The organism is Pseudoxanthomonas spadix BD-a59, assembly GCF_000233915.3.
GTDB classification, from domain to species: domain Bacteria; phylum Pseudomonadota; class Gammaproteobacteria; order Xanthomonadales; family Xanthomonadaceae; genus Pseudoxanthomonas_A; species Pseudoxanthomonas_A spadix.
The window spans coordinates 791267-847305 of the sequence record NC_016147.2; the positions used below are offsets into that span (position 1 = coordinate 791267).

A 56039-nucleotide genomic window follows, 5' to 3' on the forward strand; every position below is an offset into this window, starting at 1 on the left:
GATGCGGCCGCGGCCGGCGCGTTGCCGGGCAGCGGCATGCTGGGCACGCCCTGCACGGCCATCTTCTGGCTGTTGCTGCCAGCGGGGCAGGGGCTGTTCTGTACGGTCAGCGCGCCGGTGGCATCGGTGCAGCGATAGAGGGTGGTGGCCGGGCCGCTCGGGGCCGGCGGGGCCACGGCCGGATCGGGCCTGGCGCTCAGGTGCAGCGGCGGCGGCGCCCTGGTCCTCGATGATGCGGTGGCGGCCGGCGCCTCTGAGGCGGACGTGGCCCGCAGCGGCGCCGGCTCGGTGGCTTTCAGCGAAGACGGCAGCGGCTGGGTGGCCACGTCCCTGACCTGGCGGCTGTCCTGCCTGCTGCCTTGCGGGCAAGGCGCGTTCTGCACCGTCATCTGGCCCTGCGCGTCGGTGCAGCGGTAGATGGTGGTCTGCGCCCGCGCCGCGCCAACGGCGCACAGGCTCAGGACCGACAGCAGCGCCATGCACGCCCACTCCCTCAACGACATCAGTCCGCTCCGCAATCGTTGCCCAGCCGCGCATCCAGGGCACGCTGTTCCTGGTCCAGTGCATGGCGCTCGCTCTGCAGTGCGCTGTGGTACTGGCGCTGGATCTGATAGCGCCGGTCGCGCAGGCGATCGCAGACCTCGGCCTGGGGCAGCTGATGGCAAACGTCGTGCACCCAGGTGTTGCCGATCGCCACCGCACCGCGGCCGTGATAACCCAGTGACCAGATCGGCACCAGCCGCGGATTGCCGTCGCCGCTGTCGCTGGTGTAGGTCTTGCCTTCCTCGGTGGTGCATTCGTACATCGGGCGTGGCGGCGTCCGGTAGACCACCACTTCGCGCACGATCGGCGCCGCAGGCGGGGGCGCCGGTGGCGGCGCTGGGGGCGTCGGCGCCGGTGGCGGATCCTGCGGGCGCAGCATCTGCCGCACTTCCTGGCGCTGGCCGGCCGGGCAGGGCGCATCGCTCAAGGTGACATTGCCGTTGTTGCCCTGGCAGCGATAGACGGTGACCTGGGCGCTGGCCTGTGCCGCCACCAAAGCCAGCACACCGGCCAGGATGCAGGGAAAGAGCCGGGGCGAGGCAGGCGACATGGCGGCATCTTGCGCGATCGGCGGCGGCCGCAACAGGGCCTGTCCGCCGCGATGTTCAGCCGCGCAGAACCTGGCCGCTCAGGGCGTCGCGGATCACGCTGGGGCGATCCAGCCCACCGGTGGCGCCCGGCAGCAGGCCATCGAGGCGTTCCAGCAAGGCCGGATCGAGTGCATCCTGCGCCGAAACGGCCGGCCGTCCGCTCAGATTGGCGCTGGTGGACACCAGCGGCCCGCCGAATGCCTCGCACAGGGCGATCACCTGCGGATGCGCGCTCACCCGCACCGCGATCCCGCGATGCACGCCGGTCACCCAGCGCGGCGCGGCCGGCGCGGCCGGCACGATCCAGGTGTTGGCGCCCGGCCAGCTGTCCAGCACCGCGCGGCGACGATCGTCCGGCAGCGCCGACCAGTCGAGCAGCGCATCGAGCTGGGCCACGCGCGCGGCAATCAGGATCAGGCCCTTGTCCAGGGGACGCTGCTTGATCGCCAGCAGGTGCCGGACCGCAGCCTCGGACATCGGATCGCAGCCCAGGCCCCAGACCGCTTCGGTCGGATAGGCGAGCACGCCGCCGTCGCGCAACAGCGCAGCGGCAGCATCCAGCGACAGCATGGGGACGGCCATCGCGCGACTTCAGAACGGCGCGGCGCCCTGGCTGGCAGCCTTCTTGGCCACCGACTTCTTGGCCACGGTCTTCTTCGCGGCGAGCTTGCTGGCCGCGCCTGTCCCCTTTCCGGGATTCCTGGCGGTCTTACCGGTCGCCTTTTTCACGGCCTTGCTGGCGGTGGGCTTTTTCTCGGCCGGCTCGGCCTTCTTGGTGACCTTCCTGGCCGTGGTCTTGGCCCCCTTTTGCGGGGTCTTGGCGCCGAAGCCCTTGCGCACCGGCTTGCCGGTTTCTTCCAGCAGCCTGATCACCTCCTCGCCGGTCAGCGACGCCGGATCGCGGTCCTTGGGGATCTTGCCGTTGAGCTTGCCATCGCTGATGTACGGGCCGAAGCGGCCGTTGAGCACCTGGATCTGGCTGTCCGGGAAGGTCTTGATGATCCGGTTGCGCGCGATTTCTTCCTTCTCCTCGATCAGGAACACCGCGCGGGCCAGGTCGATCGTGTACGGATCGTCTTCCTTCTTCAGCGAGGCATAGCTGCTGCCGCGCTTGGCGAAGGGTCCGAAACGGCCGATGCCCACGCTCACCTCCTCGCCCTTGTCCTGGCCCAGCGCGCGCGGCATCAGGAACAGCTCCAGCGCGTCTTCCAGCGAGATGGTGTGCATCGACTGGCCCGGACGCAGCGAGGCGAACCTGGGCTTGTCCTCGGCGTCCTCGGCGGTGCTGCCGATCGCCGCGTACGGCCCGAAGCGACCCAGGCGCACGCTGACCGGCTTGCCGGTCTTGGGGTCGGTGCCGAGCTCGCGCGCGCCACTGGCCTCGGCGCGGTCGACCGATTCCTTCTTCTCTTCCACCAGCTGGCTGAAGGGGCCCCAGAAGCGGGCCATCAGCGGGATCCAGTCTTCTTCGCCGCGGCTGACCGCGTCCAGTTCGTCTTCCAGCTTGGCGGTGAAGTCGTAGTCCACGTAGCGGGTGAAATGCCCGGACAGGAACTTGGACACCGCGCGGCCCACGTCGGAGGGACGGAAGCTGCGGCCTTCCATTTCAACGTACTTGCGGAAGAGCAGGGTCTGGATGATCGAGGCATAGGTCGAGGGACGGCCGATGCCGTATTCCTCCAGGGTCTTGACCAGCGCCGCTTCGGTGAAGCGCGGCGGCGGCTGGGTGAAGTGCTGCTCGGCCACGATGCGGTCCAGCGGCACGCTGTCGCCGGGCTTCATGGCCGGCAGCTTGCGGCCTTCGTCCTCGTCCTCGGCGCTCCTGGTGTCCTTGCCTTCCTCGTACACGGCCAGAAAGCCGGGCACCACCACGGTGGTGCCACTGGCGCGGAAGCTGTGCGCGCTGCCGGCGGCCAGCTCGACGCTGACCGTGTTGAGCGTGGCCGGGATCATCTGGCAGGCCACGGCGCGTTTCCAGATCAGTTCATACAGGCGGCGCTCGTCGTCGGACAGGAACCTGGCCACCTGCGACGGGGTGCGCAGTGCGGAGGTCGGGCGCACGGCTTCGTGGGCTTCCTGCGCGTTCTTGGACTTGGTCAGGTAAATGTTGGGCTGGTCCGGCAGCGAGGCGGTGCCGTAGTCGCGTGCGATCACGTCGCGGATTTCATTCAGCGCATCCTGCGACAGGTTCACCGAGTCGGTACGCATGTAGCTGATCAGGCCGACGGCGCCTTCATCGCCCAGGGCGACGCCCTCGTACAGCTTCTGCGCCACCTGCATGGTCTTGCGTGTGGTGAAGCCCAGCTTGCGCGAGGCTTCCTGCTGCAGGGTGGAGGTGGTGAACGGCGGCGCCGGGCGGCGCTTGCGCTCCTTGCTGGTCACATCCGTCACGTGCAGCACGCCCTGGGCGGCCTGCTGGATGCGCAGGCGCGCCGCTTCGGCGGTGTCGCCGTCGGTGACGGTGAACTGCTCGAACTTCTGCCCGTCCAGCTTCACCAGCTTGGCGGTGAAGGGCTGCGAGGGGTGCGCGCAGGCGGCGGCGATGGACCAGTACTCGCGGGCGATGAAGGCCTCGATCTCCTCCTCGCGCTCGACGATCATGCGCAGCGCCGGGCTCTGCACGCGGCCGGCGGAGAGCCCGCGCTGGACCTTGCGCCACAACACCGGCGAGAGGTTGAAGCCGACCAGATAGTCCAGCGCGCGGCGCGCCTGCTGCGCATCGACCAGGTCGCCGGCGATGGCGCGCGGCCTGGCCATGGCTTCCTTGATCGCGCGCGGGGTGATTTCGGTGAACACGACCCGGTGCATGGGCTTGTTGCCGATCAGGTTGCGCTCCTTGAGGATCTCGGCGATGTGCCAGCTGATCGCCTCGCCCTCGCGGTCCGGGTCGGTCGCCAGATAGATGTCGTCGGCGCCCTTGGCGGCCTTGGCGATGGCTTCGACGTGCTTCTGATTCTTCTCGATCAGGTCGTAGCGCATGGCGAAGTTGTTGTCGGGGTCGACCGCGCCTTCTTTCGGCACCAGGTCGCGCACATGCCCGTACGAGGCCAGGACGGTGAAGTCCTTGCCGAGGTATTTGTTGATCGTCTTGGCCTTGGCCGGCGATTCGACGATGAGCAGGTGCTTGGGCATCAGTGGGGTTCGATTGGGTTCGGGACGGGGCCGCGCGAAAGCGGCGAGTGTGCGCCAGAAGGACGGGGGACAGCGGGCCAGGCCCGGGCCTGGCGGCGCCGGGCGTTCAGCCTTTCTCTATTTATAGTGGAATCACGCGCCCGGGCCGGCTGTCAAGCGCGGTCCGTTGTGGCAGGTGCGTCTACTGGCCGAAGCGGCCGGAGGCCAGGGTGGCCGCCAACACCCCGAGCAGCGCCATGCCGAGCAGGATCAGGGCGCCGGCGGCGACCAGGATGGCGATGGTCACCGTGCCCAGTTCGCGACGCTGCCGTTCGGGCTGGTCGGTGCGTCCAGGCCGATGTGGCCGTCCCGAACGCGCTGCGCCAGCGCCTGTGCCTGCATCGGGCCGTGGGTCTGCCGGTTGCGGTCTGCGTAGTACCAGTTACCGCCTCTGCCAGCATTCAGCTATCCTCGACAGAAGATCTGGAGCAAAGCCATGCAGCAGGCCTATACGGCAGTCGTAAAACGTGAAGCCGGCGCCTGGATCGGGTGGATCGAAGAGGTTCCTGGTGTGAATTGCCAAGAGGCAACCCGCGAGGAGCTTCTTGAGTCTCTCCGGGTCACCCTGGCCGAGGCCATCGAGTTCAACCGCGCCGATGCAATCGACGCCGCCGGTCATGGATTTGAAGAGTTGCCTATCGCGGTATGAAGCCCCGCGATTTTCTTCAACATCTGACATCCAACGGCTGCAGTCTGCTCCGTGAGGGCGCTCGCCATTCCTGGTGGCACAATCCGGCACTTGGCAACCGCAGTGCCGTCCCGCGCCACACTGAAATCAATGATCATCTCGCTCGCAAGATATGCCGTGATCTGGGCATCACCGAGCCAGGGCAGCGCTGACAATTCGTTCAGGCCGAACCCGCTTCGCGGGCCGGCTTGATTCAGGCGTTGGACATGGTTCCCGGCCCCGGCTGAGGACGTTCAGTGAACCGGCTCGGGCTCGTCGGCAAACATCTGGGTTTCCATCCAGGCGTAGGCCGCTTCCGAACCCGGCTGGTTGAACAGCACCATCAGCACGACCCACTTGAGGTCGTCCAGGTCCAGTTCGTCTTGGTCCAGGGCCATGGCGCGGTCCAGCACCAGCTCGCGCTGGTCCCCGTCCAGGACGCCTTGCTGTTCCAGGAACATCAGGAATCCGCGGCCCTCCACGTCCAGTTTTTCCAGCTCAAGGCCATGGAAGATGCGGATCGGGCCATCCACGCGCGGCTCGGTCGCGGCTGGCCGCTGTTCGGCCAGCGCATCGAGCCAGTCGAAGGCCTTGTTGATTTCGGTGGGGCTGAAGCCGGCCTGGATCAGGCCGTTCTGAAGGGAGTCGCGGTCGCGGACCGGGTCGGCGTCTTCGGTGAAATAGTGTTCAAACAGGTACAGCAGGACATCCAGGATGCTCTCTTTCATTGCCCTCGGCCTGTGCTTCCGAAGCACTGTGGAGGTGGGAAAACTACGATCTGCGTGAGTAGCGCCCGTGTTCGACCGCGACCCGCCCATCCAGTTCCATGACCAGCAGCATGGAGGACAGCTCGGCGGTCGTCAATCGGGTCCGCGCGACCAGGGCATCCATACCGGTTGGGTCATGGCCGAGGGCCTTCCACAAGCGCTGGTAGTCCGGATCCGGGGGCGCGGGATCTGCAGAGACCTCTGGATGAGGGCTCCCGGACCCTTCCGCAAGGCGCTGGCGCAGGGCCTGGGCCAGCTCGCCAGCCAACCCGCCGATTCCCTCCACGATCTCCTGCGGCCGCTCGACCAGGGTGGCACCATCGCGGATCAGGCGATGACAGCCGCGGGCCATCGGGTTGTGGATCGAGCCGGGCACGGCGAACACCTCGCGCCCGGCCTCGGCCGCCTGCCGGGCGGTGATCAGGGCGCCCGAGCGCTCGGCGGCCTCGATCACCACTGTGCCCAGGCTCAGCCCGGCCAGCAGCCGGTTGCGGCTGGGGAAGTGCGCGGCGCGCGCCTGGGTCCCGGGCGGGAATTCGCTCACCACCGCGCCCTGATTCACGATCCGCTCGCGCAGCCGTGCGTGGGCGGCCGGATAGGCCAGGTCCGGGCCGGTGCCGACCACCGCCACGGTACGGCCCTGCGGCAGGGCCAGGGCCGCCTCGTGCGCGGCCGCGTCCACGCCGGCGGCCATGCCACTGAAGACGACCAACTCGGCCGCGGCCAGTGCGTGGGCGAAGGCGCGCGCGTTGTCGCGCCCGCCGGCAGTGGGCGAGCGGCTGCCGACCACGGCCACTCCCGGATGCCAGAGCAGGTCGGCATCGCCGTCGACGAACAGCGCCAGCGGCGGCGAGCCGATCTGGCGCAGTAGCGCCGGGTAGTCCGGATGCTGCCAGTGCAACAAATGGTGGCCCGGCGCGGCCAGCCAGGCCGCGCAACGATCCAGGGCGGCGCCGCTGGGGCAGTGCAGGCGCGCGCAGCGCTTGTCATCCAGGCCAGCCGCGCGCCAGGCAGCCGGGCCGGCGGCCAGCGCCGCCTGGGCGCTGCCATGGGTGTCCAGCAGCAGCCGTCGCGGCGCGGTGGCGCCGCCGGCCAGGATCAGGGTCAGCAGGGCACAGGTTTCATCTTCCATGCGGCCAGCCTGGCCCGGAAACGACGACGGCGCACTCGGGCGCCGTCGCGGTATTGGGTAGGAAAAGCCTGAAACTCAGTGCAGGCTGGCGGTCGCGGTGGAGCCCTGGCCGGCATCGGGATCGCGCAGGAAGTAGCCCACGCGCGAAGGCGCCGAGCCTTTCATGATCAGGCCGTAGCTGACCTTCTCGTAGGTCTTGAACAGCATCACGTGCGCGGTGTACTGGTCGGGCAGCTTGTTGCGGCCCTGGCCGGGTTTCCTGGTCTCCTCGATGCGCGAGCTGGGGCTCTTGAGCGGGTCCAGCCTGTAGCTGCCCGGGCGCCAGATCGACAGCACGGTGCCGTTGTCCAAGCCTTCGCGGCGGCCCCCCGAGACGGCGACCACGTCGTGCTCGCCGCCGCGGCTGAGCGTGTCGGCCACCGAGATGACGCGGACCTTGCCGTCGACCAGCGGGGTCCTGGGCGGGTGCGGGAAGAACTGCAGGTCGTAGGGCTGGGCCTCGACCGGGATCAGGCGGTCGCCGGCGCGCACTTCGCGCCCGTCGCCTTCCAGTTTGAGCGTGGTGATGTTGCCTTCGGCATCGACCGCGGTGACCGTGCCCACGCTCATCTGCTCCAGCTCGTAGCCCAGGAAGTCGCTGTGCTCGTTGGGGACCTCGGTCTGCTTCCAGAGGCTGCCTTCGCCCAGGGTGCGCTTGCCGCGCCGGTCAAGATCCGAACTGGGCCTGGGCTCGTCGTAAAGCCTGGTCGGCCGGACCACGGCGTAGCGCTGGCCCAGCTGCGGGGCCTGCAGGCCAACGGCGTAGAGGTCCAGATCGCCGAAGGCGCGCAGGCGGTCGTCCTGCAGTCCGGCCACGTAGGGCAGCTCCTCGAAGCTGTCCACCACCCGCATGTTGCGCAGGAACGGCTCGATGTCGGCCAGCGGCAGGCCGGTCAGCGGGGCTTCCTGGCGCGGACCGGGCTGCACCGCCACCCGGTCCAGGTAGGCCAGGCTGATGATGTCGCCGGGATAGATCAGGTGCGGATTGGCGATCTGCGGATTGGCCTGCCAGATTTCCGGCCACAGCCACGGCTTCTTGAGGAAGCGCGCCGAGATGTCCCACAGCGTGTCGCCCTTCTTCACCACGTAGGTGTCCGGGTGATCGCCGGCCAGCTCCTGTGCGGTCGCATAGGCGGCAAGGGTCAGGAACGCGACAGCCGCAGCTGTACGAAAGTGTTTGAACATGGCGGTATGTACCTGATTCCCCAACAGGCGGTCCGCACTATAGTCCAGAAAACGACCGATCGCGCAAGCGCCCTGCGCCAGTACCGTAGCCCGGAGATAACGGAACATGGTGAAAGTGATGGATTCAAGTCCAGGGCAAGGCGCAAGCTGCCGCCAAGGCAGGCCGCCTTGGCAAGGCTTGCAACGCCGCCCTGGGCTTGAAGCCGCGCTTTCACGTTTCGATATCTTCGGGTTGCGGTACTAGAATGGCCGGCCACTTGCCGGACCCGCACTGGCACCCCATCTAGGTGTTCACCATGGCACTGCTGCCCATTCTCGAATTCCCCGATCCGCGCCTGCGCACCCGGGCCGTCCCGGTGACCGCCGAGCGCGTGGCCGAGCCGGCGTTCCAGACCCTGCTCGACGATATGTTCGAAACCATGTACCAGGCGCCGGGGATCGGCCTGGCCGCCAGCCAGGTGGACGTCCACCAGCGCTTCATGGTGATCGACGTCAGCGAGGAGAAGAACACCCCGCAGGTGTTCATCAACCCGGAAATCGTCGACAAGTCCGGTGAACAGGTCTGCCAGGAAGGCTGTCTGTCGGTGCCGGGCATCTTCGCCGACGTGACCCGTGCCGAGGCGATCACGGTCAGGTTCCTGGACCGCACCGGCGCGGCGCAGGAGCTGCAGGTCGAAGGCCTGCTGGCGGTGTGCATCCAGCACGAGCTGGATCATCTGGATGGCAAGCTGTTCGTCGATTATCTCTCTCCGCTCAAGCGCGAGATGGTCAGGAAGAAGCTGGCCAAGGCCAAGCGCAGCGCGGCCTGATGGCCGTGGCAGGTGCCGGCGGGCGCCGTCGCCCGCGCCGGTGGGCGATTCCCTTCGCGTTTTCCTTCCCCGTCCTGGTCGCTCACCCATGAAAATCGTCTTCGCCGGCACCCCGGAGTTTGCCGTGCCGTCGCTGCGCGCGGCCGCGCGCCACAACGAAGTGGTCGCCGTCTATACCCAGCCGGATCGTCCGGCCGGCCGCGGGCGCGGGCTGTCGGTCTCGCCGGTCAAGCTGGAGGCGCTCAAGCGCGGCATCCCGGTGCTGCAGCCGCAGACCCTGCGCAACCCCCAGACCCAGGCCGCCCTGCGGGCGCTGGCGCCGGACCTGATGGTCGTGGTCGCCTATGGCCTGATCCTGCCCAGGGCGGTGCTGGAGATCCCCCGCCATGGCTGCTGGAACGTGCATGCCTCGTTGCTGCCGCGCTGGCGCGGGGCCGCGCCGATCCAGCGTGCGATCGAGGCCGGCGATAGCCAATCGGGCGTGTGCCTGATGCAGATGGACGCCGGCCTGGACACCGGCCCGGTGATTCTCAGGCAGGCCACGCCGATCAGCGAAACCGACACCGCCGGCCTGCTGCACGACCGCCTGGCCGAGCTGGGTGCGCAGGTGCTGGCCGATGGCCTGGGCCTGCTGCGCGCCGGGATCCGGCCGATCCCCACCCCACAGCCGGCCGAAGGGGTGACCTACGCCCACAAGCTGGACAAGGCCGAAGCCCGCTTGGACTGGAGTCAGCCTGCGGTCGCGCTGGCGCGCAAGGTGCGGGCGTTCATGCCCTGGCCGATCGCCGAAGCCACGGTGGCCGGCGAGCGCCTGCGCATCCATGGCGCCATTGCCCTGGATCTGCACCACCAGGCTGCGCCGGGGACCCTGCTGGCCGCGACCCGCCAAGGCCTGGACATCGCCTGTGGCGCCGGCGCGCTGCGCCTGCGCGTGGTCCAGCGCGAAGGCGGCAAGGCGATCACCGCGGCCGATTACCTCAACGCGCGCCGCGACCTGACCGGCGCATGAGCACCAGCCAGGCCGGGGTGGCGGTGCGGGTGATGGCCGCGCGCGTGCTCGATGCAGTGCTGCACCGGGGCCGTTCGCTCAAGGGCGAGCTGGCCACCGCCCTGCCGCAGCTGGCCGACGTGCGCGACCGCGCGCTGCTGGAGGCGATCTGCTTTGCCGCGCTGCGCCGCCGGGGTGCCTACGGGCTGGTGCTCGAGGCTTGGATGAGCCGGCCGCTGGGCCCGCGCGATGGTGACCTGCGCGCGCTGCTGCTGGCCGGCCTGGCCCAGCTGGACGCGCTGGAACTGCCGCCGCACGCGGCGCTGTCGGCCACGGTCGAAGCCGCGCGCACGCTGGGTCGACCGCACCAGGCCGGGATGGTCAACGCGCTGCTGCGCCGCGCCCAGCGCGAAGGGGTCCGGCAAGGCGATCCGGCCCAGGCCTGGCCCGCCTGGCTGCGCACCCGCATCGGCGCCGACTGGCCGGCGCAGGCCGAGGCGATCTTCGCCGCCAGCGCCCAGGCCGCGCCGACCTGGCTGCGGGTCAACCGGCGGCGGGGGACGCGCCAGGCCTATCTGGCCGAACTGGCCGGGGCGGGCATCGACGCGCAGCCCAGCGCGGTACTGGCCGACGCGCTGTGCGTGGCCGGCTCGGTCCCGACCGCGGCGCTGCCCCGGTTCGCCGAAGGCGCGGTGTCGGTGCAGGACGGCTCGGCCCAGCAGGTGGCCGACCTGTTCGCGCTGGCCGACGGCGCACGCGTGCTCGATGCCTGCGCCGCGCCGGGCGGCAAGGCGGCGCACCTGCTCGAACGCTTCCCCGGCCTGGCGCTGACGGCGGTGGACGTGGACGCGCGGCGCCTGCGCCAGGTGCGCCAGACCCTGGAGCGGGTCGGCGTGCAGGCCACCCTGCGCGCGGCCGATGCCGCCGACCCGGACGCCTGGTGGGACCGGGTGCCGTTCGACGCGGTGCTGCTGGATGCGCCCTGTTCGGCCACCGGCATCGTGCGCCGCCAGCCCGACGTGCTGCTGCACCGGCGCCAGGACGATATCGCCGCGCTGAGCGCGCTGCAGGCGCGCCTGCTCGATGCGGCCTGGGCCGTGCTCAGGCCTGGCGGCACGCTGGTCTACGCGACCTGCTCGCTGCTGGTCGAGGAGAACGCCGGTCAGATCGATGCGTTCCTGACTCGGCACGTCGATGCGCAAGCCGACGATCCCGGCCCCGCCTTCGGCCATGCCAGTGGTGCAGGCCGGCAGCGGCTCACCGGCGAGGACGGCATGGACGGCTTCTTCTATGCGCGCCTGCACAAGGCCGCCGGCTGAGTCACCGCGCCGCGCCGCTGCGCAAGCGCACGGCCCTCTGACGTCGCCCCGCTATCATTTCCCGCCATGCGCCCACTGTCCTTCGCCCGTCCCCGTCCCCTCGATGCCTGGCTGTTGTTCATCACCGCGTTGCTGGTGATCGGTGCGGGCATCGGCCTGCGCGATCCCTGGCCGGCCGACGAGCCGCGCTTTGCATTGGTGGCCCAGCAGATGGTGGCCAGCGGCGACTGGCTGTTCCCGCATCGCGGCACCGAGCTGTACTCGGACAAGCCGCCGATGTTGATGTGGCTGCAGGGCCTGTTCTACCTGCTGACCGGCAACTGGCGGGTGGCCTTCCTGATGCCTTCGCTGCTGGCCTCGCTGCTGGCGATCTGGTGCGTCAAGGACCTCGGCCAGCGCCTGTGGACGCGCAAGGTCGGGCTGTACGCGGGCTGGGCGCTGCTGTTCGCCTTCCAGTTCACCTACCAGGCCAAGCGCGCACAGATCGATGCGCTGGTGCTGGGCATGGTCACCCTGGCCAACTACGGCCTGATCCGCCACCTGATCAAGGGCCCGGACTGGAAGATGTGGGTCCTGGGCTGGTTCTTCGCCGGCCTGGGCACGATCACCAAGGGGGTGGGGTTCCTGGCGCTGCTGATGATCCTGCCGGCGGCGCTGGCCTCGGTGCGCGGCTGGCCGGGGGTCAGGGTGTGGGCCGGCGACAGGCGCTTCTGGCTGGGGCCGTTGGCGTTCCTGGTGGCGGTCTCGATCTGGCTGGTGCCGATGGTGGGTACGGTGCTGACCTCGGCCAATCCCGAGCACCGCGCCTACCTGGAGGACATCCTGTTCCGGCAGACGGCCAAGCGTTATGCCCAGTCCTGGGACCATCCGCAGCCGGCCTGGTACTTTTTGGGCGTGCTGCTGATGTGGGCGCCGACCATCCTGGCCCTGCCGTGGGCAATCGCCCCGTGGGCACGGCGCCTGCGCCTGCGCCACGACCCGCGCTACCTGCTGCCGATCGCGTGGTGGTTGATCGTGATGGTGTTTTTCTCCATTCCGCGGGGCAAGCGCGATGTCTACATCATGCCGGCCCTGCCGATGCTGTGCCTGGCGCTGGCGCCGCTGCTGCCGGGGATCCTGCGCCAGCGGGTGCCGCGAGGCGTGCTTTATGCCTTTTCAGGGGTGCTGGTGGCGGTGACCCTGGGGCTGGGCGTGACGATGCTCACCGGCGAACCGGGCTTTGAACGCAAGTTGCATGCCGAACGCGGCCTGGACCGGGCGGTCACCGATGCCCTGGCCTGGGTGCTGCTGGCCATCGGCAGCTGGGGTGTGGGCAGCCTGCTGTGGTTCGCCCGGCGCCCGGCCGCGGCGCTGTTTTCGGTGCTGGGCGGGGTGTGGGTGTTGTACGGCATCGCCGTGGCGCCGTTGCTCAATGATTCCAGCTCCGCGCGCGGGGTGATGCGCGAGGTGGCCATGCGCATCGGGCCCGAGGCCGAGCTGGGGATGGTGGCCTGGAAGGAGCAGAACCTGCTGATGAGCCAGTCGCGCACCACTACCTTCGGCTTCAACCAGACGCCGTGGAGGGAACAGCTGCGGCGCGGGCTGGCCTGGCAGGCCCAGGCGCCGGCCCGCCGCTGGCTGCTGGTGCAGGATGTGGCCTTGCCCAGCTGCGTGGATCGCCAGGTGGCCGAGCAGCTGGTCAACTCCAACCGGCGCGGCTGGTGGCTGGTGCCGATGGCCGCCCGGGTGAACTGCCCGGCCTCGCCGGAGCTGCCGGTGGACGGGGCCGCCGGCGCCACCCAGGCCGAAGACGGGTGAGCTGGCGTTCGGCTTTCGCGGCGTAGATGAATCCGATGCTCGCGCCCCGCCACAGGATGTTTCTGGACCAGCCGTTCCCCGACTCGCGGCGGCTGCGCACGGCGCGTGCGCTCTACGCCTTGGCATTGCTGCTGATGCCTGCATGCATGATCGCCACCCCGTGGGGGCTGACCCCGGCCGCATGCCTGACCCTGGTCGCCGCGCTGCTGGCGCCGGACCGCATCTGGGCCGCGCGCAAGGCTGCCGGCTGGCCGGTGCTGATGATGACCGGGGTGGTCGTGACGGTCGCCTGTGTGGTGAGCTTTTCGGTGCTGGTGCACCACGATAGCTGGGGCGAAGCCGGCAGCCGCGGCCGGGTGCTGCTGATCCCGCTGGCCTCGCTGATGGTGCTGGGCCTGGCGCCGCCGCGCGCCGCGCTGTGGGGCGGGGCGGTCCTCGGCTTGCTGGGCGCGGCGGTGGTGGCAATCCTGCAGATCCGGCAGCACCTTCCGCGCGCCGATGGCTGGACCAACGCGATCTCCTTCGCCGATGCCGCGGCGATGCTGCTGGCGCTGGTGGTGTTCCTGCGGCCTTCCGGTCGGTTCGCGATCACTGCCCTGGCGGCCTGTGCCGGGGTGGTGGCGATCGGACTGAGCGGGACCCGAGGGGCTTGGCCGGCGGCAGCGATGGTGGTGATCATGGCGCTGTTCGTGCGCGCCACCAGTGGCCGTGGGCATCGCCTGGAAGCCTGGGCGCTGGCGGTGCTGGCGCTGCTCAGCATCGCGCTCGTCCTGCCGCAGGTGCAGCAGCGGGTGGAGGCGCTGCGGGTGGACCTGATGCGCTATGCGGCGGGCGATCCGGATTCGTCCTCGGGCGCACGCCTGCAGTTGCTGGACCTGGCCACCGAGGCCTTGATCGCCGATCCCTGGACCGGCGTGGGCGTGGGCCGTTTCGAGCGGGTGCTCGAGACCGCGCCGCAATGCCGGGTCCCGGCGCCGGACGACTGGTGCCGGCTGCGCCACGCGCACAGCGACTTCCCCGAATGGGGCGCGACGATGGGCATCCCCGGGCTGGTGGCGCTGTTGGCGCTGTACGGCGTCCCGGCCTGGCTGTTCGCCCGCCAGCTGCTGGTCCAGCCCTTCCCGCGCCGGTCGCGCAGTGCCGCGCTGGCCGGATTGGCGGTGGTGGTGGTGTTCGTGTTGTGCGGGCTGAGCCAGTCGATGTGGGCGCACCAGCTGACCGGCAGCAGTTTCGTGGTCCTGGTCGGGGTGTTGCTGGGCTTCAGCCTGCGCGAAGACCCGCACAAGGCTTAGGAGTTCCTACGGATCCCGCACCGGCTGGCCGTGCTGCAGCAGCCACAGCATGATCGCCTTCTGGCGCACGTAGTTGGCGCGCACGTAGGCGTAGACCAGGCCGCGCCAGCCATCCAGGAAGCCCAGCCGGAACACGTAGCCGCGCCAGAACCGCCAGGCCGGTGACACCACCAGCTTGGCCCACGAGGCGCGCTTGCCGCGGGCGAATTCGTGCTGGGCCATCATCAGGGCGTAGCGCTGGGTCTTGGCCAGCTGCTGTTCCAGCGAGCGGTACGGGAAATGCAGCAGATGGCCGGCCAGCGTGCGCACCGGTCCATCGACGCTGGCCGCTTCGTGGATCTGGCGGCTGCCGCGCCAGCCGCCACGGCGCCGGTCGAACAGCCGCAGGACCCGGTCCGGATAGGCGTTGCCGTGGCGCAGGAACCTGCCGAAATAGTCCGAAAGCCGGTTGAAGCGGTAGCCCGCCGCCCCGGCAAACCCGCCATCGCGCGCGGCCAGGATCGACGCGCGCAGGGCCTGGTCCACGCGCTCGTCCGCGTCCAGGCACAGCACCCAGTCGTGCAGCGCCTGTTGCACGGCAAAGTCCTTCTGGCTGCGATAACCGTCGAAGGCGCGAACCAGGACCCGTGCGCCCAGCGATTCGGCGATCCGGCAGGTGGCATCGGCGGAACCGGAGTCGACCACGATGATCTCCTCGCAGAAGGCCAGCGAGCGCAGGCACTCGCCGATCCGGTCGGCCTCCTCAAGGGTGATCACGCACGCCGAGATTGGCACAGTGGCCCGCTTCACCGGCTCGGTTCCGCGGCCAGCGTGGCATCCAGCGCGACCACCCGGTAGCCGGCGTTACGGTACAGCTCGGGCCCGCGCAACGGACTGGCCGCAGGCACCACTGCGGCGCGCACGCCGTAATCGCGGGCGAGCGCGGCCAAGCCGCTGGCCGGCAGGCGCGCATAGGCCGCATCCAGGGCCTGGGCCACTTCGATCCGCCCGGCTCCGGTCGGCAGGGTGCCGCCGGTGATTGCATGCAGGCGCTCCAGCCATTGCTCGCGACCGGCGCCACCGTCGGGGTTGATCTTGAATTCGACCAGGGTGGAGCGGTCGCTGCACGCGGTGAAGCCGACATGTCCCGGCGGGGTCGCATACAGCACCTGTGGACCGCGTGCGCGCACCCAGTCGCACAGCTCGGTCCAGTCACCGCGCATGCGGGCGGCATCGACCACGCGCAGGCTTGGCGGCTCGCCCTTGGCAAACGCCACACCCAGGGCCCCCAGCGCAAACAGGGCTGCCGCCAGCCACGGCCAGCGCTCGGCCCGGGGCGCAGGCCAGGGGCCCTGCGCCAGCAGCGCGCACGCGGCCAGCACCGGCACGAACATGCTCAGCCGCAACAGCTGGGCGCGCGCGATCCAGCCACTGCGCAGCAGGTAGTAATCCAGATAGTGCAGCACGGTGAAGGCCATCAGGATGAGCGCGACCGACAACAGTGGTGCGAACCGTGTCGCGCGCGCATCGCCGCGGCTGCGCCAGCGCCGCCACGTCCACGCGAACAGGCCCAGGTACAGCAGCACCACGGCCATGCGGTTGCCATGGAAGGTGAAGTGCTGCGGCATCCGGAAGGCCACGTCCTGCAGCGCGCCCATCTGCCGGGTCAGGCCCTGCTGCGCCAGCGCGACCAGGTCGTACAGCGCCGGCGCGGCGATCAGCAGGGCCGCGGCCAGTCCCGGCAGCCAACGAGCCGGCCGCCGCCAGATTCGCTGCCGGGTCGCTTCCAGGGCCATCACCAGCATCCAGATGCCGCCGATCTGCAGGTGCACCAGCGCCACCGCGCCGGACAGGGCCAGGGCCAGGTTCCAGCGCCCGCGCACCAGCGCGGCCAGCGCGAACACGATCCCGGCATGGGCGAAAGTCGGCGGCATGATCGGGCCGTTGCCCAGGAACCGGTTGGCTTCCACGCCGTGATCGAGGAACGCAAAGCCGCTGGCCAGCGCCACCGCCAGCAGCATCCGGCGGCCCCGCGCCAGGGCCAGGGCCGCACCCAGTTGCCACAGCGCGGCAAACACCAGCAGGTAGCCGGACCAGGTCAGCACGGCAAAGGCGGCGCGTTCGCCAAGCGGCAGGGCCAGGGCCGCCACCAGCAGCGCGAAGATGCGATGGTGGTGGGCGCGAAGCTGGATGCCGAAATCGCCGGGCAGGTAGCCCGGATCGAGCAGCCGGCGCACCACCGGGATGAGGCCGGCGTGGTTCTCACGCCCGACCTGGATGCCATGGTCCAGGGCGATGGCCAGCGCGGCGCAAGCCACGATCGCGGCCAGGGCCAACGGCCGGTTCGGGACTTGCAGGGACGGCGGCTGCGACATCAGGGCTGGTCTGGCAAAACGGCGCACAGTTTATCGGAAGCCTGTGGCGGTCCCATGGAAAGGCGGCGCTGGTATCGTGCCGCGCATGTCCGCCTACCTGTTGCTTGCCTCGGAGCTGTATTCGCTGCCTGTGCTGCGCCCGGTCGCCGCTGCCGCGCAGGCGGCGGGCCACCGCGTCGGCTGGCTCTGTGCCGCCCCCCTGGCAGCACGGCTGGGCCCGGGCGAAGTACGCATCGCCGACCGCGCCGCGCTGGCCGCGTTCGCGGCCGACGCCACGTTTTCCACCGTGCACCGCATCCCCCCGCAATTGCCGGGCAAGCAGGTGCAGTTGTTCCACGGCCTGAACATCGACAAGCGCGACGATGGCGGCCGCGGCCATTTCCGCATCCGCGACCTGTTCGACCTGTATTGCACCCATGGTCCGGCGACCACGCCGCGGTTTGCCGCGCTGGCGCGTGAGCATGGGGATTTCGCCGTGGCCGAAACCGGCTGGCCCAAGCTCGATCCGCTGTTCGCGCCCGCGGCGGGCAGGCCGACGTTGCGCGACGCCGCCGGCGGCAGGCCGGTGGTGATGGTGGCCTCGACCTTCACCCGATCGCTGAGCGCGGCCCCGGCACTGCTGTCGGTACTGCCGGAGTTGATCGCCCGCGGCGACCGCTACTGGCTGCTGACCCTGCACCCCAAATGCCCGCCGCCGCTGTTCGACGCCTATCGCGCCCTGGCCGGTGCCCACGCCCGGTTCCTGGAATCGCCCGATGTGGTCGACATGCTGCGGGCCGCCGACGTCCTGGTCTGCGATACCTCCTCGGTGATCGAGGAATGTGTGCTGCTGGACAAGCCGGTGGTCACCCTGCGCACCCGCCGCCCGCAGCCGTACCTGCTGGACGTGCAGGCACCGGAACAGGTCGATGCGGCCATCGATGCGGCGTTGGCGCAACCGCCGGCGCAGATGCAGGCCGCCAGGGAGTATGGCGCGCGAATCCATCCCTCGCGCGATGGCCACGCCGCCCAGCGCGTGGTGGCCGCCACCGAGCGCCTGCTCGAAGGTGGCTTTGGTCCGCTGCGGTCGCGGCCAGCTCACCCGTGGCGGCGCTGGCGCGCGCGCTCGACGATGCGGGCGCTGTTCGAGCCGGGGCTGTGGTAGCGCGGATCTGGGCCGGCCATCCTGGGCCGCCGCGTCACGTGCGTGGACGCGTGCGCGGATCAGCAAGGCAACAGCGCGAGGGTCCACGGCCCCATCGCAACGGTTTGAGCCGATGGTAGGCTCCTGCGCGATGACCGCCGCCGGGAGCACCGGACGGCACACATGCCGGACCGAGTTCCCTCGACCTGGCGTTTCTTTGCACTTCCCGCCAGGTCACGCGCGTTGCACGACATCCCTGCTCCCGACCGTCTGCCACCACCGCTCGGCGAAGATCCGGCCACCGGCACGGGCCTGCCCGAAGGCTGGCAGCAACTGCCTGCGCGCGGGGCAAAGCTGGCCGCCGCCGGTGCCTTGCTCGGCACCCTGGGCGCAGGGCTGGTGGCCCTGCTGGTGGCGCACCTGACCCTGCCGCTCGCCTTGCCGTGGCGGTGGCTCGTCGCCGCCAGCGCGGTGCTGGCCGTGCTGGCCGGGGGGATTGCCTACCGCCGCCATCGCTGTACGCGCTGGCGCCTGGACGCGCAGGGGCTGGCCCTGAGGCAGGGACGGTTGTGGCAGAGCCAAACCCAGGTCCCGCTTTCGCGCGTGCAGCACCTGGACCTGCGCCGCGGCCCGCTGGAACGCGCCGCGGGCCTGGCCACGCTGGTGGTGCACACGGCCGGGACCCGGCTCAGTGCGGTGTCGGTGTCCGGCCTGGACCAGCGCGACGCCGAGCGCCTGCGCGAGCGCCTGGCGCGCCAGCTGGACCGCGACGACGACGCACTGTGAGCGAGGCGGCCGCCATCCCGGCAGCGATGCGCGAGCAGCGCCTGCATCCGTGGTCGTGGCTGTTCGTGCTGCTGCAGCAGCTCAAGCAGTTCCTGCTGCCGCTGATCGTGCTGGTGGTATTCGGCGGCCGCGACGGCGAGCGCGATGTCTACGAGAACCTGGCCACCCTGGTGGTGATGGCGATCCTGGTCGGCGTCTCGCTGGTGCGTTACCTGACCTATCGCTACCGCATCGGTGCCGATGGCCTGAGCATCCGCAGCGGGCTGCTCAGCCGCAACCGCCGCGAAATCCCGTTCGCCCGGATCCACAACGTGGTGGTGCACCAGTCGCTGCTGCACCGGATCTTCGGCGTGGCCGAACTGCGCCTGGAATCGGCCGGCGGGGCCAGGCCAGAAGCGCAGATGCGGGTGCTGCGCCTGGACCAGGCGCTGGCGCTGGAACAGCTGGTGCGCCAGCGCGGCCAGGCAACCCCGGAGCAAGCGGCCGAAGTCTCCGACAGCACTACCCTGTTGACCCTGCCGCCGGGCGAGATCGTGCGGCTGGGGTTGATCTCCAACCGCGGCATGATCGCCATGGCCGCCACCGCCGGCGCGGCCTACCAGATGTTTCCGCAGAAGATGGTCGCCAACGCGATCGAGGATTACGGCCAGCAGGTGTTCGGTTACGCCAGCCGGCTGCACATGGGCTGGATGTCCGGCCTGATCACCGCAGCCAGCCTGCTGGTGTGGGCGATCGCGCTGCTGCGGGTGCTGTCCATCGCGCTGGCCGCGCTGCAGTACCACGGCTTCCGGCTGAGCGAATCGCAGCGCCGGCTCACCGTCGAGCGCGGCCTGCTGGCGCGCGTGCGCACCAGCGCCGCGCGGCGACGCATCCAGTCCTGGACGCTGCGCGAGGGCGTGCTGCATCGCTGGTTCAACCGGCGCAGCCTGAACATCGATACCGCGGTGGTCGAGTCGCGTGGCGAGCACCGCAAGTCGATCCGCGAACTGGTCCCGCTGGCCACACCGGACACCTGCGATGCGCTGGTGCGGCACGTGCTGCCCGGCGTGCAGTGGCCGCCCACGCACTGGCATGCGGTGCCGATCCGGCACTGGTGGCGGCTGTGCCTGTGGCCGGCGTTCTGGCTGGCATTGATCGCCGCGGCGCTGTGGCCGCTGGCCGGTCAGTCCGCGCTGCTGGTGTTGCTGTGGCTGCCGTGGTCGGCGTTCAAGGCGCATCGCCAGGTGCGGCGCATGGGCTGGAGCGTGGACGCGCGTCTGGTCGCCGTGCGCGGCGGCTGGTGGACGCGCTGGTGGCGCTTTGCCGAAATCGACAAGCTGCAGGCGCTGCGCCTGAGCCGTTCGCCCCTGGACCGGCGTTGCGGCACCGCCTCACTGCTGCTGGATACGGCCGGCGCGTTCGGCGATGGCCCGCGTCTGAAGCTGCGTTTGGTGCCGCTGGAGCAAGCCCGCGCGCTGCATGCACAGCTCAGCCTGACGCTGGCCCGTCGACGCCTGCGCTGGTGAGCAACGGCGCGCAGCGCGCCAGGGGCCGGGCCCGCATGCGGTCCATCGTGCCCATCCAGGAGCCAAGGAGTTGCCATTGTTGGCGGTTCCCGCCCATGGCGACTTTTTGACTTGAAGTTCATCGCCTGCGTCCATGCGCGCCGGCGCCGCAAGCGGGTGGTCGAAAACCGGGCTACGACAGCGAGGCGATCAGTGCATCCACATCCAGCGCGTGGCCGGCGCGTGCGGCCTTGGTGCGCAGGTAGCCTTCGTTGTCGGCGGTGATCCGGCCGGTGACCGGCATGCGGCCCACCACTTCGATGCCGGTCGCGCGCAGGCGCTCGACCTTGGCCGGGTTGTTGGTCAGCAGGCGCACCTGGTTCACGCCCAGCCCGCGCAGCATGGCCGCCGCGCCTTCGTAGCGGCGCTCGTCCGGGCCGAAGCCCAGCAATGCGTCCGCATCGATGGTGTCCATGCCCGCATGCTGATAGCCGTAGGCGCGCAGCTTGGCGGCGATGCCGGTACCGCGGCCTTCCTGGTCCATGTACAGCAGCACCCCGCCGCCCAGCTCGGCCAGCTTGAGCAGGCCGTTGCGCAACTGATCGCCGCAGTCGCACTTGAGCGAGCCGAACAGGTCGCCGGTCAGGCACGAGGAATGCACCCGCACCGGCACCGGTCGGGTCAGGTCGGGTTGGCCGACGATGATTGCCACCTGGTCGCGCTGGGCCACCCCGCCACGGAATACCACGAACTGTGCCGGGCCGACCTCGCGCAGCGGCACCTCGGTGCGCACCACCAGTTCCCAGTCGCGGTTGGCGTGCGCGGCGCCGGCAGCCAGCTCCTGCAGCGACAGCTGCGCGCAGGCATCGAAGGGCGAGGGCGCCGCCTCCAGGTCGTGCACCAGCAGCACCGGCAGCAGCAGGCCAAGGCGCGCGATCTCGGCCGCCCCGGCATCCAGGCCGGTCGGGGACGTCCATGCAGGCGGAGCGCCCTCGGAGGGCAGGTAGGCCAGTGCAGCCAGGCTGTCAAAGTGGCGGCCGGCCACTTCCAGACGCGCGCCGCGCGGTGCATCGATGCCCAGCACGCGGGCACGGATGCCGGTCACGAACAGCGACACCCCGGCGCCTGCGGCGGCCACGAACGCCGCGTAGGACGCCGGCGTGGCGCCATCCAGCGCCAGCACCGCGGTGCGCGCGCCGGTGCCCTCGTGCAGCACCAGCGGACGCCCGCTGCGCAACTCGGCCGCCGCGCGTTCGCAGGCGATCGCGGCGGGGTGGCCGAACGGGGCCGGCAAGGGGACGGTGGGAGTGCTCATGGCAGGTGCGCGCAGCGGGTAGGCAGACATGCAGGGACTCCTTTCAGGACTGACGAAACCGGGAATGGCCGCCTGGAAAAGGCTCGGCGTCGTTCCGGAGACGCGCCTGTCGCTGCATGGGATGCAATCGCGTCGTCGAAATTCAAGCTCGGTGTGCAGCCATGACTGCGATGCGAAAGCGCGGATGGTCCTTTTGTCAATGAAATGCAGGTGCCCATGATAAGCGGCTGTTCACCTCTGACACATCATTCGGCCCTTGGCCGGAGGACACGAACCAGCGCGCGGACGGCCATTTTCCGTCATTGCCCCTTGCCGGCACGAGCACGACGGCAGAACGGTGCAGGGCACTCTACGCGCCCCTTGCCCAGTCCAGCCAAGCCGCCGCGAACAAGCCGTTCACGTCGGCCCCGTCAATGCAAGTGCCTGGCCGGTGGGAATCGGCCTGGCCGCCGCCCGGCGGCCAGCAGCGTGTAACGCTTGTAGGTCCACGGGTACTGGGCTGGATCGCGCCGGGCCATGCGCTCGATCCGGGCGTTCAGCGCGGCCGCGTAGATGCCACAGGCCCGTCATTGCAAAGCGGCCGGCGCGTCCACACCCTGTGTAGCCCGTCCGCCCAAGGAAGCCTGCTCCCATGTTGTCGCTGATCCAGCGCGTGATCCGCGCTTCGGTGGAGGTGGAAGGGCAGCGCGTCGGTGCGATCGGCCCGGGCCTGCTTGCGCTGGTGGCACTGGAGCCGCACGACGGTCCGACCCAGATCACGCGCATGGCCGAACGGCTGCTGGGCTATCGGGTGTTCGCTGACCAGGCCGGCAAGATGAATCGCTCACTGGCCGAGACCGGCGGCGGGTTGCTGCTGGTCAGCCAGTTCACCCTGGCCGCCGACACGCGCTCGGGGATGCGGCCCAGCTTCACCACCGCCGCACCACCGGAACAGGCTGAACGCGGATTCAACCAGCTGGTGCAAATCTGCCGACAACGCCACGCCGGGGTGGAAACCGGGCGCTTTGGCGCCCACATGGTGGTGGAGCTGGTCAACGACGGACCGGTGACCTTCCTGTTGCGGAGCTGATTTTTTCGCGGCAGGACCCTGAAACCTGAACGCCACGCGGCCAGACTGAGCATGGCCGGGCTGGTATAATACGTGGTTCTCCTGACTCTTCCTTTAAGGCGGCGCAAGCACTCATGGCCAACGAACGTCCTGCCCAGGCATCCGACATCAAGCTGTTGATCAGCAAAGGCCTCGAACAAGGCTACCTGACCTATGCCGAGGTCAATGATCACTTGCCCGACGACATGGTCGACCCGGAGCAGATCGAAGACATCATCGGCATGATCAACGGCATGGGCATCGCTGTCCATGAAGTGGCCCCGGACGCCGAGACCCTGCTGCTGGCCGGCGAGGCCTCGGGCAATCGCGAGGTCGACGAGACCGCCGCTGAGGAAGCCGCTGCCGCGCTGACCTCGCTGGATACCGAAGGCGGCCGCACCACCGATCCGGTGCGCATGTACATGCGCGAGATGGGCACGGTCGAACTGCTGACCCGCGAGGGCGAAATCGCCATCGCCAAACGCATCGAGGAAGGCCTGGGCAAGGTCCAGGCCTCGCTGGGCCTGCTGCCGTCCATCATCGAAAGCGTTCTGGAAGACTACGAGCTGCACAAGGCCGGCAAGAAGCGTCTGGCCGAAGTGATCGTGGGCTTCAACGACCAGGTCGACGAGCCGGAACCGCCGGCCGTCGTCGCCGATGCGGTCGACGCCACCGACGAGGCCGATGCCGAGAGCGTCGACGAGGAAGTCGATGAGGATGCTGCCGAGGAAGAGGCCGGCCCGACCGGTCCGGATCCGGAGGAAGTCGCCCGGCGCATGGAGGTGCTGGCCTCGACCCTGGCCAAGTTCAAGAAGGGCTACGCCAAGGCCGGTGCCGACAACAAGGCCGGGGCCAAGCTGCGCGCGGAAATGGCCGACATGTTCGTGACCCTCAAGCTGCCGCTGGCGCTGACCGACACCCTGGTCAAGAACGTGCGCGAGGTGCTGCAGCAGATCAAGGACCAGGAGCGCCGGGTGCTGCACCTGTCCACGGTCACTGCCAAGATGCCACGCAAGGACTTCATCCGTTCGTGGGAAGGCAACCAGACCAACCTGGAATGGGTCGACGAAGCCCTCAAGCGCAAGCAGAAGTGGTCTTCCGGCCTGCGTGAGGTCAAGGACCAGATCATCGCCGAGCAGCGGGCCACCATCGCGGTGGAGCAGGCGATGTTCATGAGCCTGGCCGAGCTGAAGGACATCAGCCGGCAGATGGCCTATGGCGAGGCCAAGGCACGCAAGGCCAAGAAGGAAATGGTCGAGGCCAACCTGCGCCTGGTGATCTCCATTGCCAAGAAGTACACCAACCGCGGCCTGCAGTTCCTGGACCTGATCCAGGAAGGCAACATCGGCCTGATGAAGGCGGTGGACAAGTTCGAATACCGGCGCGGCTACAAGTTCTCCACCTACGCCACCTGGTGGATCCGCCAGGCCATCACCCGCTCGATCGCCGACCAGGCGCGCACCATCCGCATCCCGGTGCACATGATCGAGACGATCAACAAGCTCAACCGCATTTCCCGGCAGATGCTCCAGCAGTACGGCCGCGAGGCCACGCCGGAGGAGCTGGCCAAGGAGATGGACATGCCCGAGGACAAGATCCGCAAGGTCATGAAGATCGCCAAGGAACCGATCTCCATGGAAACCCCGATCGGCGACGACGAGGATTCGCACTTGGGCGATTTCATCGAGGACACCAACGTGGAGTCCCCGGTGGAGAACACCACCAACATCAACCTGATGGAAACGGTGCGCGACGTGCTCGCGGGCCTGACCCCGCGGGAAGCCAAGGTGCTGCGCATGCGCTTCGGCATCGACATGAACACCGACCACACCCTGGAGGAGGTCGGCAAGCAGTTCGATGTCACCCGCGAGCGCATCCGCCAGATCGAGGCCAAGGCCCTGCGCAAGCTGCGTCACCCCTCGCGTTCGGAAACCCTGCGCAGCTTCCTGGACATCGATTGATCCTCTGAACGCATTCCTTGCGAGCAAGGCTTGCCGTCCGCACGGGCCCGCCATCGGCGGGCCTGTTGCGTGATGGCCGGCCGGTTCTGTCATCCCAGGCCATGGGCGCCACGCCCGGACGCTAACGCATCGCGCAGTAGCATCGGCAGGCGTTGCCCCCCACCTTGAGGAAAACGCGTGCGCCGATGCGAAGCCTTCACCGCCACCGCCGCCACGCCGCGGCGGCCGGTGTCCCCGACACGGCCCACCGGCCCCACTTCATCCAGGTCGTGCTGCCGCGGCCCTGAGCTGTCCACGGCGGTTGTTGCACTGCAGCTGTATTCTTGCAGCCATGCCCCCGCTGTCATTGCGTCCTTGAACCCATCCTTGAACCTGGCCCGGACGCCAGGCGCCCGCATCGCGATGCCGCGCCGGCAGCTGCCGGTGTCCTTGCCATGCGCTGTCGCCGCGGCCGCCCTTCCCCCTGTCATGGAGTACCGGCCGCCGTGCTGGACCCAATGAAGACCGTCGCGCCCATCAACGTCTGGCAGGTCGAGCCGCCCATCAGCGAAGAAGCGGTGGCCTACGAACTGATGCCGCCGCCGGCGCCGCTGCCGATGCCGCAGCAGTCGCTGCGCGCCGGCAAGCTGCAGAATCCGCCGATGCCCTCGGCGCCGCCCAACATGGTCGCGCGCCGGGTCTACATCTTCGGCGGGACCGCGGCGATCACCCTGGTGGCGCTGTACCAGATGTTCCGGGTGATGGCCACCGACGGACTGGGCGTGCTGGAGGTGGTGTTCCTCGCCCTGTTCACGCTGCTGTTCGCCTGGGTGGCGCTGTCGTTCGTCAGCGCGTTGGCCGGCTTCGTGCTGATCGTCACCAGGCGTCGGCGACGGCTGGGCCTGCGCCCGGAGGATCCGCTGCCCACCCCGAGCGTGCGCACCGCCCTGTTGATGCCCACCTACAACGAGGAGCCACAGCGGCTGATGGCCGGCCTGCAGGCGATCTACGAGTCGGTGCGCGATACCGGGCGCCTGGCGCAGTTCGACTTCTTCATCCTGTCCGACACCACCCGCGGCGCGATCCGCATGGAAGAGGTCATCGAGTTCCATCGCCTGCGCGAGCGCCTGGGCGGGGCGACCAATCTCTACTACCGCCACCGCGCCGACAACGTCGAGCGCAAGGCCGGCAATATTGCCGAGTGGGTGCGCCGGTTTGGCGCCGCCTACCCGCAGATGCTGATCCTGGACGCGGACAGCCTGATGACCGGCGATACCATCGTGCGCCTGGCCTGGGGCATGGAGCAGCACCCGGACGTGGGCCTGATCCAGTCGTTGCCGCTGATCGTCAACGGCAGCACCCTGTTCGCACGCATGCAGCAGTTTGCCGGGCGCGTGTACGGCCCGGTAGTCGCCCACGGCGTGGCCTGGTGGCACGGCACCGAGAGCAACTACTGGGGCCACAATGCGGTCATCCGCACCAAGGCCTTCGCCGACCACGCCGGCCTGCCCAAGCTGGGCGGCATCAGGCCGTTCCGGGGGCACGTGCTCAGCCATGATTTCGTCGAGGCCGCGCTGATCCGCCGCGGTGGCTGGGCCTGCCACATGACCCCGGCACTGGGCGGCAGTTTCGAGGAAGGCCCACCGTCGCTGACCGACCTGCTGGTGCGCGATCGCCGCTGGTGCCAGGGCAACATCCAGCATATCGCGGTGCTGCCCGCACGTGGCCTGCACTGGATCAGCCGCACCCATTTCATGATCGGCATCGGCCATTACTTCACCGCGCCGATGTGGGCCATGATGCTGCTGATCGGCATCGCCATCCCGCTGGAACAGGCCGGGGCGCTGGTCAGCCTGCAGGCGCTGGAGCATTTCTCGCCGATGTCCTACTGGCGATCGCTGGACCCCGAGCGCATCGTCTACGTGTTCCTTGCCACGATGTTCGCGCTGTTCGCGCCCAAGGTGATGGGTTACCTGGCCGCGCTGGCCGATCCCCAGGTGCGCCGCGGCTGCGGTGGCGCGCTGCGCATGGTCGTGAGCATCCTGGTGGAGAGCGTGCTGGCCGCGCTGATGGCGCCGATCGTGATGTACGTGCAATCGCGTGGCGTGGCCGAAGTGCTGGCCGGGCGCGACTCGGGCTGGGACGCGCAGCGCCGCGATGACGGCAGCATGCCCTGGTCCACGCTGGTGCGCCGCTACGGCGGGCTGTCGCTGTTCGGTGCGCTGATGGGCGCGGCGGCGTACTTGGTCTCGCCGGCACTGCTGGCCTGGATGTCGCCGGTGATCATCGGCCTGGTGTGCTCCATCCCGATCGTGGCGCTGACGTCCTCGCGTGGCGCCGGCCGGTTGCTGCGGCGCCTGCACCTGCTCAGCATCCCGGAAGAAACCGTGCCGCCGCCGATCCTGGTGCGCGCAGCTCGCCTGCGCCAGCGCATCGAGGCCGAAGCCGAGGCGGCCGCTGCCGCTTCAACCCCCGGCGCCTGACCGCAGCAGCAGCCTTCCACGCGCGCCAGGCGCCAGCGCCGCCGGTACAATGCGCTCCCCGCGGGCCTATAGCTCAATGGTTAGAGCAGAGGACTCATAATCCTTTGGTTCCAGGTTCGAGTCCTGGTGGGCCCACCATTCGCGCCTGCGCTACAGGTCTGATACGTGCTCGTTGTCGAGCAACTCAAATCCAGGCGGCATGACCGCGAGGGGTTTGCGTGTGGCGAGCCCACGCTGGATGCCTACCTGCGGCAGCAGGCCGCCCAGCACCATCGCGCCGGCATCAGCACCACGCACGTCCTGGTGGATGACGGCGATCCGGCCCGCATCCTCGGTTACTACAGCCTGTCCGCTGCCCAGCTTCTGCTCACTGACTTGCAGGAGGCGGATCGAAAGCGCCTGCCCATCTACCCGGCGCCGGCCATCCGCATGGGACGACTAGCCGTCTCGACCAGTGAGCAGGGCAAGGGGCATGGTGGCTACCTGCTGGCGCATGCCGTGGCGCGTAGCCTGGGGCTGCGCGACAAGCTATGTGTGCGCGTGCTGCTGGTGGATGCGCTGCACAAGGACGCGGCCGGTTTCTATCGCGCCTATGGCTTCCGCGAAGCCACGGCGAATTCGCATACGTTGTATTTGCCGTTGGGGAATGCATGAACACGTTACAGGGGCCACTGTGTCACGACTGACCGACTTGACTGCCGAGGTCCGCCTGCGGGCGGGCCGGTCGAGCGCTCTTGGCGCGGCGGCGCCACCACGGACCGGCGGCTCCCCACCCGCGATCTGCCTGGAGTGGTCGATCAGCGCCTCATGATGCAGTTGCGTGCGCAGTGACGCCCCGCGCCCTCCAGGTGATCCCGAACCGCTCCAGGACGTGGCTGAAGCGGTGCAGGGTGTACCTGGGATCGCGGGCCGGGTTGCCCATGTGCGCAACGTGGTCACCGGCGATCTGCTGACCATGCGCCAGCGCCGCCATCCGCTCCGGCGTCGCGCGGGATGAACCGCTTGCCTCCGCCCTTGGCCCTGCCCTGATCCGCAGGTAGAGCTGGGCTTGAAGTTGCTCCAACGGCAGGCCGGTTGCCTCGAACTCGACCACTTCAGCACGGCGATGATCTGGCTCTGGATAAAACCGGACTTCTTCATGGAATCCCCTCGGGTCAGGCGACGAGACAGGTCCACTTCTGGCGTCAGCTCGTGGCGGGGGACTGGATGACCTCGGATGGCGCACCCCCAGATGGCGCACCCGCCGCCGCGGGCAGGGGGCCTTGCTCTGGTCCGGCAGCTACATGGCCAGCAGCCAGGTGCGCAATGTGCTGTTCCAGCAAGCACGTCAAGCCAACCCGGCAGGTTGGAGCGGCCGAACCCCCAAAACCGGGATCGTAATCGACCCAATGGCGTTGAATACCGGGACAAGGCGGCCGTCGCGGCAGCGACCGAACACTCCAAAAGCCGCATGAATCAGGCGACAACTCCCTTGACATGCGCCGGTAGGGGCACGGCTCAGCCGGGGAACTTGGGGAACTTCTCGTCCGGATGGTTCTTCTTCCACTCGTGATAGGCAGCGGTGCCTTCCCAGGCGGAGAACGCGCGCGGCGGGCGTCCGCGGCCGCTCCAGGTCTCGCCGGTGTGCGGTAGCCAGTACTTGGGAGCCACTTGCTGGCGTGAGCCGGTGGCGGGCTTCCTGGCCTTGGCGCCGGCCACGACGTAACCGGCGATTTCCGCCTTCTGCCTGGCATTGAACTGTTCGGCGAAGTGCTTCAGCAGCGAGGTGATCTGCTCGAAGGCCTCGCTGGACTGCTGGCTGAGCAGCTCGACTTCCTGAGCCTCCAGCGCGCGCAGTTCTTCGGCCAGCTTGGCCTTGGCTTCGGCGATGGCGGCCAGGTTGGTGTTTTTCGACGTCATGGGGTTGGGATGCACCGGGATGGAATGTGGTCGCCATTCTCGGCGCTTGCGCCCACGCAGGCAATCAGGTCCCTGCAATCAAGCCCTGATCCGGCCGCGATGTGGCCTGCAGGCAACGCGGCCGGCCGTCCGACGCGCCCGTGCCCGGCCGAGGTCTTCGGCCGGGCACGGGCCTTGATGCACGCGCATCGCCCGGATGCGCAACGCGGCTTTCGGTCGCGCAACAGCAAAACGGGCGCCCCGCGGCGCCCGTTTCCTGCATCGCGGCAAGGCACCGCAGGTCGATCAGTAGCGGTAATGCTCCGGCTTGTACGGGCCGGCCACGTCCACGCCCAGGTAGTCGGCCTGCTCCCTGGTCAGGGTGGTGAGCTTGACCCCGATCTTCTCCAGATGCAGGCGCGCCACCTCCTCGTCCAGCCGCTTGGGCAGACGGTAGACGGTCTTTTCGTACACCTCGCGGTTCTGCCACAGGTCGATCTGCGCCAGGGTCTGGTTGGAGAAGCTGTTGGACATCACGAAGCTCGGGTGGCCGGTCGCGCAGCCCAGGTTGACCAGGCGGCCTTCGGCCAGCAGGAAGATCGCGTGGCCATCGGCGAACACGAACTTGTCCACCTGCGGCTTGATGTTGATGCGCTGCGCGCCGCAGGCATACAGCGCCTCGACCTGGATTTCGTTGTCGAAATGACCGATGTTGCAGACGATGGCCTGGTCCTTCATCGCCTGCATGTGCGCCAGGGTGATGATGTCCTTGTTGCCGGTGGTGGTGACGTAGATGTCGGCCTGGCCCAGGCTGTCCTCGACGGTGTTGACCTCGAAACCCTCCATCGCCGCCTGCAGCGCGCAGATCGGGTCGATCTCGGTGACGATCACGCGCGCGCCATAGGCGCGCAGCGAATGGGCCGAGCCCTTGCCCACGTCACCGTAGCCGCAGACCACGGCGACCTTGCCGGCCAGCATCACGTCCATCGCACGCTTGAGGCCATCGGCCAGCGACTCGCGGCAGCCGTAGAGGTTGTCGAACTTGGACTTGGTGACCGAGTCGTTGACGTTGATTGCCGGCACCAGCAGCTTGCCTGCTTCGGCAATCTGGTAGAGGCGATGGACGCCGGTGGTGGTTTCTTCCGAGACGCCTTTCCAGTCGGCGACCACCCGGGTCCAGTAACCCGGGCGCTCGACGGCCACGCGCTTGAGCAGGGCCTTGATCACCCCTTCCTCGTGCGAAGCGGCCGGCTCGTCGACCCACCTGGAACCATTTTCCAGCTCGTAGCCCTTGTGGATCAGCAGGGTGACATCGCCGCCGTCGTCCACCACCAGCTGCGGGCCGGTCAGGGTGCCGTCGGCCAGGGTGAAGGTCAGCGCGTCCAGGGTGCAGTCCCAGTACTCCTCCAGGCTCTCGCCCTTCCAGGCGAACACCGGCGTGCCGGTGGCGGCGATCGCCGCGGCGGCGTGGTCCTGGGTGGAGAAGATGTTGCACGAGGCCCAGCGCACGTCGGCGCCGATGTCCTTGAGCGTCTCGATCAGCACCGCGGTCTGGATGGTCATGTGCAGCGAGCCGGTCACCCGCACGCCCTTCAGCGGCAGGCTGGTGGCGTGTTTGCGGCGGATGGACATCAGCCCGGGCATCTCGTGCTCGGCGATGTCGATTTCCTTGCGGCCCCAGTCGGCCAGGGAAATGTCGGCAACCTTGTAGTCGCCGTCGGTGGAAAGGCTCTTCAGTCGTGCGTTCATGCAGTGTGCTCCGGTCAAGGGCGGGCTCTGGAAGCTCGCGGTTGCCGGGCGCCGTTGTGCGGTGTCATCGCCAAGCCTGGCCCGGGTTGCGTGCATGGCACGAAGTCAGGTCGCAGCGCCCCTTGAGCGAGGCGCGCAGTATATCGCCCCCTCAGGGCGAGGGATGAATGCGCCGGTGGCACTTGCAGTAGGCTTGAAGTCCCCTTGTGACCAGGTCAGCGTGGCTCTCGCGATGAATTCATCTGCAACTGTGTCGGCATCCTCGCCGGTTTCCGAGTACGCCGCGCCCGACCTGCCGCTGCGCGATGACGTGCGCCGGCTGGGCGCGGTGGTCGGTGACATGTTGGCCGAGCAGGTCTCGCCCGAGTTTCTGGACCGGGTCGAGGCCATCCGCACCGCCGCCATCGCCCGTCGCCAGAAAGGCGAGAGCACCCAGGGCCTGGCCCAGACCCTGGCCGGCATGCCTGCCGGCGACGCACAGGCGCTGATCCGTGCCTTCAGCGCCTACTTCCAGGTGGTCAACATCGCCGAGCGCGTGCATCGCATCCGCCGCCGCCGCGATTACCAGCGCCAGGGCGATGCGCCGCAGCCCGAAGGCCTGCATGCCAGCCTGCTCAAGCTCAGGGCGCAGGGCGTGGACCTGGCCGAAGCCAGCGCCTGGCTGGAGCGGATTGACCTGGAGCCGGTGTTCACCGCGCATCCGACCGAGGCGGTACGCCGGGCGCTGCTGGAAAAGGAACAGCTGATGGTGGCCAGCCTGGTGGCCGGACTGGACAAGGTGCGCACACCGGGCGAGGCGGCCGCCGATGCGGCGCGCTTTCGCATGGCGCTGACCGCGGCCTGGCAGACCGCCGACTCCTCGCCGGTGCGGCCGACCGTGGACGACGAGCGCGAGCATGTCGGCTTCTACCTGACCGAAGTGCTGTACCGGGTCATTCCGGTGTTCTACGAATCACTGGAGCACGCCTTCACCGCAACCTACGGCAGCGCCCCGGAGCTGCCACGCGTGTTGCGCTTCGGCACCTGGGTGGGCGGCGACATGGACGGCAACCCGAACGTGGATGCCGGCACCATTGCCGCGACCCTGCGCGCGCAGCGCCACGCGATCGTGCATCGCTATCAGGCCGAACTGAAGGCGCTGGGCAGCCTGCTCAGCCAGTCCACGCAACTGGTGCAGGTCTCGCCCGAGGTGCTCCGGCGCGTGGACCAATACCGCGCGCTGCTGCCGGAGGCGGCCGCCCGCGCCCGCCCGCGCCACGCCGACATGCCTTACCGCCTGCTGTTGGACCTGATGCGTGCGCGCCTGCACGCCACCCTGGACGAGCAGGACCGCGGCTATGCCGGGCCCGAGGCCTTCGGCCAGGACGTGGCGCTGATCCTGCACAGCCTGGAAGCCAATCGCGGCGTGCATGCCGGCTGGTTCGCGGTGCGGCGGCTGGCCTGGCGGGTGCGCACCTTCGGCTTCCATCTGGCGCGGCTGGATGTGCGCCAGGAATCGGGCGTGCATGCGCGCGCGCTCGCCGCGGCATTGGGCGATGCCGGCTTCGAGGCACGCGATGCCAGCGCGCGCGCCGCGTTGCTGCAGCCCTATGCCGCGGGCGAACAGCTCCTGCCGGCCAGCACGGAGGAGGGCAATTCGCGCCTGGACGCGGTGTTCGCCGCGTTGAGCCAGGCGCGGCGCCTGCACGGTGCCGACGCGCTGGGCGCCTACATCATCTCGATGGCGCACAGCCGCGCCGACGTGCTGACCGTGCTCGCCCTGGCCCGTCGCGGCGGGCTGGTGGACGATCAGGGCCAGGTACCGCTGGATATCGCGCCCCTGTTTGAAACCGTGGAGGACCTGCGCCACGGCCCGGAAGTGCTGCGCGAGCTGGCCACCGATCCGGTCTATCGCAGGCACCTGGCCGCGCGCGGCGACACCCAGATGGTGATGCTGGGCTATTCGGACAGCGGCAAGGACGGCGGCACGACCGCCTCGCGCTGGGGCCTGCAGCGCGGCCAGGTGGAGCTGCTGGAAACAGCGCACGCGCTGGGCATCAGGCTGACCTTCTTCCATGGCCGCGGCGGCTCGATCAGCCGCGGTGGCGGCAAGACCACCCGGGCAGTGGATGCCTCCCCGCGCGGCAGCGTCGATGGCCGCCTGCGCGTGACCGAGCAGGGCGAAGTCATCCACCGCAAGTACGGCATCCGCGCGCTGGCGGTGCGTTCGCTGGAGCAGTCGCTGGGCGCGGTGCTGGTGTCCAGCATCCGCCCACGTCCGCCCGAGCCGCGCGAGGCACAGTGGCGCAGGATCATGGACACCGTGTCCAGGGCCAGCAATCGCGCCTACCGGGACTTCGTCGGCGCGCCCGGCTTCATGGACTACTTCCGCAGCGCCACCCCGATCGACGTGATCGAACGCATGACCCTGGGCTCGCGCCCCTCGCGCCGGCTGGGCCAGGACGCGGCCCTGGACAACCTGCGTGCGATCCCGTGGGTGTTCGCCTGGAGCCAGGCGCGCGCCACCATTCCCGGCTGGTACGGCGTGGGCAGCGGCCTGGCCGCGGCAGTGGACGAGTTCGGCGAGGACGCGGTGCGCGAGATGGGCCGCGACTGGCCGTTCGTGCGCACCTTCCTGGACGACATCGCCATGGTGCTGGCCAAGGGCGACCTGGACATCGCCGCGCTGTTCTCGCAGCTGTCCGGCGAGCTGCACGGGCGGTTCTTTCCGCTGATCCAGGCCGAGCATGCGCTGACCCGGCAATGGCTGCTGCGCCTCAATGGCAGCGACACCCTGCTCCAGCACGACCAGCGCCTGGACCTGTCCATCCGCCTGCGCAACCCGTATGTGGACCCGATGAGCCTGCTGCAGGTGGACCTGCTGCGCCGCTGGCGCGCCGCCGGGCGCGAGGACGAAGGCCTGCTGCGCGCGCTGGTGGCCAGCGTCAACGGCGTTTCGCAAGGCGTGCAGAACACCGGTTGAACGCGCCCCCGGCCAGTGCCGCGTGGCCCCGGGGAAGTGGCCGCTGGAAGCGACCGCTCGCGCTGGCAGAACGTGCACCCCCGGCGTTGCACGTCGCTGTCCGAACGCTGAATCCACTCGCTGGTTGCCGGCTTGAAAATGCACTGCGTGCGCCTATCTGTGCCGTCGCCAGTCCGGTGCGCCTGGCCGCGGCGGAAGGCTTCGCCGACCAGCACGGTCGCGCGGACCGGGTCGGCATTTACCGAAACCCTTCCGGAGATGACTGTCATGAGTGTGAGTCAGTTGATTCCTTGGAACCGCAACCGCGTCGCCGCCGCCCCGCAATCGGCCTTGCGCGAAACCCAGGACCCGTTCGTGTCGCTGCATCGCGAAATGAATCGCCTGTTCGATGATCTGTTGCGGCAGGCCGACCAGTTGCTGCCCAGCCGCGCCGCGGATAACGGCAACTTCGCTTCCGGCTGGCCGAGCGTTGAGGTGGTCGAAAAGGAGCGCGAGATCGTGATCAGCGCAGAACTTCCCGGCATGCAGGACAAGGATGTCGAAGTGACCTTCGAAAATGGCGAACTGATCCTGCGCGGGGAACGTCGTGGCGCGCACGAGGACAAGGAGCGCCGCTTCAGCGAACGCTGGTACGGCCGCTTCGAGCGCCGCATCCCGCTGGAGATGGAGGTGCAGGTCGACCAGGCGCGCGCCGAGTTCCGCGATGGCGTGCTGAGCGTGACCCTGCCCAAGAGCGAGAGCGCCATTGCCACGCCGGTGCGCATCCCGGTCGGCAAGGCCGCCTGAGGCCGCCTGAGACCACGCGGCGCTGGCCGCCACGTCGTTTGATCGCCGGCGCGGGGGACCTCCCCGCGCCGGTTTTGTTTGGCTGAGCCCAACGACGCCGGCCAGCGAAGGCCCTTGCTGGCACGTGGCCAGCCGAAGGCGCCATGACGCCTCTTCCGCGCCCGTGGCGCGCCGGTTTCAGCTCAATTGAGGGTTGCCGGATCCGGACCGCGGCGCTGACCGGCATCCAGCTCGGCGATGGCGGCCATGTCCTGGTGGCTGAGCTTGAAGTCGAAGATGTCGATGTTCTCCCTGATCCGCGCCGGCGTGACCGACTTGGGGAACACCACCAGCCCCAGCTGGATGTGCCAGCGCAGGATCACCTGGGCGGCGGTCTTGCCGTGGCGCTTGCCGATGTCCTTCAGGACCGGGTGTTGCAGCAGCTCGCCGCCCTGGGCGATCGGGCTCCAGGACTCGGTCAGGATGCCGTGGGCCTGGTGGTAGTCGCGCAGGGCGCTCTGCTGCAGCAGCGGGTGCAATTCGATCTGGTTGACCGCCGGCATGACCCCGGTTTCGGCCACGATGTGCTCGATGTCCTCGATCCGGAAATTGGACACGCCGATCGACTTTGCCTTGCCCTGGTCGCGGGCCTGGATCAGCGCCTTCCAGCTGTCGATGAACCTGCCATTGGCCGGGCACGGCCAGTGGATCAGGTACAGGTCCACGTACTTCAGCCCCAGCCTGGACAGGCTGGCGTCCAGCGCCTTGAGCGCGCTGTCGTAGCCCTGGTCGGCGTTCCACAGCTTGGTGGTGATGAACAGGTCCTCGCGGGCGATGCCGGCCTGGGCGATGGCCTGGCCGACGCCTTCCTCGTTCTTGTAGATGGCGGCGGTGTCGATGTGCCGGTAGCCGGCGTCGAAGGCCGTGCGCACGGCCTGTGCGGTCTGCTCGGGCGGGGTCTGGAACACGCCCAGGCCGAACTGCGGGATGGTCCGGCCGTCGAGCATTTCCAGGAACGGGACGTTGGGCATGGAAGGCTCCGGGTGCGGTGGGTTGGGCCTTCCAGTCTAGCGGTGTGGATGTCGAAGTCCCGACAACACGCCACTGGCCGGTGGTCTTGCATGGCGCAAGGCAGGCATCATGGCCCGATGCCGTCATCGCCCGTGTCCGTTCCTGCCCGTCATGGGTCCGGCCTGCGCCGTGTCCTGACCTGGTGGCTGGTTGCGCCGCTGGCGCTGTGGGCATTGTTGGCCAGCCTGTACCTGGACCACGCGCCGGCCGCGCTGCGCGGGTCGCTGGCAGTGCTGTGGCTTGCGCTGGCCGTGGTGGTGCTGTGGCGTCGGGCCTGCCCGGATGGAAGGCGCTGGGCCTGGCTGGCACTGGCGGCGTGGCTGGTGTTCGTGGCTGGCTGGCTGCTGCAGCAGCCGCGGCAGGACCGGGACTGGGCCGATGACGTGGCCCGGCTGCTGCAGCCGCAGGTCAGCGGCACGCAGGTCGTGCTGCACAACGTGCGCAACTTCGACTGGCGCAGCGACCACGACTACAGCGCAAGGTGGGAAACCCGCCAGTACGACCTGGACCAGCTGCGCGGGGTCGACCTGGCGATGTCCTACTGGATGGGTCCGGCGATCGCCCATACGCTGCTGTCCTTCGAGTTCGCCGATGGCCAGCGCGTGGTCCTGTCGCTGGAGATCCGCAAGGAGCGCGGCGAGTCGTTCTCCGCGCTGGGCGGCTTCTTCCGCCAGTTCGAGAAGGTGCTGGTGGCCGCCGACGAGCGCGACATCCTGCGCGTGCGGACCAATGTTCGCGGCGAGGACATGCAGCTGTACCGGTTGAACATGCCGCCTGAAGCGGCGCGCGCGCTGTTCCTGGCCTATCTCGATCAGGCCGACGCCCTGCGTGCCAGGCCCGCGTTCTACAACACGCTCACCAGCAACTGCACCACGGTGGTGTTCGAGCTGGCCAGGACCCTCGATCCCGGCCTGCCGCTGGACTGGCGCCTGCTGCTGTCCGGTTACTTCGACCGCTACGTCTACGCGCTGGGCGGCCTGGCCCCTGGCCTGGATCTGGCCACGTTGCGCGACCGCGGCAACGTGACCGCCCGGGCGCGCGCGAGCCGGGACCCGGACCGGTTTTCCGAACGCATTCGCCAGGGCGTGCCCGGCGCGCGGGCGCCATGAGCAGGTGGCGCAAGGCACTGGGCTGGCTGCGGCCGCTGGCCGGGGCGGCCGTGCTGCTGGGCCTGGCTTCGTGCGCCATGGTGCAGGTGGAGGCGCGCAAGCCGGACGACTACGTCGGCCAGGTGCGTGGCGATGTGCTGACCACCGGCGCGCTGAGCCAGGCCGGGCTGGAGACCCTGCGCGTGTCGGGCCTGGAGCCGAAGCAATGCCTGCGCGCACTGCAGGCCTGCGCCAGCCAGCTGGAAGCGGTCAATGGAGTCAGTGCCGAACGGCGCATGGCGACCCTGGCGGAGATGTGGACCGGGCAGGCGTTGACGCACATGCCTGAGCGCGGGCAGACACCGGACCAAGTGGCGCTGGATGCGTGGCTGCGCGCGGCGCGCTATGCCTACGCCTACCTGTTCTTTACCGAGCGCATGCCCGGCGAACGGGCCTTCGAGAATCGCCAGACCCAGGTGCGCGACTACTACAACTACGCGGCCGAACAGGTGGGCGCAGGCCTGTTCCAGCGTGGCGAGCTGGAAGGCGCGCCGGATGGCACCGCCGGCGCGGTGCAGATCGGCCAGTGGAGCGTGCGCACGGACATGCAGGACTTCCGCCTGCCCGGCGGCATCGCCAGGCCCGATGCGCTGGTGCCGGCGGGCATGCTGCGCTTCAGCGGGCTGCTCAGCATCTACCGTCGCGACGGCTTCGGCGCCGAACTGGTGGCACGGGTGCCGCCCGGACAGGTCGGCGACCCGAGCGCGACCGGCCAGGGCCCGCTGCGCCCACGCAGCCAGCAAACGCCCGCATACAATGAAATCCCGTACGCGCCGGCCACGGTCCTGCTGGATTTCCAGGGCCAGGACCTGGGCACGGTGCTGGCCTCCAGGCAAGTGGTCCTGCACCCCTACGATCCCTATCGTGTGGAACAGGTGTCCCTGAACGGGCAGCGCGTGCCGCTGGCCGGCAACTTCACCGCCGCCTATGGGCTGTGGCTGGCCCAGTCCGGGTTCGCCCGGCAGTCGCTGCGCTCGATGCTGGGCCGCGAGAACGGCATCGAGCGCCCGCACCTGTACCTGATGCAGCGCTACGACCCCGACCGGCGCATCGTGCTGATGCTGCACGGCCTGGGCAGCAGTCCCGAGGCATGGGTGAACGTGGCCAACGAGATCATGGGCGACCAGCTGCTGCGCCAGGAGTACCAGATCTGGCAGGTCTACTACCCCACCAACGTGCCCATCGCGATCAACCGCGCGCAGATCCAGGCGCTGGTGGAACAGACCCTGCAGCACTTCGATCCGCAGGCGACCGCGCGCGCCTCGCGCGAGATGACCCTGATCGGCCACAGCATGGGCGGGGTGATCGGCCGACTGCTGGTGAGTTCGTCGGGGGATGGGCTCTGGAACCGGTTCGTGGCCGGGCGCGAGCTGGATGCCGCAAGGCGCCAGCGGGTGCGCGAGCGGCTGAAGCCGCTGCTGAATTTTTCGCCACTGCCGCAGGTGGACCGGGCCATCTTCATCGCCGCACCCATGCGTGGCACGGCGCTGGCCGGGAGCCGGCTGGGTCGCTTCCTGGGCCGCCTGGTGCGGCTGCCGGTGACCATGCTGGCGCGGTTCGGTGATGTGCTCCAGGACCTGGCCGGGCACGACGGCGCCGCAGCTGGCAAGCCAGGCGTGCCCAATGCCATCGACAACCTGCGCGACACCGATCCGTTCATCCGCGCCACCGCCGAGCTGCCGGTCGCGCCCGGCGTGCGCTACCACACCATCATCGCGCGGCGGGACCCGCAGGTGCCGCTGGAGCAATCCGACGATGGCCTGGTGCCCTACCGGAGTGCCCACCTGGACGGGGCGGAATCGGAAAAGGTCATCACCTCCTGGCACAGCGTGCAGGAGACGCCGCAGGCGATCCTCGAGATCCGCCGCATCCTGCATGCACAGCTGGCCTCGGACCAGCCGCGCCCCTGAGCAAACGGCCCGGGGGCCGGGCGCCGATGCCATCAGCCGTCCAGCTCGCTCCAGCGGGCGTAGGCGGTTTCCAGTTGGGCGTTCAACGCGGCCAGGGCTTCGTTGGCCGCGACGATGGCGGCGGCATCGCGCTGGAAGAACGCCGGCTCGCTCATCGCGGCGGTGCGCGCGGCGATGTCCGCTTCCAGCTGCTCGATGCGACCCGGCAGCTGTTCCAGCTCGCGCTGGTCCTTGAAGCCGAGTTTCTTCTTCGGTGCGGCAGCTGCGGGCGCTGCGCTGGCCGCTGCGGCATTGGCCGCGACCACCCGTTCCTGCGCGGTGCGGTCGGTGATCACCCCGGCGCTGTCAAAGCCGCTGCGCCCGCGTGGGCGCTGGCGCAGCCAGTCGTTGTAGCCGCCCACGTACTCGCCCACCCGCCCGCCGCCTTCCAGCACCAGGGTGCTGGTGACCACATTGTCGATGAAGTCGCGGTCGTGGCTGACCAGCAGCAGGGTCCCGGTGTAGTCGGCCAGCAGTTCTTCGAGCAGCTCCAGGGTCTCCACGTCCAGGTCGTTGGTCGGTTCGTCCATCACCAGCAGGTTGGACGGCTGGGCGAACAGCTTGGCCAGCAGCAGGCGGTTGCGCTCGCCGCCGGACAGGCGGGTGATCGGCGCGCGCGCACGTTCGGGCGAGAACAGAAAATCCTGCAGGTAGCCGATGATGTGCTTGCGCGCGCCATTGATCTGGACGAAGTCGCTGCCCTGGGCGACGTTTTCCAGTGCGCTGCGGGTCTGGTCCAGCTGGCTGCGGTGCTGGTCGAAGTAGGCGATCTGCAGGTTGGTGCCGGTCTGCACGCTGCCGGCATCCGGGGACAGTTCGCCCAGCAGGATCTTCAGCAGGGTGGACTTGCCCGAACCGTTGGGGCCGATGATGCCCACCCGGTCGCCGCGCATGATGTTGATCGACACATCGTCCAGCAGGACTCGCCCGGCATAGGCCTGGGTGATGTGCTCGGCGCAGATGACCTTCTTGCCGGAGGATTGCGCGGCGGAGGTTTCCATGCGCACGTTGCCGGTCAGCTCGCGGCGGGCGGCGCGCTCGCGGCGCATGGCCTTGAGCGCGGTGACGCGGCCCTCGTTGCGGGTGCGGCGGGCCTTGATGCCCTGGCGGATCCAGACTTCTTCCTGGGCCAGCAGCTTGTCGAAGCGGGCGTTCTCCTGTGCTTCGGCGTGCAGGCGTTCCTCACGGCGGCGCAGGTAGTTGTCGTAGTCGCCCGGCCAGTTGCTGACCCGGCCGCGGTCGATCTCGACGATGCGCGTGGCCAGCGCCCGCAGGAAGCTGCGGTCGTGGGTGACGAAGACCAGGCTGCCTTCGAAGGATTTCAGGAAGCCTTCGAGCCAGTCGATGGCCTCGATGTCCAGGTGGTTGGTCGGTTCGTCCAGCAGCAGGATGTCCGGGGCGCGCACCAGCGCCTGGGCCAGCAGCACCCGGCGCTTCATGCCGCCGGACAGGGCGGCGAAATCGGCTTGGCCATCCAGCTCCAGCCGGTCCAGGGTGGCCTGCACGCGCTGGTCCAGGTCCCAGGCGTTGTTGTCCTCGATCTGGGTCTGGGCCCGGCCCATGGCGTCCATGTCGCCGGCGTGCAGGGCGTGGTGGTAGTCGGCCAGCATCTGGCCGAGCGCGCCCAGGCCGGCCGCCACCACCTCGAAGATGCTGCCGGCGGTGTCCTGCGGCACTTCCTGGGCCATGCGCGCCACCACCGCGCCCGAGCGCAGGCGGATCTCGCCGTCGTCGGGGTGGATGTCGCCGGCGATCAGCTTCATCAGGGTGGACTTGCCGGCGCCGTTGCGGCCGACGATGCACACCCGCTCGCCGGGGTCGATGGACAGCTCGACCTGCTCGAGCAGCAGCGGGCCGCCGACGCTGTAGTCGACGCGCTGGAGTTGCAGTAGGGACATGCGACCATTGTAGCCGGGCCACCTGCAGCAGCGCCGGAACATCCAATGTCCGAACACCGGGATGGGGCAAGACGGTTGTCACCCTGGGCGGGCATCGGGATCGCGGCGTGCGCGGTCGGGTTCGCGCTGTTCTACCTGGGGTTGTTCCGGCGCGACAACGCGGCCCCGCCAATCGACCTGACCGGGGTCGCGCCGGCGCCGGCCGGCCAGTTCTTCTTTCACCTGGACCATTGCCGGGTGAGCGCCCACACGCTGGTGGTGCGCGGCTGGGCGGTGCGCAAGGGCCACAGCTGGCCGCTGACCCACAGCCAGGTGGTGCTGCGCCTGGCCGATGGCCGCGCGGTGGGCCTGGACACGGCCTGGCTGGGACAGCAGCTGGCGCTGGCCAGGGCGATCCACGCGCGCACCGGCGATCAGGTGGTGTATTACGCGCCGCGCTTTGCCGCCTCGCTCAACACCTCGGTGGCCCGGATCGACCCGGCCGGTGCCCGGCTGCTGCTGCTCTGGGAGCAAGGCCCGGTGCGCGCGCTGCTGCCGCTGGACTGCCCGGCGCTGGCGCGATGAAGGCGTGGCTGCGTTCCTGGCCGGCGCTGGGCTGGGCGTGGATGCTGGCCAGCATCGTCTGCATCCATGCCTTCGGCATCAGCCTGGCGCCGGTGGCCGACGATGGCTACTTCGCGCAGATGCTGTCCAGGTACACGCTGGCCCAATACCTGGATCATCGCTATCACACCTGGACCGGGCGCCTGCCGATCGAGGCGGTGCTGGTGGTGATCGTCCACCACCCCTGGCTGTGGCGGACGTGCAACAGCGCGATGCTGGTGCTGCTGTGCGTGGCCAGCGGGCGGCTGGCCCGGGTCGGGACCGAGCTGTCGCGCAGCGGGGCCACGGTGCTGGCCTTCATGCTGGTGATGTTGATGACCCCGCAGGCGATCTTCGAAGCGGCCTGGTGGCTGACCGGTTCGCTCAACTACCTGTGGCCCATCGCCCTGGGCCTGTGGAGCCTGGTGCCGCTGGTGGAAGGCGGGGCGTATCGCTGGCCGCAGCGGCTGGGTTTCGTGCTGGCCGCGGCCTGGGCAGCCTACTGCGACCAGCTGGCGCTGGTGCTGGTGCCGCTGAGCCTGGGCCTGCTGGCCTGGCGTGGCTGGCAGCGCCGCGCCACTGGCTGGGATGTGGTCCAGGCGGTGGTGCTGTGCGCCAACGCGGCCGTTGCGTTGGGTGCGCCGGGCAACACGCGCCGCTTCCTGGAAGAGCAGGGCATGCGCTTTCCCAACTTCGCCGACCAGGACGTGCTGGAGAAACTGCGCATCGGCCTGGGCCTGATTGCGCGCGCGCTGGCCGACCCACGTGCCTATCTGGTCGGCGTGGTCGCCGCGTTGGCCCTGTTGCTGCTGTGGCCCAGCCCGCTGTCGCGGCTGGTCAAGACCGTGCTGGGGGTGGTGCTGGCGGCGCTGCTGGTGCAGCTGGTGTTGTTCGTGCCCGGCGTGCCCGGCGATCCGCTGCAGCTGTGGCTGCCCAGGCGCCTGGACGGCGATGCGGTTGCCTTCGGCCGGCATTACCTGCTGTCGGCGTGGCTGGCCTTCAGCGCCGGCTGCCTGGTGATCGCCAGCGCGTGCTGTTTCTGGCCGCGGCCGGGCGAGGTGCTGCGCATGCTCGGGGTGCTGCTGTTGGGCCTGGCATCGCTGGGGATGATGGGCTTCTCGCCGACCGCGTATCTGTCGGGCATGCGCATCGCGTTCCTGTGCCTGCTGTGCCTTGCCATCGTCGGGGTGCGCCTGCTGGCGCGCGTGCCGCAGGTGTACGGCCCGCGCATGCAGCAAGGCGTGGTCGGGCTGGTGGCGGCGCTGGCGTGCTGGCGGATCGCCTTCAGCGCGTTGCTCTGACCGTCGCCGGGCCATGCAGGCGGCCACCCTGGCGCGCCCCAGCAGCGCGTGACGGTTCCCCCTCAAGCCTGTCGCTGCCAACTGGTGCTTTCGCAGGTGCCGCGCGCCCCGGCTCGCGGTGGAGCGAGGTGAGGCGTTTTCCGGATGTGGTGCAGGTCAGTCGGGAGAATCCGCCGGGGGATGGGAAGGTTCGGTCTCGGGCATCAGTTCCAGCGCTGAGGGGGTGGTGCGCAGCATTGGCCGGAACGGCGCGGCGAAGGTGCGTTCGCGGCGGAAACGCAGCCGCACAAACAGATAGCCGGCCAGCGCGACCAGCATCACCGCGAAGTACACCGGCAAGGCCGACGGGCCGAACCGGTGCATTGCCCCGCCGGCCAGTGCCGGGCCGATCGCCGAGCCGACACCATTGACCAGCAGCAGGCTGGAGCAGCCCGAGAGCAGGTGCTCGCGCGGCAGGTAATCGAGCATGTGCGCCACCGCGAACGGGTACAGCGAGAAGCTCAGCCCGCCGAACAGGAAGAACAAGCCGAACAACACCCGGTGGTTGGCCTGCACTGCCGGCAGCAGCATCGCCAGGGCCACACCGGCCGCGGCCAGCGCGGTGATGGCCAGCGCCAGGCGCCGGTCGTGACCGTTGCTGATCCGGCCGATCGGCACTTGCAGCAGTGCGCCACCGGCAATGGCGGCCAGCATGAACAGGGCCACGCCCCGCGTATCCAGGCCGATGCGCCCGGCGTAGACCGGCGACAGACCCCAGAATGCGCCCATCGCCAGCCCCGACAATCCAGCGCCTACCGTGGCCGCCGGTGCCAGCGCATACAGGTGCCTGAGGCTGAAGCGGGTCAGCGAGGGGATCTCCGGCTGCACCAGCCAGGTGGCCGAGACCGGCATCACCGAGGCACAGATCAGGATCGCGGTCAGGTTGAACAGGGTGGCCAGTTCCATGCCGCCCCAGCCCAGCAGAAGCTGGCCCAGGGCCAGCCCCGACAGGTTGATCATCATGTAGACCGAGAACACCTTGGCGCGGGTGCCCGCGTCGGGCTCGGTGTTGAGCCAGCTTTCGATGGTGGTGTACAGCCCCACCAGGGCCACCCCGGTCACCAGCCGCAGCAGGCCCCACGCCCAGGGGTTGACCCAGATTGGATGCAGCAGGATCGCGATCGCCGCCAGGGCGGCAAAGAACGCAAAGGCGCGGATATGGCCGATCCGGCCAATCATCGGCGGGCCCAGGAAGGTGCCGAAGAAGAACCCGGCAAAGTAGCCGGACATCACCAGGCCCAGGGTCCGGTCATCGAAGCCGGCCTGCGCCCCACGCACCGCCAGCAGGGTGCCGAGCAGCCCGCTGCCGGTCAGCAGCAGGGCAACGCCGAGCAGGAGTGAAGTGAGCCGCAGCATCAGCGCGACCTTCTTGGGGAAGGGGAGCTGGTCACCAATGAAATCATAACATATTGATTCATTTAGGGAAAATCTCGTCGTGGAAAAGTGGGGGTTGGATCGGCCGCAAAGCCCGCTGCGGCAGGCGTTCAAGGCCGCTGCCGGGGGACCTGGCTGCGGCGCGTCTGGACCCGCGCCATGCCTGGCCATACTGCGCCGCAACATCACGCTGCCGCATGTGCCGGGTCGGAACGCGCACCGCTTGATTCGCAGACCGCCAGCCCCCACCGTGGCGACCCCGCACATCGCCTGAGCAACGCACGCCATGCCGATCTACGCCTTCGAATGCAGCACCTGCGGCCACCACTTCGACAAGCTGCAGAAACTGTCCGACGCCGACCCCGCCACCTGCCCCAGCTGCGGTGCCGCCACGGTCAGGCGCCAGGTCACCGCGCCCTCGTTCCGGCTGGCCGGCGGCGGCTGGTACGAGACCGACTTCAAGAAGGACGGGGACAAGAAGCGCAACCTGGTCGAAGGCGGCTCCGGCGGCGAGTCCAAGCCGGCCGCCAGCGACAGCAAGCCCGCGCCGGCGGCCAGTGACAGCAAGCCCGCACCGGCGGCCAGCGCCAGCGCGCCCAAGTCCGGTGCCAGCGGCAGTCCCGACTGAAGCGGCGCCGGCCTGCCGCCGGAAGCTGGCAAACAGCGACCGCGGCACGCTCGCGGTCCGGTGGGCGCGCCCGGCAGTTGCCCGCGCGCCCGGCGCTGCCGGTCTGCCCGGATCGGCCGTGTTGGCAGCGGTGAGCGGTGACCGGCGCCGGTCAGGGCGCCATTGCGGGCACTGCCAGGGCCAGCGGCCGTGTCAGTGGCCGCCGCCGCGATCTTCGGCGAACTCGCCCCGGCAGCCCTGGCTGACCCAGATGCTGCTGCCGCGCTGGCCCCAACTGCGGCCTTCCACGCAGCGGCTGTCGGACAGCTGACGCACCAGCACGGCCCGGCCGCGGAAGCCGGCGGCGCACTCGCGGGTGCGGTCGTCCGTGCTTTCGCAGCGGATCGTGCGGCCCTTGCCGGCGCCGCCGGGACCGGCGTGCCAGCTGGGGACAAAGCGCCCCCGGCAGCCCTGGTCGACCCAGATCATGCCCTTGCGCGTGCCCCAGGTGCGGCCTTCGATACAGGGCGCATCGGACAGGGCCCGGTCCAGGCGGGCGCGGCCCTCAAAGCCCCGGCATTCCCGGTACCTGTTGTCACGGCTTTCGCAGGTCACCGCGTCCTGGGCGCGGGCCGGCCCGGCTGCATGCAGTCCCAGGGCCAACAGGACGACCGCAAACACTCGCAACATGGCACGGCTCCGGCGGGATCGAGGTGGGGCGGACTATATACGCGCAACGGTCGCGTTCGCCGAAAGGGCGGGCATTTGCCGCACCGCGGCGGCGGCCGCAAAATAGCCGGCTTTGCGGCCGCTCCTTCGCGGCCAGCCTGGAGTTGCAATGCGTACCCACTTCTGCGGCCTGGTCGATGAGACCCTGATCGGCCAGACCGTCACCCTGGCCGGCTGGACCGATGTGGCCCGTAACCAGGGCGGGGTCTGCTTCATCGACCTGCGCGACCACGAGGGCATCGTGCAGGTGACGGTGGAGCTGGACAACGCGCAGGTCTTCGCCATCGCCGCCTCGCTGGGCTATGAGGACGTGCTGCAGGTCGAGGGCGTGGTCCGCGCCCGCCATGCGGTCAACGACAGGCTCAGGACCGGCAAGGTCGAGGTGATCGCCAGCGCGATCACCGTGCTCAACAAGGCCGCGCCGCTGCCGTTCCATGCGCACGAGAACCCGGGCGAGGAAACGCGCCTGAAGTACCGGTATCTGGATCTGCGCCGCCCGCAGATGCAGCGCATGCAGCGCACCCGGATCAGGCTGGTGCAGGCGCTGCGCCGGTATCTGGACGCGCGCGGCTTCCAGGACATCGAGACCCCGATCCTGACCAAGGCCACCCCGGAGGGCGCGCGCGACTTCCTGGTGCCGGCGCGCATGCATCCGGGCGAGTTCTACGCCCTGCCGCAGAGCCCGCAGCTGTTCAAGCAGATCCTGATGGTGGCCGGCTTCGACCGCTACTACCAGATCGCGCGCTGCTTCCGCGACGAGGCCCTGCGCGCCGACCGCCAGCTGGAATTCACCCAGCTGGACATGGAGTTTGCCTTCGTGGGCGAGCGCGACGTGCAGGATTTCGTCGAGCAGATGATCCGGGCGATCTTCGCCGAGGTGATCGACGTGGAGCTGGCCGCGCCATTCCCGCGCATGAGCTGGGCCGAGGCGATGCGCCGCTACGGTTCGGACAAGCCGGACCTGCGCATCGACCTGGAACTGGTCGATGTGGCCGAGCTGGTCAAGGACTGCGGATTTGCCGTGTTCACGGCCGCCGCCCACGATGCCGAAGGCCGCGTGGCCGCGCTGCGCATTCCTGGTGGCGCCTCGCTCTCGCGCAAGCAGATCGACGAGTACGCCGCCCACGCGGCCAAGTACGGCAGCAAGGGCCTGGCCTACATCAAGCTCAGCGAGGCCGGCGAAGTCGCTTCGCCGATCGCCAAGTTTTTTGCCCAGGAGCGACTGGCCGCGCTGATCGCCCACGTCGGCGCCGGCAACGGCGACATCGTGTTCTTCGGCGCCGGTGGCTACAACACGGTCTGCGACTTCATGGGCGCGGTGCGCCTGAAGGCGGGCAAGGACTTCGGTCTTGTGTCCGATGGCTGGCGGCCGCTGTGGGTCACCGACTTCCCGATGTTCGAGTGGGACGAGCAGGCCCAGCGTTTCGTCGCCCTGCATCACCCCTTCACCGCGCCGGCGGTGGACGACATCGCCCAGCTGCGTGCGCACGCCAGGACCGCGGTCTCGCGCGGCTACGACATGGTCCTCAATGGCAACGAGATTGGCGGCGGTTCGATCCGCATCCACCGCCCGGACATGCAGAGCGCGGTGTTCGAGCTGCTGGGCATCGGCCAGCAGGAAGCCCGCGCCAAGTTCGGCTTCCTGCTCGATGCGCTGAACTACGGCGCGCCGCCGCATGGCGGCATCGCTTTCGGCATCGACCGCATCGCCGCACTGATGGCCGGTACCGACTCGATCCGCGACGTGATCCCCTTCCCCAAGACCACCGGCGCCCAGGACCTGATGACCGACGCCCCCTCGCCGATCCCCGACGAGCAGCTGGCCGAACTGCACGTCCAGGTGCGTGGCGGCGAGAAGTGAGCGAGGGGGGCGAGAAGTGAGCAGAGCGCCAGCGCATCACCGTCGCTCACGTCTCACTCCTCTACATTCTCCTCGCCTGACCCCATGATCATCCGCCAAGCCACGCCCGATGATGCCCAGGCTGTCTCCGACCTGGCTGCGCGCACCTTCACCGAGACCTTTGGCCACCTGTATCCGGCCGAAGACCTGCACGGTTTTCTGGAGGAAAGCTATGCGCTGGACCGGGCCAGGATCGTGCTGGCCCATCCGGACTACGCGATCTTCCTGGCCGAAGAGGACGGCGTGGCGATCGGTCATTCGGCCGCCGGTCCGTGCGGGCTGCCGCACCAGGACGTGCAGCCGCAGGATGGCGAGCTCAAGCGCCTGTACCTGTTGTCCGGCTACCAGAACCGCGGGATCGGCTCGCGCCTGTTCCACACCACCCTGGACTGGCTCCAGCGCCACGGCCCGCGCGCGCTGTGGATCGGGGTGTGGTCGCAGAACTTCGGCGCCCAGCGCTTCTACGCCCGCCACGGGTTCGAGCGGGTGGGCCAGTACAAGTTTCCGGTCGGCAAGATCGTGGATGACGAGTTCATCCTGCGACGTCCGGCACGGTCCTGAAAGCCGCGTCCGGGTTGAGCGGGCGCGGCGCCTGGGTCATGCTGCGGCCACTTCATGGAGGAAATGCCGATGTCACTGCTGCGTCCCCTGTTGTGCCTGGTCCTGGTGCCCGCCGCGTTGAGTGGCTGCGCACACGATGAGATGGCGCGTTGCACGTCGGCCTCGGGCAGCTGGGCCATCGGCCGGGTTGCCGACCAGGCCACCCTGGACCGCATCCAGGCCGAAAGCGGCGCCCGGCAACTCCGCACCCTGGCCGACGACCAGAGCTCCTCGGACATCGGCATGGACCGGGTCACGGTGCACGTGGACGCGCGCAACCGGGTCAGTGCAGTGACCTGCGACTGAGACCGGCGCGCGCCCATGCCGTCCAGCAGCCTGAACCGCCATTGCCGGCGGTGCGGGTTCTGCATGGCATCTGGAATGCTCAAGCGTGGGTGCGCCCGCTGGCTTGGCGGCTGTCGGCCGCCGGTTTCGACGCGCAAGTGTTCGGCTATCGGAGCGTCACCGCAGCGCCGCAGGTGGCGATCGACCGCCTGGCCCAATGCCTGGACGATGGCCCGCCGACACATCTGGTCGGATACAGCCTGGGTGGGCTGATTGCGCTGGAAACCCTGCGCCGGTATCCGCAGCTTCCGGTGCCGCGGCTGGTGTGCCTGGGCTCGCCGCTGCGCGGCAGTGCCACCGCCCGTGCGCTGCTGCAGCGTGGCTGGGGCGGGCTGCTGGGGCGCAGCGAGCCGTTGCTGGACCATGGCTGCCAGCCCTGGCACGGGCCGACCCAGGTGGCGATGGTCGCCGGCCACGTGCCGCGCGGGGTGGGGCGGCTGCTGGGCGCGGTCGGCACCGATTCGGATGGCACCGTGGCCCTGGCCGAAACCCGCCTGCCGGGCCTGGCCGACCATTGTTGCGTGCCGGCCAGCCACACCGGGCTGGCGTTTTCGCCGCAGGCCGCGCGCCAGGTGGCCGCGTTCCTGCGCTGCGGGCGGTTCCGGCGCTGACCGGGCTGTCAGTGGCCGGCGCGCGCGGCGCATTGGAGTAAAATTATCACTTCATGTTCGTGTCCCAACGGAAGTGTGTCATGGGTCGAGGCCCTTCGATCGAAGCCCGCAAGAACGCCAGCGACGCCAGGCGCGGCAAGATCTTCACCAAGATCATCCGCGAGATCAGCGTGGCCGCCCGCGCCGGCGGCGGCGATCCGCACCACAATCCCAGCCTGCGCACGGCGATGGACAAGGGCCTGTCGGCCAACATGTCCAAGGACGTGATCGAGCGCGCCATCAAGAAGGCCACTGGCGAGCTGGAAGGCGTCGAGTACGAATCGATCCGCTACGAGGGCTATGCGCCCGGCGGGGTGGCGGTGATCGTCGATGCGCTGACCGACAACCGCGTGCGCACCGTGGCCGATGTGCGCCATGCCTTTGCCAAGTGCGGCGGCAACATGGGCACCGAAGGCTCGGTGGCCTTCATGTTCAGGCGCGTGGGCGTGCTGAGCTTTGCGCCGGGCGCCGACGAGGATGCGGTGACCGAAGCGGCGATCGAGGCCGGGGCGGAGGACGTGGTGGTCTATCCGGATGACGGCTCGATCGACGTGCTGACCGCGCCGGAGGCTTTCGAGACGGTCAAGCAGGCCATGGCCGCGGCTGGCTTCACGCCGGGCTATGCCGAGATCACCTTTCGCGCCGACAACGACATCGCCGTGGACGGCGAGACCGCCGTGCAGGTGCGCAAGCTGCTGGACATGCTCGAAGACCTGGACGATGTCCAGGAGGTGTATTCCAACGTCGACCAGGCCTCGCTTGGCGGCGTGAGCTGAAGTGGCGGTGGCCGGGACTCGGAAGGGTCGGGAAGCCGGGACTGGGGGCTCGACTGCGGCAGCGGCGATGGCAGGCGCGCGGGAACAGGGTTTTCCGGGTCCCGGTTCCATCCGCATCCTCGGCATCGACCCGGGTTCGCAGCGCACCGGCGTGGGCATCATCGATGTCGACGCAGCCGGCCAGACCGTGCACGTGTTCAACGGCCCGCTGGTGCTGCTGGGCGAAGGCGGGTTTCCGCGGCGGCTCAAGCGCCTGCTGCTGGGGCTGGGCGAGCTGCTGGAACAGTGGAAGCCGGACGAAGTGGCGATCGAACAGGTGTTCATGGCCCGCAATCCCGATTCGGCGCTCAAGCTGGGCCAGGCCCGCGGCGCGGCGATGGCCGCGGTGGTCATGCGCGACCTGCCGGTGCACGAATACGCCGCCAGGGAGGTCAAGCTGGCCATCGTGGGGCGCGGCGGCGCAGACAAGGAACAGATCCAGCACATGGTCGGCATCATGTTGAACCTCAAGGGCAGCCTGCAGGCCGACGCGGCCGACGCGCTGGCCGTGGCCATCACCCACGCGCACGTGCGCGCCACCGCGCAGCGGATGGGCGTGGATGCGCGGCAGGCATGGAGTCGGAAATGAGTCTCTTGGAGAAGCCGGGACCCGGGACCCGGGACCCGGGACCCGATCAGGGCAACGGCGCTTTCGGGTGCACCGGGACGGGCTCTGCCGGGTCCCGGGTCCCGGGTCCCGATCAGGGCAACGGCGCTTTCGGGTGCACCGGGACGGGCTCTGCCGGGTCCCGGGTCCCGGGTCCCGGGTCCCGGCCTCCTGGGTCCCGGCTTCCTGGGTCCCGGCTTCCCGGAGCGCTGCCATGATCGGTCGCCTGCGCGGGATCCTGATCACCAAGTCGCCACCCTGGCTGATGATCGAAGTCGGCGGCATCGGCTACGAACTCGAAGCGCCGATGAGCACCTTCTACGACCTGCCCGAGCTGGGCCGGGAGGTCACGCTGTTCACCCATTACGCGCAGAAGGAAGACAGCGTGTCGTTGTACGGCTTCCTGCGCGAGGGCGAGCGCAGGCTGTTCCGCGACGTGCAGAAGGTCACCGGCATCGGCGCCAAGATCGCCCTGGCGATCCTGTCGGGGGTGAGCGTGGACCAGTTCGCCCGGCTGGTGCAGGCCGGCGACGTCACCGCACTGACCCGCATCCCCGGCATCGGCAAGAAGACCGCCGAGCGCATGGTGGTGGAACTGCGCGATCGCGCTGCCGGGCTGATCGCAGGGCCGGTCGGGGGGGGCGCGCTACCGGTCGATCCCCAGTCCGAGGCGATCACCGCCCTGCAGCAGCTGGGCTACAAGCCCGTCGAGGCGCAACGGATGGCGCGCGAGGTGGCTGCCCCGGGCGATGATGCCGCCGGGATCATCCGCAAGGCCCTGCGCTCAGCCTTGCGCTGAGTGCAGGCCTTCCTCACCTTCCCAGCAGTAGGCTGACTTTCGCCATGTCCACAGCGCACCCCACTTCCTCGGCTGCTGACAGCGCGGCGTCCCATCATGATCACGGCAACCAGGGCCTGCCCGGCCTGATCCTTGGGGCCGTTGGCGTGGTCTTCGGCGACATCGGCACCAGTCCGCTGTACACGCTGAAGGAGGCGTTTTCGCCGCACTTCGGCCTGGTCGGCAACCACGACACCATCCTGGGCATCCTCTCGCTGGTGTTCTGGGCGCTGGTGATCGTGGTGACGGTCAAGTATGTGACCATCATCATGCGCGCCGACAACGACGGCGAGGGCGGGATCATGGCGCTGATGACCCTGGCTCAGCGCACCTTGCCGCAGGGCTCGCGCTCGGCCTACGTGGTCGGCATTCTTGGCATCTTCGGTGCTTCGCTGTTCTTCGGTGACGGGGTGATCACGCCGGCCATCTCGGTGCTGTCGGCGGTGGAGGGCCTGGAAGTGGCCGCGCCCGGCCTGGAGCGCTGGATCGTGCCGATCACCGTGACCATCCTGATCATGGTGTTCGTCGCCCAACGCTTCGGCACCCAGAAGGTCGGCAAGGTCTTCGGCCCGGTGACGGCGCTGTGGTTCCTGGCCCTGGCGGTGCTGGGCGTGTGGAACATCATCGACGCGCCGGAAGTGCTCAAGGCCTTCAATCCGATGTGGGCGATCGACTTCTTCATCGCCCACGGCTGGCACTCGGTGCTGATCCTGGGCGCGGTGGTGCTGGCGGTCACCGGTGGCGAGGCGCTGTATGCCGACATGGGCCACTTCGGCGCCCGCCCGATCCGCTATGCCTGGTACCTCATGGTGCTGCCATGCCTGATGCTGAACTATCTGGGGCAGGGCGCGCTGGTGTTGCAGGATCCGGCTGCGGTCAGCAATCCGTTCTACGAAGGCGTGCCCGAGTGGGGCCTGTATCCGATGATCGTGCTGGCCACCATGGCCACCATCATCGCCTCGCAGGCGGTGATCACCGGCGCCTTCTCGGTGGCCCGCCAGGCCATGCAGCTGGGCTACATCCCGCGCATGCAGGTCAAGCACACCTCGCACGACACCATCGGCCAGATCTACGTGCCGGGGGTGAACTGGATGATGATGATCACGGTGCTGGCGGTGGTGCTGGCGTTCGGCAGCTCCACGGCACTGGCCAGCGCCTATGGCATCTCGGTGTCGGCCACGATGCTCATCGATACCCTGCTGCTGGCACTGGTGGCGCGGGCGCTGTGGCCGCAGGGGCGCAAGTGGGTGCTGCCGCTGTGCGTGCTGTTCTTCATCGTCGATGTGGGCTTTGTGATCGCCAATGGCGCCAAGTTCTTCGACGGGGCCTGGTTCCCGCTTGCGCTGGGCCTGATCGTGTTCACCTTGCTGCGCACCTGGCGTCGCGGCCGCGAACTGCTGGCCGCCGAAATCCGCAAGGACGGCATCGGCCTGGACAGTTTCCTGCCCGGGCTGATGCTGGCCCCGCCGGTGCGCGTGCCGGGCACGGCGGTGTTCCTGACCGCGCAGACCGGCGTGGTTCCGCATGCACTGCTGCACAACCTCAAGCACAACAAGGTGCTGCACGAGCGCAATGTGTTCCTGACCGTGCACACCCTGCCGCTGCCGTACGCGCCGGCCGACAGACGGTTGAAGGTGGAGTCGATCGGCGACGAGTTCTACCGGGTGGTTGTCAGGTTCGGCTTCATGGAGACCCCCGACGTGCCGCTGGCGCTGATGCGTAGCTGCGACCAGGGCGGGCCGTACTTCGACCCCATGGACACCACCTTCTTCGCCAGCCGCGAGACGATCGTGGCCAGCGCCCGCCGCGGCATGCCGATCTGGCGCGACAAGCTGTTCGCCGCCATGCACCGCAACGCCGCGCCGGCGACCGGATTCTTCCGCATCCCGGGCAACCGGCTGGTCGAGCTGGGCTCGCAGGTGGAGATCTGATGCGCGTGACCTGCGCCGCGGCGGCGGCGCGTGCGACCATGGCCGCATGAACGAGCACCGCCTCATTGCCGCCGACGCCACCGGCGAGGATGACGCCCTGGAGGCGTCGATCCGGCCCCGGCGCCTGGCCGATTACCTGGGCCAGCAGCCGGTGCGCGAGCAGATGGACATCTATATCCAGGCCGCCAGGGGCCGCGGCGAGGCGCTGGACCACGTGCTGATCTTCGGTCCGCCGGGCCTGGGCAAGACCACCCTGAGCCAGGTGATCGCCAACGAACTGGGCGTGAGCCTGCGCGCCACTTCCGGCCCGGTGATCGAGAAGGCCGGCGACCTGGCCGCGCTGCTGACCAACCTGCAGCCGCACGATGTGTTGTTCATCGACGAGATCCATCGGCTCTCGCCGGTGGTCGAAGAGGTGCTGTATCCGGCCATGGAGGACTTCCAGCTGGACATCATGATCGGTGAAGGCCCGGCGGCCCGTTCGATCAAGATCGACCTGCCGCCGTTCACCCTGATCGGCGCCACCACCCGCGCTGGCCTGTTGACCGCGCCGCTGCGCGACCGCTTCGGCATTGTCCAGCGCCTGCAGTTCTACAGCGCCGAGGAGCTGACCCGGATCGTGCGCCGCTCGGCGCAGATCATGGCCATCACCTGTGAGCCGGAGGGCGCGGCCGAGATCGCCCGGCGCTCGCGCGGCACCCCGCGCATCGCCAACCGCCTGCTGCGGCGGGTGCGCGACTACGCCCAGGTCCGCGCCGGCGGGCACATCGACCACACCGTGGCCAAGGCGGCGATGGAAATGCTCAAGGTGGACCCGGAAGGCTTCGACGAGATCGACCGCCGGCTGCTGCACACCATCATCGAGAATTTCGACGGTGGCCCGGTCGGTGTCGAATCGCTGGCTGCGGCGCTGAGCGAGGAACGCGGCACCCTGGAAGATGTGGTCGAGCCCTACCTGATCCAGCAGGGCTTCCTGGTGCGCAGCGCGCGCGGGCGCATGGCCACGCGCAAGGCCTATCTGCATTTGGGGCTGACGCCTCGGGACCCGGGACCCGGGACCCGGGACCCGGAGGAGCTGTTCTGATGAAGGCCGCCCAGTGGATGGCCATGGCCGTGCAGCGCTCCTGCGCCCGCGCCTTGCCAATGAAAAGGAGCGGGTCCCGGGGAGGCCGTTCTGATGGCCATGCAGCGCTCTTGCGCAAGGGCCTTGCCGATGAAAAGGAGCGGGTCATGGCCTTCGGGTCCCGGGTCCAGGGCCCCGAGTCCCGCCCTTTAAGAAGGAGCGGGTCATGACCGCCGGGTCCCGGGTCCCGGACCCCGAGTCCCGGCCTTTATTCAGTTGGCCGACACGCGTCTATTGGGAAGATACCGACGCTGGCGGGGTGGTCTATCACGCGCAATACGTGGCTTTCCTGGAACGGGCACGCACCGAATGGATGCGCGCGCGCGGACAGGCGCAGGAGCAGCTGCGCCTGGACCACGACCTGGTCTTCGTCGTGCGGGCCATGCAGGTGGACTTTCTCAGGCCCGCGCGGCTGGACGACCTGCTGGCGGTCACTGCCGCAGTCAGCCAGGTCAGGCGGGCCAGCGTGATCTTTGCCCAGCAGATCTGGCGCGAGGATCAGCTGCTGCTCAGCGCGCAAGTCAAGGTGGCCGCGGTCTCGGCTACCGCGTTTCGCCCGGTGGCCCTGGCCGAGCCGCTGTACCAGGCATTCAAATCGCTGGAAATTGCAAGTTAACCCCTTACACGCGTAGAACACCGAGGAACACGACGGATGATTGGATTGCTCCTGGCGCTGCAGGACACCGTGACCGAGGCGCTGCCGGCGCAGACCGCCAGCGCAGCCGCCCAGGCCACCGCGCAGGTGACCCACACCAGCATCAACTACTTCGAGCTGCTGTCCAGAGCCAGCTTGCCGGTCAAGTTGATCGTGCTGCTGCTGCTGGTCGGCTCGCTGGTCAGCTGGGTGATCATTTTCCGCAAGGCCGGCGTGTTCAAGCGCGCCAACCGCGATGCGGACGAGTTCGAAGGCCGGTTCTGGTCCGGCGCCGACCTCAACAAGCTGTATTCGGCCGCTGCCGACCGCAACCGTGTGGTGACCGGGCTGGAGGCGATCTTCGAGGCCGGTTTTCGCGAGTTCTCGCGCCTGCGCGACAAGCGCCGCGGCGACCCGCGCGTCCAGCTCGAAAGTGCCCAGCGTGCCATGCGCACCACCTTCGCCCGCGAGGTCGACGCGTTGGAACGCAACCTGGAACTGCTGGCCAACATCGGCTCGACCGCGCCCTACGTGGGCCTGGTCGGGACCGTGTTCGGCATCATGGTGACCATGCACGACATGCTCAACAGCGGCGAGCAGGCCGGCATCGCGGCGGTGGCTCCGGGCATTTCCGAAGCGCTGTTCGCCACCGCGATCGGTCTGTTCGTGGCCATCCCCGCGGTCTGGGCCTACAACCGCTTCACCACGCGCGTGGAGCGCATCTCGGTGCGCTATGAAACCTTCGCCGAGGAATTCAGCTCCATCCTGCAGCGCCAGCCCGGCGAAGAGTAAGGGGCCGCCCCATGCAATCGGCCATCTCCCGGCGCAAGCGCCGCAAGCTCAAGTCCGAGATCAACGTGGTGCCCTACATCGACGTGATGCTGGTGCTGCTGATCATCTTCATGGTCACCGCGCCGATGCTGACCCTGGCGGTGAACGTGGACATCCCCAAGTCGACCGCGCGCTCGGTGGACAGCAAGGCCGATCCGGTGATCGTCACGGTGGACGGTGACGGGCGCTTCTTTCTAAAGCTCAAGGATGCCCCGATCCAGGAGCTTTCGGCCGAAGAGCTGCAGGCGCGCCTGGCGGCCTTCGTCAGCGAGAACAAGGACATTCCGGTGTTCCTGGCCGCCCCGGGGGATGCCAACTACCAGAAGGTGATCGACGCGACCGGCATCATTTCCAAGGCCGGGGTGACCAAGGTGGGCCTGATGAGCAAGCCGGGCGGCACGGGCGGCAATGCACGCTGAGGCGTCGTCTTTCGACCGCAGGGATCCACGCGACCGTCCGGGCACCGCGGTGGTGCTGGCCGTGTCCTTGCACCTGCTGTTGCTACTGCTGATCGTGCTGTCCCCGTACTTCAACTGGAACACCGACCAGGCCAGCGCCGCGGCCGGCGCCCCGGCCATCGAGGCGTCGCTGGAGATGTCGGCTTCGGACATGCGCGCCGCCCAGCAGGCGATCCGCGAAGCCTCCAAGGTCGAACCCAAGCCCGAGCCGCCCACGCCCATGCCCACGCCGCAGCCGGTGGCCGAGCAGGACACCGTGCCGCCGCCGCAGCCGCTGCCCGAGCCCAGGCCACAGGATTCGCCGGTGCCGCAACAGCAGCAGGCGCAGGAGCCGGTGCCTGATCCGGACCAGGTCAACCAGGAGCAAGCCAGCCGCCTGGCCAT

52 protein-coding genes, 1 tRNA gene, 2 pseudogenes and 1 riboswitch (2 of these 56 running past the window's edge) are annotated in these 56039 nt (G+C 69.1%); of the genes and pseudogenes, 35 read left to right on the forward strand and 20 right to left on the reverse strand.

Going from position 1 to position 56039, the window contains the following annotated elements; translation table 11 throughout:
* The 5 genes from DSC_RS15630 to DSC_RS17495 all read right to left on the reverse strand — a co-directional run.
* On the reverse strand, window positions 1-503 hold the 5' end (the start) of the coding sequence (locus tag DSC_RS15630; protein WP_083833446.1) for a DUF4124 domain-containing protein. The gene continues 538 nt to the left of window position 1, outside the view; 503 of the gene's 1041 nt are visible here — the first part of the coding sequence; it begins with the start codon at window positions 501-503; the stop codon falls past the left edge of the window.
* On the reverse strand, window positions 503-1093 hold the full coding sequence (locus DSC_RS03540; RefSeq protein ID WP_083833591.1) for a DUF4124 domain-containing protein: 591 nt from the start codon (window positions 1091-1093) through the stop codon (window positions 503-505). The genes DSC_RS15630 and DSC_RS03540 overlap by 1 nt, the downstream gene beginning before the upstream one ends.
* A 55-nt stretch (window positions 1094-1148) precedes the next feature.
* The gene (gene tsaC / locus DSC_RS03545) at window positions 1149-1715 is read right to left on the reverse strand and encodes an L-threonylcarbamoyladenylate synthase type 1 TsaC (RefSeq protein WP_014159757.1); all 567 of its coding nucleotides are present in this window, start codon (window positions 1713-1715) and stop codon (window positions 1149-1151) included.
* Between the two features lie 9 nt (window positions 1716-1724).
* Window positions 1725-4265 (reverse strand): DNA topoisomerase I, encoded by a 2541-nt coding sequence (locus DSC_RS03550; protein WP_014159758.1) that lies wholly within the window; start codon window positions 4263-4265, stop codon window positions 1725-1727.
* Between the two features lie 282 nt (window positions 4266-4547).
* Window positions 4548-4709: a GYF domain-containing protein gene (locus DSC_RS17495; RefSeq protein ID WP_425476609.1), complete on the reverse strand. Its 162-nt coding sequence runs from the start codon at window positions 4707-4709 to the stop codon at window positions 4548-4550.
* 31 nt (window positions 4710-4740) lie between these two features.
* On the opposite strand from DSC_RS17495, the gene DSC_RS03560 reads away from it, so the two are divergent.
* The gene (locus DSC_RS03560) at window positions 4741-4953 is read left to right on the forward strand and encodes a type II toxin-antitoxin system HicB family antitoxin (RefSeq protein WP_014159761.1); all 213 of its coding nucleotides are present in this window, start codon (window positions 4741-4743) and stop codon (window positions 4951-4953) included.
* Window positions 4950-5144 (forward strand): type II toxin-antitoxin system HicA family toxin, encoded by a 195-nt coding sequence (locus tag DSC_RS17500; RefSeq protein WP_014159762.1) that lies wholly within the window; start codon window positions 4950-4952, stop codon window positions 5142-5144. Before DSC_RS03560 ends, DSC_RS17500 begins: the two co-directional genes overlap by 4 nt.
* An 81-nt stretch (window positions 5145-5225) precedes the next feature.
* Here DSC_RS17500 and DSC_RS03565 read toward each other — a convergent pair whose 3' ends face one another.
* The 3 genes from DSC_RS03565 to DSC_RS03575 all read right to left on the reverse strand — a co-directional run bounded on the left by DSC_RS03565 (window position 5226) and on the right by DSC_RS03575 (window position 8094).
* Window positions 5226-5699, reverse strand: a complete 474-nt coding sequence (locus DSC_RS03565) for a DUF494 family protein (protein ID WP_014159763.1) — start codon at window positions 5697-5699, stop codon at window positions 5226-5228.
* Window positions 5700-5742: 43 nt separating this feature from the next.
* Window positions 5743-6870, reverse strand: a complete 1128-nt coding sequence (dprA, locus tag DSC_RS03570) for a DNA-processing protein DprA (protein WP_014159764.1) — start codon at window positions 6868-6870, stop codon at window positions 5743-5745.
* A gap of 75 nt (window positions 6871-6945) precedes the next feature.
* Window positions 6946-8094, reverse strand: coding sequence for a LysM peptidoglycan-binding domain-containing protein (locus DSC_RS03575; RefSeq protein ID WP_014159765.1), 1149 nt, complete (start codon window positions 8092-8094; stop codon window positions 6946-6948).
* 296 nt (window positions 8095-8390) lie between these two features.
* On the opposite strand from DSC_RS03575, the gene def reads away from it, so the two are divergent.
* The 5 genes from def to DSC_RS03600 all read left to right on the forward strand — a co-directional run bounded on the left by def (window position 8391) and on the right by DSC_RS03600 (window position 14299).
* On the forward strand, window positions 8391-8903 hold the full coding sequence (gene def, locus DSC_RS03580) for a peptide deformylase (RefSeq protein ID WP_043290925.1): 513 nt from the start codon (window positions 8391-8393) through the stop codon (window positions 8901-8903).
* A gap of 88 nt (window positions 8904-8991) precedes the next feature.
* The gene (gene fmt / locus DSC_RS03585) at window positions 8992-9912 is read left to right on the forward strand and encodes a methionyl-tRNA formyltransferase (protein WP_014159767.1); all 921 of its coding nucleotides are present in this window, start codon (window positions 8992-8994) and stop codon (window positions 9910-9912) included.
* Window positions 9909-11210, forward strand: a complete 1302-nt coding sequence (gene rsmB, locus DSC_RS03590; RefSeq protein ID WP_014159768.1) for a 16S rRNA (cytosine(967)-C(5))-methyltransferase RsmB — start codon at window positions 9909-9911, stop codon at window positions 11208-11210. Before fmt ends, rsmB begins: the two co-directional genes overlap by 4 nt.
* A 66-nt stretch (window positions 11211-11276) precedes the next feature.
* Entirely contained in the window at window positions 11277-13007 is a 1731-nt protein-coding gene (locus DSC_RS03595) for an ArnT family glycosyltransferase (protein ID WP_014159769.1), read from the forward strand.
* A gap of 35 nt (window positions 13008-13042) precedes the next feature.
* Window positions 13043-14299: an O-antigen ligase family protein gene (locus tag DSC_RS03600; RefSeq protein WP_014159770.1), complete on the forward strand. Its 1257-nt coding sequence runs from the start codon at window positions 13043-13045 to the stop codon at window positions 14297-14299.
* Window positions 14300-14305: 6 nt separating this feature from the next.
* Here DSC_RS03600 and DSC_RS03605 read toward each other — a convergent pair whose 3' ends face one another.
* The gene (locus DSC_RS03605; RefSeq protein WP_043290928.1) at window positions 14306-15073 is read right to left on the reverse strand and encodes a glycosyltransferase family 2 protein; all 768 of its coding nucleotides are present in this window, start codon (window positions 15071-15073) and stop codon (window positions 14306-14308) included.
* Between the two features lie 11 nt (window positions 15074-15084).
* Window positions 15085-16653 (reverse strand): DUF6798 domain-containing protein, encoded by a 1569-nt coding sequence (locus DSC_RS03610; RefSeq protein WP_014159772.1) that lies wholly within the window; start codon window positions 16651-16653, stop codon window positions 15085-15087.
* An 85-nt stretch (window positions 16654-16738) separates the two neighbouring features.
* Here DSC_RS03610 and DSC_RS03615 point away from each other — a divergent pair, with 85 nt between their 5' ends.
* From DSC_RS03615 to DSC_RS03625, 3 genes are all read left to right on the forward strand, one after another.
* On the forward strand, window positions 16739-17797 hold the full coding sequence (locus DSC_RS03615) for a UDP-N-acetylglucosamine 2-epimerase (protein ID WP_014159773.1): 1059 nt from the start codon (window positions 16739-16741) through the stop codon (window positions 17795-17797).
* A 222-nt stretch (window positions 17798-18019) separates the two neighbouring features.
* The gene (locus DSC_RS03620) at window positions 18020-18562 is read left to right on the forward strand and encodes a PH domain-containing protein (protein WP_014159774.1); all 543 of its coding nucleotides are present in this window, start codon (window positions 18020-18022) and stop codon (window positions 18560-18562) included.
* Between the two features lie 26 nt (window positions 18563-18588).
* Entirely contained in the window at window positions 18589-20067 is a 1479-nt protein-coding gene (locus DSC_RS03625) for a PH domain-containing protein (protein WP_043290379.1), read from the forward strand.
* Between the two features lie 172 nt (window positions 20068-20239).
* On the opposite strand, the gene ribA is transcribed toward DSC_RS03625, so the two are convergent.
* Together ribA and DSC_RS16495 are read right to left on the reverse strand one after the other, a co-directional pair.
* Entirely contained in the window at window positions 20240-21391 is a 1152-nt protein-coding gene (gene ribA / locus DSC_RS03630) for a GTP cyclohydrolase II RibA (protein WP_014159776.1), read from the reverse strand.
* 400 nt (window positions 21392-21791) lie between these two features.
* Window positions 21792-21909, reverse strand: a pseudogene (locus tag DSC_RS16495) (lauroyl acyltransferase); the annotation flags it as partial.
* An 83-nt stretch (window positions 21910-21992) separates the two neighbouring features.
* Here DSC_RS16495 and dtd point away from each other — a divergent pair.
* From dtd to DSC_RS03655, 5 genes are all read left to right on the forward strand, one after another.
* Window positions 21993-22430 carry a D-aminoacyl-tRNA deacylase gene (dtd, locus tag DSC_RS03635; RefSeq protein WP_014159777.1) on the forward strand — a complete coding sequence of 146 codons (438 nt, stop codon included), beginning with the start codon at window positions 21993-21995 and terminating at the stop codon, window positions 22428-22430.
* A gap of 113 nt (window positions 22431-22543) precedes the next feature.
* Window positions 22544-24409 carry an RNA polymerase sigma factor RpoD gene (gene rpoD / locus DSC_RS03640; protein ID WP_014159778.1) on the forward strand — a complete coding sequence of 622 codons (1866 nt, stop codon included), beginning with the start codon at window positions 22544-22546 and terminating at the stop codon, window positions 24407-24409.
* Between the two features lie 497 nt (window positions 24410-24906).
* Window positions 24907-26871, forward strand: coding sequence for a glucans biosynthesis glucosyltransferase MdoH (gene mdoH / locus DSC_RS03645; RefSeq protein WP_014159779.1), 1965 nt, complete (start codon window positions 24907-24909; stop codon window positions 26869-26871).
* A 62-nt stretch (window positions 26872-26933) separates the two neighbouring features.
* Window positions 26934-27009, forward strand: a tRNA-Ile gene (locus tag DSC_RS03650).
* A gap of 27 nt (window positions 27010-27036) precedes the next feature.
* Entirely contained in the window at window positions 27037-27525 is a 489-nt protein-coding gene (locus tag DSC_RS03655; protein ID WP_014159780.1) for a GNAT family N-acetyltransferase, read from the forward strand.
* A gap of 151 nt (window positions 27526-27676) precedes the next feature.
* On the opposite strand, the gene DSC_RS03660 is transcribed toward DSC_RS03655, so the two are convergent.
* The 3 genes from DSC_RS03660 to ahcY all read right to left on the reverse strand — a co-directional run bounded on the left by DSC_RS03660 (window position 27677) and on the right by ahcY (window position 30498).
* Window positions 27677-27964 (reverse strand): hypothetical protein, encoded by a 288-nt coding sequence (locus DSC_RS03660; RefSeq protein WP_014159781.1) that lies wholly within the window; start codon window positions 27962-27964, stop codon window positions 27677-27679.
* A 404-nt stretch (window positions 27965-28368) separates the two neighbouring features.
* The gene (locus DSC_RS03665; protein ID WP_014159782.1) at window positions 28369-28770 is read right to left on the reverse strand and encodes an H-NS histone family protein; all 402 of its coding nucleotides are present in this window, start codon (window positions 28768-28770) and stop codon (window positions 28369-28371) included.
* A 285-nt stretch (window positions 28771-29055) separates the two neighbouring features.
* Window positions 29056-30498 carry an adenosylhomocysteinase gene (ahcY, locus tag DSC_RS03670; protein WP_014159783.1) on the reverse strand — a complete coding sequence of 481 codons (1443 nt, stop codon included), beginning with the start codon at window positions 30496-30498 and terminating at the stop codon, window positions 29056-29058.
* A 39-nt stretch (window positions 30499-30537) separates the two neighbouring features.
* Window positions 30538-30629, reverse strand: a riboswitch (S-adenosyl-L-homocysteine riboswitch).
* A gap of 101 nt (window positions 30630-30730) precedes the next feature.
* Between ahcY and ppc the strand changes: the two genes are divergently transcribed.
* Window positions 30731-33460: a phosphoenolpyruvate carboxylase gene (gene ppc / locus DSC_RS03675; protein ID WP_043290380.1), complete on the forward strand. Its 2730-nt coding sequence runs from the start codon at window positions 30731-30733 to the stop codon at window positions 33458-33460.
* Between the two features lie 267 nt (window positions 33461-33727).
* Window positions 33728-34246 (forward strand): Hsp20/alpha crystallin family protein, encoded by a 519-nt coding sequence (locus DSC_RS03680; protein ID WP_043290381.1) that lies wholly within the window; start codon window positions 33728-33730, stop codon window positions 34244-34246.
* A 182-nt stretch (window positions 34247-34428) separates the two neighbouring features.
* On the opposite strand, the gene DSC_RS03685 is transcribed toward DSC_RS03680, so the two are convergent.
* Window positions 34429-35256, reverse strand: a complete 828-nt coding sequence (locus tag DSC_RS03685; protein WP_014159786.1) for an aldo/keto reductase — start codon at window positions 35254-35256, stop codon at window positions 34429-34431.
* Window positions 35257-35373: 117 nt separating this feature from the next.
* Here DSC_RS03685 and DSC_RS03690 point away from each other — a divergent pair, with 117 nt between their 5' ends.
* A complete protein-coding gene (locus DSC_RS03690) occupies window positions 35374-36405 on the forward strand; it encodes an Lnb N-terminal periplasmic domain-containing protein (protein ID WP_014159787.1) in 1032 nt (343 codons plus the stop codon).
* On the forward strand, window positions 36402-38354 hold the full coding sequence (locus DSC_RS03695) for an esterase/lipase family protein (protein WP_014159788.1): 1953 nt from the start codon (window positions 36402-36404) through the stop codon (window positions 38352-38354). The genes DSC_RS03690 and DSC_RS03695 overlap by 4 nt, the downstream gene beginning before the upstream one ends.
* 32 nt (window positions 38355-38386) lie before the next feature.
* On the opposite strand, the gene DSC_RS03700 is transcribed toward DSC_RS03695, so the two are convergent.
* Together DSC_RS03700 and DSC_RS17505 are read right to left on the reverse strand one after the other, a co-directional pair.
* Complete coding sequence (locus tag DSC_RS03700; protein ID WP_425476610.1) at window positions 38387-39832, reverse strand: ATP-binding cassette domain-containing protein; 1446 nt, start codon at window positions 39830-39832, stop codon at window positions 38387-38389.
* A pseudogene (locus tag DSC_RS17505) lies at window positions 39818-40189 on the reverse strand (ATP-binding cassette domain-containing protein); the annotation flags it as partial. The gene DSC_RS03700 and the pseudogene DSC_RS17505, both read right to left, overlap by 15 nt.
* A gap of 147 nt (window positions 40190-40336) precedes the next feature.
* On the opposite strand from DSC_RS17505, the gene DSC_RS03705 reads away from it, so the two are divergent.
* Window positions 40337-40855, forward strand: a complete 519-nt coding sequence (locus DSC_RS03705; RefSeq protein WP_148268087.1) for a hypothetical protein — start codon at window positions 40337-40339, stop codon at window positions 40853-40855.
* Window positions 40852-42174, forward strand: a complete 1323-nt coding sequence (locus tag DSC_RS03710) for a DUF6056 family protein (protein ID WP_014159791.1) — start codon at window positions 40852-40854, stop codon at window positions 42172-42174. The genes DSC_RS03705 and DSC_RS03710 overlap by 4 nt, the downstream gene beginning before the upstream one ends.
* 156 nt (window positions 42175-42330) lie before the next feature.
* Here DSC_RS03710 and DSC_RS03715 read toward each other — a convergent pair whose 3' ends face one another.
* A complete protein-coding gene (locus DSC_RS03715; protein ID WP_014159792.1) occupies window positions 42331-43569 on the reverse strand; it encodes an MFS transporter in 1239 nt (412 codons plus the stop codon).
* A gap of 304 nt (window positions 43570-43873) precedes the next feature.
* Here DSC_RS03715 and DSC_RS03720 point away from each other — a divergent pair, with 304 nt between their 5' ends.
* Window positions 43874-44215, forward strand: a complete 342-nt coding sequence (locus tag DSC_RS03720) for an FmdB family zinc ribbon protein (protein WP_014159793.1) — start codon at window positions 43874-43876, stop codon at window positions 44213-44215.
* Window positions 44216-44407: 192 nt separating this feature from the next.
* Here the strand turns inward: DSC_RS03720 and DSC_RS03725 are convergent, their stop codons facing one another.
* The gene (locus tag DSC_RS03725) at window positions 44408-44884 is read right to left on the reverse strand and encodes a DUF3011 domain-containing protein (protein ID WP_014159794.1); all 477 of its coding nucleotides are present in this window, start codon (window positions 44882-44884) and stop codon (window positions 44408-44410) included.
* 148 nt (window positions 44885-45032) lie between these two features.
* Between DSC_RS03725 and aspS the strand changes: the two genes are divergently transcribed.
* The 13 genes from aspS to tolA form a co-directional block, all read left to right on the forward strand.
* Window positions 45033-46784: an aspartate--tRNA ligase gene (gene aspS / locus DSC_RS03730; protein ID WP_014159795.1), complete on the forward strand. Its 1752-nt coding sequence runs from the start codon at window positions 45033-45035 to the stop codon at window positions 46782-46784.
* 84 nt (window positions 46785-46868) lie between these two features.
* Entirely contained in the window at window positions 46869-47384 is a 516-nt protein-coding gene (locus tag DSC_RS03735) for a GNAT family N-acetyltransferase (protein ID WP_014159796.1), read from the forward strand.
* Window positions 47385-47453: 69 nt separating this feature from the next.
* Window positions 47454-47729 carry a hypothetical protein gene (locus DSC_RS03740; RefSeq protein WP_014159797.1) on the forward strand — a complete coding sequence of 92 codons (276 nt, stop codon included), beginning with the start codon at window positions 47454-47456 and terminating at the stop codon, window positions 47727-47729.
* 89 nt (window positions 47730-47818) lie between these two features.
* Window positions 47819-48379 (forward strand): lipase family alpha/beta hydrolase, encoded by a 561-nt coding sequence (locus DSC_RS03745; protein ID WP_014159798.1) that lies wholly within the window; start codon window positions 47819-47821, stop codon window positions 48377-48379.
* Between the two features lie 80 nt (window positions 48380-48459).
* The gene (locus DSC_RS03750) at window positions 48460-49194 is read left to right on the forward strand and encodes a YebC/PmpR family DNA-binding transcriptional regulator (RefSeq protein ID WP_014159799.1); all 735 of its coding nucleotides are present in this window, start codon (window positions 48460-48462) and stop codon (window positions 49192-49194) included.
* Window positions 49195-49261: 67 nt separating this feature from the next.
* Entirely contained in the window at window positions 49262-49822 is a 561-nt protein-coding gene (ruvC, locus tag DSC_RS03755) for a crossover junction endodeoxyribonuclease RuvC (protein WP_014159800.1), read from the forward strand.
* A 232-nt stretch (window positions 49823-50054) separates the two neighbouring features.
* On the forward strand, window positions 50055-50639 hold the full coding sequence (ruvA, locus tag DSC_RS03760) for a Holliday junction branch migration protein RuvA (protein ID WP_014159801.1): 585 nt from the start codon (window positions 50055-50057) through the stop codon (window positions 50637-50639).
* A 44-nt stretch (window positions 50640-50683) separates the two neighbouring features.
* Window positions 50684-52609 carry a potassium transporter Kup gene (locus DSC_RS03765; RefSeq protein WP_014159802.1) on the forward strand — a complete coding sequence of 642 codons (1926 nt, stop codon included), beginning with the start codon at window positions 50684-50686 and terminating at the stop codon, window positions 52607-52609.
* A gap of 46 nt (window positions 52610-52655) precedes the next feature.
* Entirely contained in the window at window positions 52656-53693 is a 1038-nt protein-coding gene (ruvB, locus tag DSC_RS03770) for a Holliday junction branch migration DNA helicase RuvB (protein WP_014159803.1), read from the forward strand.
* Between the two features lie 205 nt (window positions 53694-53898).
* Entirely contained in the window at window positions 53899-54348 is a 450-nt protein-coding gene (ybgC, locus tag DSC_RS03775) for a tol-pal system-associated acyl-CoA thioesterase (protein ID WP_043290384.1), read from the forward strand.
* 36 nt (window positions 54349-54384) lie between these two features.
* Complete coding sequence (gene tolQ, locus DSC_RS03780; RefSeq protein WP_014159806.1) at window positions 54385-55158, forward strand: protein TolQ; 774 nt, start codon at window positions 54385-54387, stop codon at window positions 55156-55158.
* Between the two features lie 11 nt (window positions 55159-55169).
* A complete protein-coding gene (tolR, locus tag DSC_RS03785; RefSeq protein ID WP_014159807.1) occupies window positions 55170-55616 on the forward strand; it encodes a protein TolR in 447 nt (148 codons plus the stop codon).
* Window positions 55606-56039, forward strand: the 5' end (the start) of a protein-coding gene (gene tolA, locus DSC_RS03790) for a cell envelope integrity protein TolA (protein ID WP_014159808.1). Its footprint extends 583 nt past the window's final position; only the first 434 of its 1017 coding nucleotides appear in the window; it begins with the start codon at window positions 55606-55608; its stop codon lies off the right edge, out of view. Before tolR ends, tolA begins: the two co-directional genes overlap by 11 nt.

Bases quoted from the DNA above. Each gene is read 5' to 3' on its own strand.
- DSC_RS03540 (WP_083833591.1), bottom strand. From the start codon at position 1,093: ATGTCGCCTGCCTCGCCCCGGCTCTTTCCCTGCATCCTGGCCGGTGTG.
- tsaC (WP_014159757.1), bottom strand. From the start codon at position 1,715: ATGGCCGTCCCCATGCTGTCGCTGGATGCTGCCGCTGCGCTGTTGCGC.
- DSC_RS03550 (WP_014159758.1), bottom strand. From the start codon at position 4,265: ATGCCCAAGCACCTGCTCATCGTCGAATCGCCGGCCAAGGCCAAGACG.
- DSC_RS03560 (WP_014159761.1), top strand. From the start codon at position 4,741: ATGCAGCAGGCCTATACGGCAGTCGTAAAACGTGAAGCCGGCGCCTGG.
- DSC_RS17500 (WP_014159762.1), top strand. From the start codon at position 4,950: ATGAAGCCCCGCGATTTTCTTCAACATCTGACATCCAACGGCTGCAGT.
- DSC_RS03565 (WP_014159763.1), bottom strand. From the start codon at position 5,699: ATGAAAGAGAGCATCCTGGATGTCCTGCTGTACCTGTTTGAACACTAT.
- dprA (WP_014159764.1), bottom strand. From the start codon at position 6,870: ATGGAAGATGAAACCTGTGCCCTGCTGACCCTGATCCTGGCCGGCGGC.
- DSC_RS03575 (WP_014159765.1), bottom strand. From the start codon at position 8,094: ATGTTCAAACACTTTCGTACAGCTGCGGCTGTCGCGTTCCTGACCCTT.
- def (WP_043290925.1), top strand. From the start codon at position 8,391: ATGGCACTGCTGCCCATTCTCGAATTCCCCGATCCGCGCCTGCGCACC.
- fmt (WP_014159767.1), top strand. From the start codon at position 8,992: ATGAAAATCGTCTTCGCCGGCACCCCGGAGTTTGCCGTGCCGTCGCTG.
- rsmB (WP_014159768.1), top strand. From the start codon at position 9,909: ATGAGCACCAGCCAGGCCGGGGTGGCGGTGCGGGTGATGGCCGCGCGC.
- DSC_RS03595 (WP_014159769.1), top strand. From the start codon at position 11,277: ATGCGCCCACTGTCCTTCGCCCGTCCCCGTCCCCTCGATGCCTGGCTG.
- DSC_RS03600 (WP_014159770.1), top strand. From the start codon at position 13,043: ATGCTCGCGCCCCGCCACAGGATGTTTCTGGACCAGCCGTTCCCCGAC.
- DSC_RS03610 (WP_014159772.1), bottom strand. From the start codon at position 16,653: ATGTCGCAGCCGCCGTCCCTGCAAGTCCCGAACCGGCCGTTGGCCCTG.
- DSC_RS03615 (WP_014159773.1), top strand. From the start codon at position 16,739: ATGTCCGCCTACCTGTTGCTTGCCTCGGAGCTGTATTCGCTGCCTGTG.
- DSC_RS03625 (WP_043290379.1), top strand. From the start codon at position 18,589: ATGCGCGAGCAGCGCCTGCATCCGTGGTCGTGGCTGTTCGTGCTGCTG.
- ribA (WP_014159776.1), bottom strand. From the start codon at position 21,391: ATGTCTGCCTACCCGCTGCGCGCACCTGCCATGAGCACTCCCACCGTC.
- dtd (WP_014159777.1), top strand. From the start codon at position 21,993: ATGTTGTCGCTGATCCAGCGCGTGATCCGCGCTTCGGTGGAGGTGGAA.
- rpoD (WP_014159778.1), top strand. From the start codon at position 22,544: ATGGCCAACGAACGTCCTGCCCAGGCATCCGACATCAAGCTGTTGATC.
- mdoH (WP_014159779.1), top strand. From the start codon at position 24,907: ATGAAGACCGTCGCGCCCATCAACGTCTGGCAGGTCGAGCCGCCCATC.
- DSC_RS03665 (WP_014159782.1), bottom strand. From the start codon at position 28,770: ATGACGTCGAAAAACACCAACCTGGCCGCCATCGCCGAAGCCAAGGCC.
- ahcY (WP_014159783.1), bottom strand. From the start codon at position 30,498: ATGAACGCACGACTGAAGAGCCTTTCCACCGACGGCGACTACAAGGTT.
- ppc (WP_043290380.1), top strand. From the start codon at position 30,731: ATGAATTCATCTGCAACTGTGTCGGCATCCTCGCCGGTTTCCGAGTAC.
- DSC_RS03680 (WP_043290381.1), top strand. From the start codon at position 33,728: ATGAGTGTGAGTCAGTTGATTCCTTGGAACCGCAACCGCGTCGCCGCC.
- DSC_RS03685 (WP_014159786.1), bottom strand. From the start codon at position 35,256: ATGCCCAACGTCCCGTTCCTGGAAATGCTCGACGGCCGGACCATCCCG.
- DSC_RS03690 (WP_014159787.1), top strand. From the start codon at position 35,374: ATGCCGTCATCGCCCGTGTCCGTTCCTGCCCGTCATGGGTCCGGCCTG.
- DSC_RS03695 (WP_014159788.1), top strand. From the start codon at position 36,402: ATGAGCAGGTGGCGCAAGGCACTGGGCTGGCTGCGGCCGCTGGCCGGG.
- DSC_RS03700 (WP_425476610.1), bottom strand. From the start codon at position 39,832: ATGAAGCGCCGGGTGCTGCTGGCCCAGGCGCTGGTGCGCGCCCCGGAC.
- DSC_RS03705 (WP_148268087.1), top strand. From the start codon at position 40,337: ATGTCCGAACACCGGGATGGGGCAAGACGGTTGTCACCCTGGGCGGGC.
- DSC_RS03710 (WP_014159791.1), top strand. From the start codon at position 40,852: ATGAAGGCGTGGCTGCGTTCCTGGCCGGCGCTGGGCTGGGCGTGGATG.
- DSC_RS03715 (WP_014159792.1), bottom strand. From the start codon at position 43,569: ATGCTGCGGCTCACTTCACTCCTGCTCGGCGTTGCCCTGCTGCTGACC.
- DSC_RS03720 (WP_014159793.1), top strand. From the start codon at position 43,874: ATGCCGATCTACGCCTTCGAATGCAGCACCTGCGGCCACCACTTCGAC.
- DSC_RS03725 (WP_014159794.1), bottom strand. From the start codon at position 44,884: ATGTTGCGAGTGTTTGCGGTCGTCCTGTTGGCCCTGGGACTGCATGCA.
- aspS (WP_014159795.1), top strand. From the start codon at position 45,033: ATGCGTACCCACTTCTGCGGCCTGGTCGATGAGACCCTGATCGGCCAG.
- DSC_RS03735 (WP_014159796.1), top strand. From the start codon at position 46,869: ATGATCATCCGCCAAGCCACGCCCGATGATGCCCAGGCTGTCTCCGAC.
- DSC_RS03740 (WP_014159797.1), top strand. From the start codon at position 47,454: ATGTCACTGCTGCGTCCCCTGTTGTGCCTGGTCCTGGTGCCCGCCGCG.
- DSC_RS03750 (WP_014159799.1), top strand. From the start codon at position 48,460: ATGGGTCGAGGCCCTTCGATCGAAGCCCGCAAGAACGCCAGCGACGCC.
- ruvC (WP_014159800.1), top strand. From the start codon at position 49,262: ATGGCAGGCGCGCGGGAACAGGGTTTTCCGGGTCCCGGTTCCATCCGC.
- ruvA (WP_014159801.1), top strand. From the start codon at position 50,055: ATGATCGGTCGCCTGCGCGGGATCCTGATCACCAAGTCGCCACCCTGG.
- DSC_RS03765 (WP_014159802.1), top strand. From the start codon at position 50,684: ATGTCCACAGCGCACCCCACTTCCTCGGCTGCTGACAGCGCGGCGTCC.
- ruvB (WP_014159803.1), top strand. From the start codon at position 52,656: ATGAACGAGCACCGCCTCATTGCCGCCGACGCCACCGGCGAGGATGAC.
- ybgC (WP_043290384.1), top strand. From the start codon at position 53,899: ATGACCGCCGGGTCCCGGGTCCCGGACCCCGAGTCCCGGCCTTTATTC.
- tolQ (WP_014159806.1), top strand. From the start codon at position 54,385: ATGATTGGATTGCTCCTGGCGCTGCAGGACACCGTGACCGAGGCGCTG.
- tolR (WP_014159807.1), top strand. From the start codon at position 55,170: ATGCAATCGGCCATCTCCCGGCGCAAGCGCCGCAAGCTCAAGTCCGAG.